Origin of the sequence: Fibrobacter sp. UWOV1 (genome assembly GCF_900142495.1) — a bacterium.
Lineage (GTDB): Bacteria > Fibrobacterota > Fibrobacteria > Fibrobacterales > Fibrobacteraceae > Fibrobacter.
Genome location: NZ_FRBA01000010.1, coordinates 57,672 through 115,342, shown reverse-complemented (window position 1 = coordinate 115,342; position 57,671 = coordinate 57,672). Strand labels below are relative to the sequence as shown.

Below are 57,671 nucleotides of genomic sequence, written 5' to 3'. Positions count from 1 at the left end.
AATTGTAGATTATCACAAGTAGGAGCGTTTATGCAGGTATATAGATGTGATGAATTGGCTTATGTGACTCCGCCAGGCAGAACTCTGTCGGAAAAGCTTGAAGAAATGGGCCTTGACGCCAACGATTTGGCTGCGCGTATGGGCTACACCCCCAAGGCAGTGAACGATATTTTGCAGGGCAATTGCCGTATAACGCCGGAAGTGGCGTTTTCGCTTGAGGTAATAACCGAAATTCCTGCGAGCTTCTGGCTGCGCCGTCAAATTGCGTACGATGAGTACCTTGCCCGCGAATATGTCAAAGCCTCCCTTGACAACCAGCCTCTCTGGAGAAAGTCTTTCCCCGAAGAACTAGACGTGCGCGGTTGGGTGCGGCGCGGTAAAATCGAGGGTGACGACAAATCGGGACTTTCGCTCCTCAAGTTCTTCGCGGTGGCGTCTCCGCAGGCGTGGGACGGTTACTACAAGGATGCTAAGCTTAAGGTGGCTTTCCGTATCTCGCTGGCCGAGGTCAAGGATCCGTATGCGACTTCGGCGTGGATTCGTCGTGGCGAAATTCTTGCGGACCTGGACCCGATGGAAAAGCAGGAACAGATTCCTGTGCGCAAGCGCCTAAAAGTTGCTCTCCCCGAAATCATCGCATTTGCCGCGGCGAACAAGACTTTACCGAAGCACGAAAAGAGAATCACCTACTGGACGCCGGAAGCCGAAGTGGTGGACGACTGCATGACGGGCCTGCAGGAACTGTGCCGCAAAATCGGAATCCGCGTACTGTTCGTGCAGAACTTCAAGTGCGCGCCGATTCACGGCATGTACCGCTGGTACAAGGATGTTCCGCTAATCCAGTTGCATGACCGTTTCAAGGACCGTGCGACCATGTGGTTCACATTCTTCCACGAACTTGCGCATGTGCTTTATCATGGCAAGAAGGGAATTTGCCTGCAAAACATCGAAATCACACACAACCACCCCGAAAAGGAAGACGAAGCAAACTGTTTCGCGCAAAAATGCATGGTGGATGCAGGTTTTGAGATGTAGCGGCAAAAAAACGCCGTCTTATTAATATTTTTACTCCAACTTGGAATAAGAAAAAAATCATATTATTGTTACAAATCATAGACTCGTGTAAATTTTTGTTTTATATTTACAGCATGGAACCTCAAGAAGGGGTAATCTTATGCTGACTAAGGTATTAAACAATATTCGCGAGTTCTGCTCGCTGCAGCCACCAAAGGGAGCATCCAAAAACCACTGGAAGGGCGGCTTTACGCTTGTTGAATTGATGGTCGTTATTATTATCGTCAACCTGCTTTCGGGCGTGGCTATACCGAAGCTTACAGATTTTATTGAAAAAACGAAACAAAAAATGGATTTATTGAAGCTCTATTACCTCCGTGATGCTGTAAATCGCGCATTATACGAAGGCGATGTCCACAACATGCAAGAAGGTAAACATGGAAAAGACTGCGATACAATTAGTGTCAGCAATCTAAATAAATGGCTCACGGACCAAAAGGGGGTTTCTTATTTTATCATGGAATTAAACGAATCCATGCCCACTAGCTACCAAGGAACACATGGCACCATGAAAAATCATAACATGTGTGGTCTGATGTATTCGGCAGGCTTTTGGAACACAGCCTTAAAAGACGCCGGTTTTGGCGCTATTGCAGACATTGTTGCAGATAGAGACGAACATAAAAACTACAAAACTTACAAACCCACAACATATACCGCCGTCGAGAACACGGCCGACCCGGGAAAAGGTTATTATCGAACGTATCCCAACACCCCTATATTCAAAAGTCGCTTTATGACTTATGATGGCGCGGCAAAAGGAAAAGACAACACACGAATTGCTATGAAAATGATTTGGACTAATTTAGACTCCAACAGCCATTCTCTTGAGGTCTTTTTGGGAGGACAACACGACACATACCGAAAAGCATTGCTCAGTCGTCAAGGAGTATGTTTTTCAACAATGGGAATGGCCGGTTGCAAAGAATCAATAGCCCGATAGCCCCCCCCCCTAACCCTTCTACCCTCCGCTGGCCGCCCGCTCCAAAAAACGGGCGGCCTTTCTTTTTACTACTTTATAGTCACTATGAGTGAAAACTGTCTTTTCTGCAAAATCATCAAGGGAGAAATCCCTTCCAAGAAAATCTACGAAGACGACGACGTGTTCGCCTTCTACGACATTGCCCCGCAGGCCCCGGTGCACTTTCTGGTAGTGCCCAAGCGCCACATTTCGACCATCATGGATATGCAGCCGACCGACTGCGAACTGGTGGGCAAGATGCTTTACCGCGCCCAGCTGATCGCGAAGGACCTCGGTATCGAAGAATCGGGTGCACGTTTTGTGTTCAACTGCAAGGCCGACGCGGGCCAGACGGTGTTCCACATCCACCTGCACGTGCTCGGCGGCCAGGTCATGGGCTGGCCCCCGTTCCCGGCAAAGTAAATCAACCGCCAGCTGTCATCCCGCACATAGATGCGGGATCTCCTCTTGTGTCTGCTGAAAAAGCATTCTTTTTTCTCGGTTAGGAGAGGAGGTCCCGGGTCAAGCCCGGGAAGACATTTCTGCAACAAATGGTCAAAACTCAGGCGATAGTTCTGCACCGGTTTGCGTACAGCGACTCGAGCTTTATCGTGAAAGCGCTCACGGAAGAGTGCGGCGTGGTGAGTTTTATTATCAAGGGGGCAAAGCGCAAGGAGTCGCCCTTCAAGGGGGCGCTCGACCCGCTGGCGCTTTCGGAGGTGGTGTTCCGGCAGAACCCGAATGCCGAGTTGCAGTTTATTAAAGAGGCGTCGATTATCGACTGGCACGGCGAGCTGCGGAATTCCCTGTTGAACCTGGCGGTTGCGCAGGTGATGGCAGAGATCGTGTTGCGGTATGCGCCGCCGGCCACCCCGATTCCCGAAGAATTCGCCTTGCTAAAGCAGGCGCTTGCGGAGTTCGACTCCCCCACAGGCACCACGAGCGACTCTGCTGTTACGCCGGGCAACACGAGTGCCGACTCGGTATTCAGCCGCTGGTTGTTGAATATTTGCGACTTGTGGGGCTACCACCTGGAACTTGGCGTGTGCAGCCGCTGCGAAAAGGTGCTCACGGAACCTGCGGCGGACTTTTTCCCGGAATCGGGCGCACTCATTTGCAGGCATTGCCAGGGTGTACAGAGCGCACGTGCCCGCGCAGAGACGTTGCAGGGGCTCTGGGAACTGAATTTAGCGCAAAACAACCCCGAGCAGGCTCCACAAAAGCTCACGGGTCGCGTTTTTGTGGAGAACGCTTTGCTATCTTATCTGCGCAATCACATCGGATTCCTGAAAGAAATCCATTCCCTTTCATGGCTACAGGAGGTTCGTAAGTTATGCTCAGCCCAATCGACATAAAGAACAAGAAAGCTAAGGGCGAAAAAGTTTCGATGATTACCGCCTACGATTACGCTTTTGCCCAGATGGCAGAGGCGGCAGGCGTAGACCAGATTCTGGTAGGCGACAGTCTTGCTAACACCATGCTCGGCTACAAGAGTACCCGCGAAATCGGCATGAACGAGATGCTGATTTTTGTGGCTGCGGTTTGCCGCGGCGCCCCCAATACCCACGTGGTGGCCGACATGCCCTATTTGAGCGATAAGGATCCGCAGACAGCATACGATAATGCGCGCCGCTTTATGGACGTGGGTGCTTCTTGCGTAAAAATCGAGGGTACCCCCGCTGGCGTGCACGAATACTTGCTGAGCCACGACATTCCCATTTGCGCTCACCTCGGACTTTTGCCGCAGACGGCCGAAAACTTCAAGCAGAAGGGCCGTACCGAAGAAGAAGCGGCCGCAATCATCGAGGCTGCCAAGTACGTAGACAGCCTGGGTTGTTTCGAGATGGTGCTGGAACACATTCCCGAAGAGCTCGGCACCAAAATTACCGGCATGGTGAACGCGGTGACGATCGGTATTGGCGGCGGAAAGTTTACAGACGGGCAAGTGCTCGTGATGCACGACGCCCTGGGTATGCACCAGCGCAAGCTGCCACCGTTTGCAACGAAGTTCGTCGACATGTACAGCCTAGGTGTCGAAGGCTTCAAGAAGTACATCGAGAGCGTGAACTCACTCTAATTGTAACGTCGGCGTCGTCTTTGTAACGTTGACCATGTCATCCCGGGCGAAGCTCCGGGATCTCTTTTTTTCTCGTCAACAAGAAAAATTCGCGCGAAAGAAACCTAACGCGTTGAGTAACAAGCATTTCCAAATTACATACAAATTAAAAATTCAATTTTTCGAAAGTGAAGGGCATCACTTCATAATCTTTTTTTTGTAAAAAAACAACTTTTTTTTAATTTTTTTTGAAAAAGGTGTTGATTATTTGTGAAAATAAGTTATTTTATACACAGCTAATTCACAACATAACCATAAGGAAGAAAAAAATGGCTACTACAAAGACTGCAAAGAAGCCGGCTGCTAAGAAGCCCGCTGCTAAGAAACCCGCTGCCGCTAAGAAGCCGGCCGCTGCTAAGAAGCCCGCTGCTGCAAAGAAGCCGGCTGCTAAGAAGCCCGCCGCCGCTAAGAAGCCGGCCGCTGCTAAGAAGCCCGCTGCAAAGAAGCCGGCTGCTAAGAAGCCCGCCGCCAAGAAGCCGGTTGCTAAGAAGCCCGCTGCTGCGAAGAAGCCGGCCGCTAAGAAGCCCGCTGCTAAGAAGCCGGCTGCCAAGAAGCCCGCTGCAAAGAAGCCGGCTGCTAAGAAGTAATCTTCCAGATTCTCCTTTGTTAATGAACCCTGGACCCGTTCCAGGGTTCATTTTTATATATGCATAGGCGCCGTTTTCTATTTTTGGGCTATGATTTCTGAAAAAGACCTTGCTGAACTCGAAAACATTCCCTTTGAACAGCGCATCGAGCGCGTCGAAAAACTTTTAGAAGGCAAAAGCGAGCCCCGCGCCTTTGAACTCGGGCTTTTGCTCGCCTTAAAAATGGGCCAAGAGATTCGCGAGGGCAAGGAACTAGGCAGCACTTCGGGCGAGCTGGTTGCCAGCTGGAGCGGAAAGCATCCAGATTCCGTGGTGGAAGAAGCCATTGCGTTCGCCAAGGAATTCTTGATGAACCCGGCAAAACTCGCGGAGAAGATTAAGTCCGGCGTTCTCTCCTCGGACAACGAGAGGAGATCCCGGGTCGAGCCCGGGATGACAGAAGGCACGGAGCCCGGGATGACAGAAGGCACGGAGGCCGGGATGACAGAGGGCGGCGAGCCGCATGACGCAGGCGACGAGGCGCAGAATGGATAACAAGCTGATAGCGACGGTCGACATCGGGAGCCACAGCTGCATTCTCTTGATTGCGGCGTTTGAGGAGGGGGTGCTGGTACCCAAGCTCCAGAAGGTGGAAGTCTGCCGACTGGGCGAAGACATTTACGAACACGGCGCCATTACCGAAAAGCGAATCAAGGAACTCGAAGCGATCATGACGAAGTTCCGCATGGACTTGCACGCGCTGGGCGCAAACCTCAAGGCCGCGGTGATGACCGAAGCCATGCGCAACGCCGAAAACCCGGACGAAGTGATTGCCGCCGTCGAAAAAGCCCTCTGGGTCAAACCCAGAATCATCAGCGGTGAAGAAGAAGGCAAGCTCACCTACCGCTCGGTCAAGGAATGGCACGGCGAAGGTATCGTGACGATCGACATCGGAGGCGGTTCCACGGAACTCAGCAACGGCGACAACACGTTCTCGATTCCGGTGGGCGCCCTCAAGATGTTCAAGGCGATGGGCCCGATCCCTGGCCCGGAATACAAGAAATTCGTGAAGGAGACCTTCAAGGAAGTCAGCTTCAAGGGAATGACCAAGAAGCCGGTGTACCTGATTGGTGGCACGGGCACGGCGCTTGCCATGGTTTACCTGAACAAGCAGCAGTTCGACTACAAGGCCATCGAAGGCCTGGAACTTTCCATTAGCGACCTGGATGCCGTCACGACGCGAATCTCCAACTTGTCCAAGGAACTCCGCGCCATGCTTCCGGGCCTTGAAAACGGCCGCCACGAAGTCATTATTTGCGGGCTGTTCTGGCTGAAGTCGCTCCTGGAAAAACTCCGCGTCGAAACATTTAAGATTAGTACAGCGGGTCTACGATTCGGACTACTTTATGAGGATAAAAAAGCTGATGCCGGAAAAAGCTGATTCCGGGTCAAGCCCAGAATGACAATCAGCCTGGATGACCTAATCACTAACCACTGCCTACTGTCTACTTCCTACTGCCTACTTTCCTATGCGTATCAACAAATACATCTCTCTCTGTGGAATTGCGAGCCGTCGCGCGGCCGACGCCTTGATTGAAGAAGGCCGCGTGCAAGTGAACGGCGACGTGATTAAGGACTTGGGCCACCAGGTCGACGAGAACGCCGACAACGTTGTTGTCGACGGCAAGCCCGCCCGACTCCCGCGCAAGACGACGACCATCATGTTCCACAAGCCGGCCGGCTGCGTGTGCACCAAGACCGACCCGCAAGGCCGCCGCACGGTGTACGACTACTTGCCGCCCGCCTACCAGAGCCTTAAGTATGTGGGCCGCCTGGACCTGCAGAGCCGCGGGCTGTTGCTGTTCACCGACGATGGCGAACTCTTGCACCGCCTCACGCACCCGAGCTACGAAATTCCGCGCAGCTACTACGTGTGGACAGACCGCCCGCTGAGCGAGCACGCCGCGCAGAAGCTGGTAGACGGCGTTGACATTCGCGAAGAAGGCGCCGAACAAGAAGAAATCGCATTCGCCACCGACATTTATTTAGAGAAAGGCTTTGCCGAACTCGTGCTGATCGAAGGCAAGAACCGCGAAATCCGCCGCATGATGCGCGCCGTAGGCTACGAGATTCGCGACCTCAAACGCGTGAGTTACTGCAAGCTGACTTTGGGCGACTTGCCCGCCGGCGAATTCCGCGAACTCACCGCCGACGAAATGAACAAGCTAAGGCAAGCGGTTCACGTAAAATAATGTGAGATGTATGATGAGGAATGTGAAATGAAAAATAGATCATATCTAATCTCACATTACACATTTCACATCACTCATTTATTAACCAGTAACGAATAACTCTTATGTCAAGGACTCTCTACATCGGTGATGTGCATGGCTGTGCCGACGAACTCGAGCGCATTGTAGACGCATTCGGCTTTGTACGCGGTAAAGACACGCTGTACCAGACGGGCGATATCATCAACAAGGGTCCCGACATGTTGCGGGCACTGCAGTTCGTGAAGGACAACGGAATCCTCACGGTGCGCGGCAATCACGAAGAGCACTTGATTCGTGCGCTGGAACTGCCCGAAAGCGGCTGGACCGAAAAGCAGCGCGCCCGCTTCGCCAAGCTCCCGATGGAAACCTGGCACGCCATTGCCGCCGAGGTAAGCACCTGGCCCCTGTGGCGCGACACTCCACACGCGCTGCTGGTTCACGCCGGTTTAGAGCCCGGCAAGGTCAGACTAGAGGACATGGACCGGGAAGTTATTTTGTCCGTAAGATACTGGAATGATCGCCCGTGGTTTGAACAAATTAAATGGAACAAGACGGTGGTATTCGGACATTGGGCTAAAATGGGATTCGTGAACCGCCCCGGATTCATCGGGCTTGACGCGGGTTGCGTTTACGGCAAAAAACTGATGGCCTGGTGCCCCGAAGAAGACAAATTCTACGAAGTGCCCGCCGCCCGCGAATATTCGCCGGTCAAAGACAAGGCGAAAACCTCCATAGACGCCCCTTGCATTGTACCAGGTGACCACTTGCCCGAAGCCAAGCAGCCCAAGTCATTCGAAGATATTAAGGCGAAAATTGCAAGCGGCGATATCGCACTCGCCGACGACAGCGAACACGCCAAAGAAATCCGCAAAGCCTCGCCCAGCGTTGCCGCCGAGTGGGCCGGATACTAAAAATCACAATTCTTGACGCAGCGGTTTTGAACAAATTCCGCTTCAAGCACTTTGACGCCCTTGTTGTAGCGGCGGTACGGTCCGTGCCTTAGGCCATGCTCCAAAGTCATCTCTTCTTTGAGACCACCCAGATCATCGAAAATTTTTGCGACCCCGTGCAACTGTCCGCGCATGTACGGCAGCTTGCGGCGCAGGCGCCCCTTGTCGTCCCACTCTTCGGTCATTCCGTCGAGCAGCCCGTCACGGTAAACTTCCTTGCTTTTCTTTTTCCCGTTTTCAAAGTACGTCGTCGAGATTCCCTCTTCGATACCTGCCTTGTAGCCGATAGTCTGCCACACCTTGCCGTTTTCGAAATAACTCCTGAACACCCCGTCGAGCTTGCCGTTTTTGTACGGAGCCTCAATAGCGACCTTACCGTTCGGGTGATAACTGTAGGCTATACCTTCACGAATGGAAGTCCCTTTTTGGACCGCGTAAAGGCGTGAAAGCGTACCTTCGGCGTAAAATTCTTTTATCGTATCAAGCGCCACCGCCGGCGAATTTTGCGCCAGCGCAATCGAGCACAGCCCACATAGAGAAATACACAACGAAATCAACACTTTCATCGAAACCAAATGTAGCTTTATCTCCGATAATTATGTATTTTGCCATTGCTTATGCGCATTACTTTTTTAAATCCCCCGTTTCATCCGATGTTCAGTCGCGAGTCGCGCAGTCCGTGCGTGACCAAGTCCTCTACCCTTTACTGGCCCATGTTTTTGAGCTACGCCGCCGGCACAGTCGAAGCCGACGGTAATGAGATTCAGCTCATCGATAGCCCGGCCATGGAACTCGACCTCGCGCAGACTCTGGATGGTATCAAGAAGTTTGACCCCGAGCTCGTGGTTTGCAGCACGAGCACGCCGAGTATTCTGAACGACCTGAAGGTGGTGCACGCCATTAAAAAAGCGCTCCCGAAAACGAAAATCGCTATCATGGGTACGCACGCTACCGCCGAGCCGCTCGAATCCATGGAAATGGAACCGAGCCTCGACTTCGTGATTATCGGCGAGGCGGACTACACCGCCAGGAATCTCGCCCGCTACCTGCGCGGCGACATCAAGGACATTTCTAGCATCGCGGGCCTCGCCTTCCGCAAGGCCGACGGCACGGTAGATTTCCAGCCGGAAGGCCCGAAGATTGAAAACCTCGACGAACTGCCCTGGGTGTCCAAGGTTTACCGCAAGTACCTGTACAGTTGCTACAAGAAGTATTTCTACGGTGCGAACCTGAACCCGCTGATTGTGATTTTGAGCGGACGCGGTTGTCCGAACCGCTGCAGCTACTGCGTGATTCCGCAGACGCTGAACGGCCACAAGTTCCGTCGCCGCTCTCCGAAAGATGTGGTGGACGAACTGCAGTATATCAAGGAAAACTTTGACGACTTGGGCGAAGTATTCTTCGAAGACGACACGTTTACCGCAAGCCACGAACACGTTCGCGAAATCTGCAACTTGATTCTGGAACGCGGCCTCAAGATTACTTGGAGCTGCAACGCCCGCGCCGATGTGCCGCTCGACTTGCTCAAGCTCATGAAAAAGGCCGGCGCCCGCGAAATGTGCGTGGGTTTCGAAAGCGCTTCGCCTGTGGTTCTCGAAAACATCCACAAGGGTGTCAAGAACACCGACAAGGCAATCGAATTCACCAAGAACGCCCGCAAGGCAGGCCTCTTGGTGCACGGCTGCTTTATGGTCGGCAACCCGGGCGACACGCCGGAAACGCTCCGCATGACGCTCGACTACGCCAAGAAGTTGGACCCGAATACGGCTCAGTTCTACCCCATTATGGCATACCCCGGCACCGAGGCTTACAAGGAAGCCTTGGAAAGCGGCGCGCTACAGACAAAGGATTACAACCAGTGGCTGGACAAGGACGGTTTCCACCGCACCACCATCCAGCGCGGTGAACTCACCAGCCAGGCTTTGGTCGACTTCTGCGACAAGGCCCGCCGTGAATTCTACCTGCGCCCGAGCTATATTCTGCGTCAGGGCATCATGGCGATCAAGAACCCGCGTGAACGCTACCGCGTGATGCGTGGATTCGGCACGCTCGTGAAGCACCTGTTCCGCAAGCACGGACAGCTCGCACCCGTCGCCCGCCAGGCCCCGACTAACAAGTCGTAAAGGGAAACACGAGGTTTCCCTCTAGACTCCTTTCCTTAGAGCATATTAAAAAGCCGCAGTTCATCACTGCGGCTTTTTCGTCATCTGTCTTCCCGCACGGCCTCGCCATCTGTCTTCCCGCACGGCCTCGCCATCTGTCTTCCCGCACGAAGATGCGGGATCTCCTCTTGCAGACTGAAAAAAGAATCCACATGCCCACGAATAAAATTTTACAAGAAAAACCATATCAACTGCACTAAAAAAAGCGTGTATAGTAAGAGACACTTTAAACAGAGAGGGCAATGTGAATTACAACTTTTACGTCTACATTCTCACAAACAAATACCACACTACCTTTTACACCGGCGTCACGAACGATTTGTTCCGACATATCATAGAACACAAATTAAAAGTCAACGAAGGCTTCACAAACGATTACAACGTCAACAGATTGGTTTACTTCGAACACTACTTTTACATCAAAGATGCAATAGCAAGAGAAAAACAGTTGAAAAGATGGAAACGTCGATGGAAAATCTTTCTTATTGAAAAGACCAACGCCGAATGGAACGACCTTGCAGAATCTATCGGTGTAACGGAAAAAATTCTTGAATCCGCAAAAGCAAGCGCTCCTTCAGGCTAATACAAAGGAGATCTCCCCGTTCCGAGGATTGTGGGCACATAAGCAATAAATTGCAAGTGCCCACTAACCGGCTCAAGGCCGGGAAGACAATCCGGAGGTTCATTCCCCAATACGCCAGAGGCAGGGGCGGGTGGGCGGGTAACGCAAAAAACGGCTTTTCGCCTTCTTGTCTTCCCGCACGGCCTCGTCTTCTGTCTTCCCGGCGAAGGCCGGGATCCCCTCTTGCAGACTGAAAAAAGAATCTGCAGAAACAAGCGTTTCTGCAGACTAATACAAAGGAGATCCCACCTTGGTGGCCATGCGCACTAAGCACTTCCCCAAAGAGGATAACTCTACTAAGGTGCTAAAGCACCTAGTATCGTATAAAAGTGCTAAGTGCTGTCCGCCCGGGACGTTGCCCGGGAAGACATCTCAATGATTACTTCGCAGCGGCGGCGAATGCTTTGCCGAGTTTTGCAAGGGCCTCTTCGCATTCCGCGGCAGAAACATTCAGCGGCGGGAGCAAACGCAGCACGTTGCCCTTGGCGCTAAGCACCATGAGCTTTTCTGCGCGGGCGGCAGCGATGATGTTACCCACCGGCATGGATTCATCGAGAGCCACACCGAGAATCAGGCCTTCACCGCGGATTTCCTTGGCAAAGCTGTACTTCTCCACGAGGGCCGCCAAACCGGCCTTCAGCTGGGCAGAACGTTCAGCCACATTCTTGAGGAGGCCCGGAATCTGCTTCACGACAGCGAGACCTGCAGCGCATGCAATCGGGTTACCGCCAAAAGTGGTACCATGGTCGCCAGCCTTAAGCTGGTCAGCAATCTTCTGGCGCAGGAGCACCGCACCCAGCGGGAGACCGCCACCGATTCCCTTAGCCAAGGAAACCAGGTCCGGATTCAGGCCGTACTTTTCGAAACCGCAGAAGGTTCCGAGACGGCCCACACCCGCCTGCACTTCGTCAACAATCACAAGGCAGCCGAATTCCTTCTGCAGGCTGTTGATGGTCGCCACCATTTCGGCAGAAAGGGTCATCACGCCACCTTCGGCGGCCAGCGATTCCAGCATGATGGCACAGGTATTGCTATCCACCTCGGCCTTCAATGCAGCACAGTCATTCCAAGTCACATGAACGAAGTCACCCGGCATGGAGCCGAAGCCTTCCCTAATAGCCGGCTGGCCCGTCGCAGAAAGCGCGGCATACGTCCTTCCGTGGAAACTGTTCACGAAGGTGATAATCTTCTGCCGGTTCTTTTCGCCCTTCCGGTCGAAGTACTTACGTGCGAACTTGATAGCGCCTTCGTTGGCCTCGGTACCCGAGTTGCAGAAGAAGGCCTTGTCGAACTTGGTGATTTCCAACAGGGCCTTGCCGAGATTAATCTGCGGGTAGTTCGGGTAAAGGTTGCTGATGTGGTTGAAGTGGTTCATCTGATCCACCACCGCATCCTTGATAGCCTGGTTCTGGTGACCGAGCGCGTTCACGGCGATACCTGCCACGAAGTCCAGGTACTTGTTGCCCTGGTCATCATAGAGGTAAGAGCCCTCGCCCTTCACGAAGTTGATGTCTGCCTTGCCGTAAAGCGGCGCGATAATTTGTTTGTCCTGTTCGAGCAGGTTAGCGCAAGATTGTGCCATAGTTTAAATCTCCATTAATTTGTTTGCCAAAGTGTTCCGCGTCCTTCCAACCCACGATGTGGATGCTCTTGAGTCCTCGTCGGATCGACTTGAAACTCTCGCGGACTTTGGGAATCATACCGCCGGAGATGACGCCAGCCTCAATCAGCTTTTCGGCGTCCGCTTCGCTCAGTTCGGGAATTACATTCTTGTTTTCGTCCATCACGCCCGGCACGTCGCTCACCAGCACGAACTGGTCGGCTTCGAGCGCCACAGCCAGTTCAGATGCAGCCGTGTCGGCATTCACATTCCAGCTCACAACCTTGCCGTTTGCGTCAGGGCCAATCGAAATCGGGCTTACCACGGGAACAAACCCCGCACCCCAGAGCGCGGTCACGATGCCGGGGTTCACCTTCTTGATTTCGCCCACCAGACCAAGGTCCACCTTGCCCTGCTTCTTGACCACCTGGAACAGGTTTGCATCTACGCCCGAAATACCGACGGCACCACAGCCATTATTCAGGAGCATGCGCACAAGCTTCTTGTTCACGTGACCGGAGAGGGTCATCTCGACCATCTTCATGATGCCGGGGGTTGTGACTCGGAGGCCGTCGATGAATGTCGGTTGTTCCTTGAGCAAGGCGATGTTTTCGTTGATGTCCTTGCCACCGCCGTGAACCACGGCCACCTGACAGCCACTACCGGGGAGGGTAGAGACTGCCGACACAAAATCAGCCAGCTTGGCTTCGTCGATTGCCAGGCTGCCACCAATTTTTACAACCACTTTTTTCATCTTTCGGTGAATTCCTCTCGTGAATTTTGATAGACGTTAAAAATACGACCCCAAATTTAGAAAACAAGCTTTATAGGTGTCACACGGATAGTACTAAAAAGTACTAAATGCTAGGCTCAGTTATAGGTCTGCAAGCAGGCCTGCAACATTCGCCTTACGCATTTATGGATTTTCCTAAGCCACGAAACTCAAAAAAATCAAAACGGTTACTTTTTTGTAATTTTTCAACTTTTTCTTTTTTAACAGAACAAGATTTTATTATATTGCGTATATAAACTCAACCAAGACACAAAGAGGTATATTATGGCAATCACGAAAGTTTGGCTGGACGAATCCAGTGACGAATGCGTATCTTGCGGCGCTTGCGAAGCTACTTGCGACGCAGTGTTCGAAGTTCCTGAAAAGATGAAGGTCAAGGAAGGCGTCGACTATTCCGCTTACGAAAGCGAAATCAAGGACGCTGCTGACAGCTGCCCGGCCGGCGTGATTAAGTACGAGTAATGCGTAAGGCGAGCGTCGCAGAAAAATGCAAGCATTTTTCTATGACCGAGCCGAAGCATAGACGCCGTAGTGAAACGAGGCGTCCGTAGTGCCGAGGTGAGTATCGCCTAAGTTACTTAAAAATTTTTAAAGCCTTGTCTTCGGACAAGGCTCTTTTGTTATTAGATCCTTCGACTTCGCGCCACAGCGCTCCGCTCAGGATGACACTTTCAGATTACTTCGCTAGGGCTTCGTATTCGGCTTTGACCCATTCAGCGGAGCGGGCGACCGATTCAATCTTGACTTCGTCGATGGCGCCATTCCAAGTGTCGTTCGGCACTTCGGAACCACCAATACGGAACGGCAGCGGGGCTGCAACTTCCTTGGGCGCAAACGGAACACCGGCCTTGTTGCTCACGAGCACCCCGTTGATATAGAAGTACAGTTTGCCACCTTCGTTAACGAGCACCAGCAGCGACCATTCATTCATAGGCAGCGTGCCACCACGTTCGACATTGCCCTTGGCAAGCCATGCATAGCCATAGCCCGACAAGTCCATGCCATCGCCCACGGCAACAAAGGAACTCGTCATAAATTCATACTGCAGCTGGAACCTGGACAATCCGGTCATCCAGTCTTCACGTTCTGCAAAGAGGAGCTGGTAAATGCCATCGCCACGGTAACCGCTCCACTTGGTCCATGCGCTCATGGTAAAGTCACCTGCACAGGGGTCAATATCACCCACTTCGACGAACTGACCGACCTTGAGCAGAATGCCCTTGCCCGACACACCTTCCACGTAGTTCACGGAATCGGCGACCGAGCCGTCATTGTTATAGACCTTAGCTACGCTATCGGAGCCATCCATGTGGAGGTTCAAGGATATCGCAAGTTCTTCCGTGGTATCGACAGCGGTAGTATCTTTTGCAGTGGTGTCAGGCACCACCGGTTCCGGCGTAGCGGTATCCTGCGGAACAGAAATACCATCGGGCACATTCACCATAATGCCACCGTAAGCGGCGCCACTATAGTAGTGGTAATCCGAAATCGTGAGCCAGCCCTCGTTCTTGTTTTCGAGAGACGGAATCTTGAGCGTGTCGCCCGCGACAGCCGTCATGAAGTTTAAACGGGCCTGCGACTGATCGCTTTCCACATACACCAGCGAGATTTCGCCCACGGGCATCGCGTCGAATGCAAACGAGCCATCAGACTTGACGGTTGCGACATCGCTACGGCCCACAATGCGCATGTAGCCGGACTTGGCCTCGGCAACACGACTTTCAAGTCTGCGCGGGTGACCCACCATCACAAGGGCGTCGCCACCTTTCTGAATGCGGGAAAGGCCGGATTCAGAACCGTTTTCGGCATAAATCACCACAGAGCGCGTGCTGTCAAACTTCAAGCTGAAAATGCCGTTGTCGTCGGCTTCCACCACCACGGAATCTTCGATAGAGGTCTTATCCCAGTTGTCGTAATAAGCCACCACGCGGGCGCGGGCCACAGGCTGGTTCGCCTCGGTCACCACAATGCCCTGTGCAACGGAGTTACCGATATCGGTCACGCCACCAGCGGTTTCGTCGCTCTTGGAACAAGAAGTCAAACCAGCCGCAAAAAGAGCTAAAGCCATACCAGAGGCATATTTGAACAAAGTATCCATTATTTTGCCTCCTTATCAATCTTCTTACTCATCGGGAACGCCACAAGCATCATCTCGTAAACTCGCTCCACATTAGGATCATTCGCCGCCTTCGCGATTATTTTTTTGCGGGCGTCTTCAAGAACTTCTACAGCGTAATTATAAGAACTTTCACTCATGGCCAAGGTGGTGAACGCAGCAAAACGTTCGTTCTTGGGCATGGATTCTACAGCACCGATAGCGTGCTGAATGTATTCGCGGCGAATCTGGCGCAAAGAAATCGGCGGAATTTCGGCGGCATCGAGCATTTGCGAAGTTTCTTCGTAATGGTCGCCCACCTTCTTGATCAAATTCCATTCCAGAAGTTTCTTGACAGCGTCGCGGGCCTCTTCGGTCGTGATTTGCGGCGTAAGCATGCGGGCAAGCACCATGTAGTCGTCGTGCCAGTCGGCATTCACCGCCATTTCGCGGACCACCGGATAGTACCACTTGCTAAAGTAGGCCTGTTCACGAGTAGTCACGTGTGTAAATTCGATTTGTTTGCGGATCTGGACAATCTGTTCCCAGGCGTTTTCGCGCTCGTTCACCTGTTGCGCCTGGTTGTACTGCACCAGGGCCTCGAAATACGCCTTCTGCAACGGCTCGAAATCCATCGCCTTCGCAATTTTATCGATAGACTTTGGCGTGAGGTTAAAGCGCCCGCGGATGACGTTCAGGCAGTAAGACGAACTGCTGAAACCCGCCTTCGCCGCGAAGAATCGGTGCGAAAAGACGGCGCGCATTTTTTTCTGCTCCTCAAAGTAATCCTGGAGGAACTTGCGGAAGTCGTCGTAATCAAACAGATGTTCTAGCGCAATACACATAACCCTAAAATAAATAATTTTTACACACCAGGCAATAGCCCGAGAAAATTTTTACACACCCCCAACGACTCTTAAGGGGCATATTTTGATGTTCGTCACACAACCGAGACGAATCGTGTCACAAAGGAAATTATAAGAAAAGTTTACACAATAAAATTGGCCATGCCCATCTTCTTTGCACAGCAAACCTTTTTTTACCTAGAAAACGCTCTCAACTTAATAAAAAAAAGCGTGTATATAAAAGGTGATTTTTCTCCCGATGTCTTCCCGCACGTGGTGCGGGATCTCCTTTTCTAACCGAGGAAAAATGAATTACAACTTCTATGTTTACATTCTCACCAACAAACACCGAACTGTATTTTATACAGGTGTAACAAACAATTTATTTCGCAGAATCATAGAGCACAAAATAAAGATAAACGAAGGTTTTACAAACGATTATAACGTCAACAGACTAGTTCATTACGAACTATTCTTCAACATAAAAGATGCCATTGCTAGAGAGAAACAGCTAAAGAAATGGCGACGTTTATGGAAAATGAATTTAATCGAAAAAAATAATGCCAACTGGGATGATCTTACAGAATCTCTTGGTGTTACGGCCAAAATCCTAGATTCAGCAAAGACTTTCTTCAAAAAAAACGCTTGCAATGAGAAATGCAAGCGTTTTGGAAAGCCGTAAGAGGAGATGCCGCATCTATGTGCGGCATGACAATTTAGGCGTTACATTCCTTTGCACTGCGATGCAGTGCAAGGATTACGGCTCGGTCATGGCAGCTCATGCAAGCATGGCTGCCGCTACTCTCGCCTTACATTCCTTTGTTGCGCTACTTCGTAGCGCAAACGGCGTAGATTTGCTCATGTCGGCAAGCGAGCTTGCCGCCGCAATCAAATCTACATTCCTTTTTTAAAGTTCTTAAGGAGGGCGCTCATCTTGCCGGGCATGGCAGCGGCTTTTTTCGGAGCTGCACCCGGGCGGTCCTTGCCGGCGATTTTTGCCTTGAGGTCCGCAAGCGTTGCATGGCCCTGGATGCCGCCCTGCGGGCGGGCATTGCCGCGACCACCGTCGCGGCCGTGGCCACCGAATCCGCCGCGGTTACCGCCTGCGCGCTGGCCACGCGGGCCATTAGCGCCGGCACCGGCAACGCCGTCGGTAGATTCCTGCTTCATCGAAAGGCTAATGCGCTTCTGGCCCACATCGACTGCGACCACGCGCACCTTCACGATATCGCCCACGGTAAGCACCGTCTTGGCGTCTTCCACGAACTTGTCGCTAATCTCGGAAACATGCACGAGGCCGTCCTGGTGAACGCCAATGTCCACGAAGGCACCGAAGTTTGCCACGTTGGTCACGACACCTTCCATCCAGCTACCCGTAATCAGGTCCTGAATGGTGCGGATCTTGTCGTCGAATTTGGCATAGCGGAATTCCTTACGCGGGTCACGGCTCGGTTTCTGAAGTTCCTTCATGATGTCGTCCAAAGTAGCCTTACCCACTTCGTCGCTCAAGAATTCTTCGAGGTTGATCGCCTTCACGGCTTCGGCGTTACCCACCATGTCCTTCACCGACACGCCGGCCTTTTCGGCCATCTTTTCGACGAGGGCGTAGTTTTCAGGGTGAACGGCAGAATCATCAAGCGGGTTTTCGGCACCCGGAATGCGCATGAAGCCTGCAGCCTGTTCGAAAGCCTTCGGGCCAAAGCCCTTCACGTTCTTCAAGGCTTCGCGACTAGCGTAAGCACCGTTTTCTTCGCGGTACTTCACGATGGCTTCGGACAAAGTATTGCTGAGGCCTGCCACATGAGAAAGCAGCGGAGCAGAGGCGCTGTTCACGTCAACACCGACCATGTTCACGCAGCTTTCCACCACTTCGTCCAGGCGCTTCTTGAGTTCGCGCTGGTTCACGTCGTGCTGGTACTGGCCCACGCCAATGGACTGCGGGTCCACCTTCACGAGTTCGGCCAGCGGGTCCTGCAGGCGGCGGCCAATCGAGATGGCGCCACGAGTGGTCACGTCTTCCTTCGGGAATTCCTGGATAGCAATCATGCTTGCGCTGTAAACAGATGCACCTGCCTCAGAAACGATGACGCGCGGCGGAACCTTGCCCTTGAACTTGGCGGACATTTCGGCGCAGAAGGCATCCGTTTCGCGGCTTGCAGTACCATTACCGATTGCAATCAAGTCAATCTTGTACTTGTCGATAAGGCCCATCAGGTACACGGCGGCACCGGCCTTGTCGTTCCACGGTTCGTGCGGCTTGATAATGCCGTGATCCATGAACTTGCCATTTTCGTCGAGCACGGCCACCTTGCAACCCGTACGGAAACCCGGGTCGAGAGCGAGCACGGCCTTGTGGCCGGCAGGTGCGGCAAGCAACACATCTTGCAGGTTCTTGCTGAACACCTTGAAGGCTTCTTCTTCGGCGGCGTCCTTGAGCATCAGGCGCACTTCGCTTTCCATGCTCGGCTGGAGCAGGCGTTCCCAAGCATCCTGGCACATGGCTTCCAGGTAAGGAGTCCAAGTGGTGTTGCCCTTGATCACCTGCTGCTTGAGGTAGCCGACCATTTCTTCGTTCGGCACTTCGATAGAGAGGCGGAGCACCTTTTCCTTTTCGCCGCGACGCAGCGCGAGCATACGGTGGCTCGGAATCTTGGACACCTGTTCGCTGTAGTCGTAGTAATCCTTGAACTTGGTTTCCTGACCTTCGAAATCCTTCTTGACCTTGGAAATCATGACACCAGTCTTTTCCATCTTGTTACGCAGGTACTGACGGAATTCGGTGTTGTCGGCGACTTCTTCGGCCAAAATGTCGGCGGCACCCTTGAGGGCGGCCTTCGGGTCGGCAAGGCCCTTTTCTTCGGACAAATAAATTAACGCAATCTGTTCTGCCGTGTTGCCGGTTTCTTCTTGCGCCCACATGAGGCGGGCCAAGGGTTCCAGACCCAGTTCCTTGGCAGCTGTGGCGCGGGTACGCTTCTTGGGCTTGTAAGGGGCGTAAATATCTTCGAGGAGAGTCTTGTCCTTACAGGCTTCGATCTGTGCCTTGAGTTCGGGCGTGAGCTTGCCCTGTTCTTCGATGCTCTTGAGAATCGTTTCTTTGCGGTCTACCAGTTCTTGCAGGTAGTCGCGACGGTGACTGATGTCGCGCAGTTCTATTTCGTTCAGCGTGCCCGTTTGGTCTTTACGGTAACGGGCGATAAAGGGGATGGTACCACCCTGGTCCATCAGTTCGAGCGCCTTGGCGACGCGCCATACTTCAAGGTTAAGCTCTTCGGCAATAATTGCAGAAAAATCCATAATATGTAGTTTCCGTTTTATATTTCGGTTTGAGGGTCTTAAAGCCCTAAGTTCAACCCAGCACCGCAGTGCGAGGTACCCCAGGAATTTTCCAAAGGTAAAGGGAATATAGATAATTTTCTATCTTTGGGTCGGTCAGTTCGAAACCCATCCTGACCTTAAACAAAACTAGGAGACTTTATGCGTTCAGAAGCTGAACTCGAAGGCGTCACGTTGCTTGGCAACAACAAGACCCAGTACAAGACCACCTACAGTCCCGAAGTCCTTGAAAAGTTCCCGAACAAGCATCCGGGCAACGACTACATGGTCACCTTCAACTGCCCGGAATTCACGAGCCTGTGCCCGAAAACCGGCCAGCCGGATTTTGCCGAAATCAAGATCAACTACATTCCGGACCAGTACCTGGTAGAATCCAAGTCGCTCAAGCTCTACATGTTCAGTTTCCGCAACCACGGCGACTTTCATGAAGACTGCGTGAACATTATCATGAAGGACTTGGTCAAGCTTTTGGACCCGAAGTACATCGAAGTCGAAGGCCTCTTTATGCCGCGCGGCGGCATTTCGCTCTACCCGTTTGCCAACTACGGTAAGCCGGGCACCGAATTCGAAACGCTCGCCAAGACCCGCCTGTTTGCAGCAATCGACAGAAGACGCTAAGCCGGAGGAATAATCATGCAGAACGAAATCATCCTTATCGCTTCCATCTTCGTGTTCTTCGGCGGGCTCGTCGGCTTTTTCCGCTTTTTCGGTAAGCAGGGCATTTTCGCCTGGACCGTGATTTGCACCATCGCCGCCAACATCGAAGTCCTGATTCTAGTGCACGCTTTTGGGCTCGACACCACGCTCGGCAACGTGATTTTTGCCTCGACATTCCTCGCGACCGATATCATGAGCGAAATCTACGGCAAGAAAGAAGCAAGCCGCTGTGTCAAAATCGGCATTCTCGCGAACGTAACCTTCATCCTGATTTCGCAAAGCTGGTTCCTGTATATTCCGGCCGAGGGCGACACCATGGCAGAACCGATTCGTACCGTGTTCGCCAACACCCCGCGCGTGATGCTTGCAAGCCTGTTTGCCTACGCTATTTGCGAAATGTTCGACGTATGGGCCTACCATGCCTGGTGGAAATGGACCGAAAGCAAGTTCGGCGAAAAGAAAAGCTTCTTGTGGTTGCGCAATAACGGCTCTACGCTGGTAAGCCAGTTGATCAACGTGGTCGTGTTCAACCTGCTTGCCTTCGCCGGAGTTTTCCCATGGAATACGATTGGCGAAATCCTGGTCTTCGGCTACGGAATCTTTATCGTGACATCGCTGATGGATACCCCGTTCGTGTACCTCGCACGACGAATCTCCGAAAAGCACCCGGAACTGCTGAAGGACTAATTCGGAGTTCAGATTTCAGAATTCGGATTTCGGAATTCAGATTTCGGAGATTAGAGTTTAGAATAAAATGAGGATGAAAATTCCTCATTTTTTATGCTTCATGCTCTTCGGTTCCGTGTTCGCGGAATAATTCCTTGGGCAAGGGTTTTCCCTGTTTTTGCCAGGCACGGTATTCGGCGGTCGCCGTAAAGATGGCGTCGGTCGAAGAATTCAAGGCCGTTTCCATACTGTCCTGAATCACACCGATGATAAAGCCCACGGCAACCACCTGCATGGCAACGTCGGTAGAAATGCCGAAGGGGGCGCATGCCAGAGGAATCAAGAGAAGCGAACCGCCCGCAACACCGCTGGTACCGCAGGCGCCAAGCGTTGCAAGCACGCACACGATTAATGTCGAAGTCAGCGTCACCGGAATACCAAGCGTATGCACCGTCGCAAGAGTCATGACCGTAATGGTAATGGCGGCCCCACTCATATTGATAGTCGCGCCCAGCGGAATAGACACAGAATAAAATTCGCGGTCGAGCCCGAGTCTTTTACAAAGCGCCATGTTCACGGGAATGTTCGCGGCGGAACTGCGGGTAAAGAAGGCCGTAACGGCACTACTCTTGAGGCACTTGAGCACCAGCGGATACGGGTCATGCCGCAACACAAGTCCTACAAGAGCCGGCACCACAACAAGCATCACGAAAAGCATGGTTCCCACAAGAACCAGAATGAGCGAACCGTAAGTCTTGAAAATTCCGATTCCGTTCGTAGAAACCGAGGTATACATAATACCCATGATACCGAGCGGGGCCAAATTGATAATCCAGCGAACCACCATCGAAACCGCATTCGACACATCCTGCAGCACGGTAAACGTCACCGGACTTGCAATTTTCTTGATAGCAAAGCCCATAAAGGCAGCCCAAACCAGAATACCGATATAGTTCGCATCGGAAATAGACGCAAACGGATTCGACACCGCATTTACAAACAAATTATGCAAGATTTCGTAAATATCGGTCGGCACGGTCGAAACGTCTGCCGACACATTCAACTCTAGATTCTGCGGGAACATGATGCTCGACCCCACGGCGGCAAAGGACGCTAGCAGCGTACCCACCAGGTATAGGGCAACCACGCGGACAAAACGACGGTCCAAGCGGGACTTGCCATTGGCAAGGGAACAGACAATCAAAATGAACACCAGTACCGGCGCCACGGCCTTAAGCGCGCCTACAAAGAGCACGCCGAATTCGGAAATCCATTTTTGCGACGGCAGAAACACGCCCAAGAGCGCACCCACCACAATCGAAATTGCGATACGGAGCACCAAGTTTGCACTATTATATTTATTGATTACTGCGCTTACTTTCATAGCGTGCCTCCACTTTTCAGTGTGTAATATAAATATAATTTTGCCGATTTTGGGACAAAAACGAAAGGTGCGCAAAAAATCAAGGCCATTTTGGCGGGCGTCTTTTTCCAAAGTCGCCCCGATGAACTAAATTTTGCGCGGAAAATGTTTTTTACGGTGCTCACATACCTGGTCATCGGCCTTTTGGCTGTGTTCGGACTATTCTATATAGTCTTGGAGGTGCGGTTCTTCCGTGCGCTCGGTAAAGTGCGCGTGGGGAACTCCGACGTGGAGCCCGCCCCCAAGGTGAGCATCTTGATTGCCGCGCGCAATGAGGCGGCCGGCATACGCGAGACTTTGGACTCCGTGCTTGCCCAGGACTACCGCGGACAGTGGGACGTGTGGGTGGCCGATGACCGAAGTGACGACGATACGCCGGAAATTTTGGCAGAATACGCAGCCAAGAACCCGAGGTTGCATGTTTTGACGATCAAGGAGATTCCGGAAGGGGTAAGCCCCAAAAAGCATGCGCTTTCGCTGTTGATTGAGGCGTGCGAGGGCGAAATTTTGTGCCTGACCGACGCCGACTGCCTGGTAAAGCCCACCTGGGTCACGGGCATTGTGGCCGAATTCGAGCCGGGCATTGAGCTGGTGGCTGGGCATTCCTACATTCCCACAATCCCCGGTAAGTCGAGCGTGCTCATTTGCATGCAGGCTATCGAGACCCTGATTTACCGCGTGGCAGGCACCGCGGGCCTCGCCATGCGACTCCCGCTCACGAGCACAGGCAACAACCTCGCCTACCGCAAGAGCTTCTTCAAAAGCGTGCACGGGTTCGACAACGTCATCAAGATCCAGAGCGGCGACGACGACCTCTTGATGCAAAAACTCGCTGCCGACCGCCCCTGGGCCATGCGCTACTGCATTGCCGAAAGCACCTTCGTGACCACCAACGGCAAAGAAACCTTGAAGGAGCTCTGGGAGCAACGTAAGCGCTGGGCGTCGAAGACTATCTATTATACACCGAAAATCGTATTTGTACTCAGCATGGTATTCCTGTTCCTGACCATGCAGTGTATAGCGGCGGTACTTTCGCCGTTCAGTTTCGAGATTTTTATCGCGACACTTATCGCGTTTGTCGCCAAATGCATTGGTGATTTGGTTTTAATACTTCGCGGGCTCAGGATATTCAGGCAGGAGCACCTGATCAAGTGGTGCATTCCTGTAGAATTTATCCACGCCCCCTTTACCGTGCTGGCCGTGCTTTTTGGCCTGTTCGGACGATTTAAATGGAAGTAGTGATGGCAACAACAAAGAAAACTGCAACAAAGACCGCAGCGACAAAGACTACCGCTGCAAAGAAAACTGCAACGAAGGCGGCAAAGGCCCCGATCGAGGGAAAGACCCTGATTATCGCCGAAAAACCGAGTGTGGCCCTGGACCTGGTCCGCGTACTCGGCCAAAAGAATTTCAAGAACGAAAAGACCCACTACGAAAGCGACACCACCATCGTGAGCCATGCCATCGGCCACCTGGTTGAAATCGCCGACCCGAAAGAAATCGACGAAAAGTACAAGAAGTGGGAAATGAGCACGCTCCCCATGCTCCCCAAGGAATTCCCGCTGGTAGCAACGCCTGCGACCAAGGGTCAGCTTTCGGCACTCTCTAAACTCATCAAGCGTAAGGACGTGACGACCATCGTGAACGCATGCGATGCGGGCCGCGAAGGTGAACTGATTTTCTTCTATATATTACAGTATGTGCTCAAGGGCAAATTCACGGGCAAGACGATCAAGCGCCTGTGGATGCAGAGCATGACCCCGGCCGCCATCAAGGAAGCTTTCGAAAACATGCGCGACGGCTCCGAAATGGAAAACCTGAAGGCCGCCGCCCTTTGCCGTAGCGAAGCCGACTGGCTCATTGGCATGAACGGAAGCCGCGGCCTTACCGCCTACAACAGCAGCATGGGCGGATTCCAGGTGACCCCGTGCGGACGCGTGCAGACGCCGACGCTTGCCATCATTGTGAACCGCGAAGAAGAACGCATGCAGTTCGTGCCACAAAAGTTCTGGACCGTGGAAGCCGAATTCGACAACGACGGTAGCCACTACCAAGGCAAGTGGTTCACCGCCAACAAGGAAGACGGCAAGGACAAGGTCAAGCAGATTTTTGACGAAAACCGCGTAAAAGAAATTCTCGCCAAATGCAAGGGCAAGGCCGGCACCGTCGAAGAAACGTCCGCGCCCTCGCTCCAGAAGTGCGGCCCGCTGTACGACTTGACGACACTGCAGCGCGAAGCGAACAACCGTTTTGGCTTTAGCGCGAAGGCGACCCTCTCGATTGCGCAGGCTCTGTACGAACGCCACAAGGCAACCACCTACCCGCGTACCGACAGCCGCTGCCTGCCCGAGGACTACGTGGCTCCGGTGAAGGCGACCCTCGGCAAAATCGAAGGCCCGCTCGCCAAGTTTGCAGAAACCGCCCTCAAGAACAACTGGGTCGTGAAAACCCCCAAGGTGTTCGACAACTCCAAGATTTCGGACCACTTCGCCATCATCCCCACCGGCGTGATGCCCTCGGGACTCACCGAAGCCGAACAGAAGATTTTCACGATGATTTGCCAGCGATTCATCGCTGTGTTCTTCCCGCCCGCCAAGTACGAAAACACCACCCGCGTAACAACCGTGGAAGGCGAAACCTTTATTACCGAAGGCAAGGTGCTGATTGATCCGGGCTTCAAGGCCGTGTACGGCAAGGACAGCGACGAAGAATCGAACATTCCGGCACTCAAGGGCAAGTCGGCGAAGACGGTCGCCCTCGAAGAAAAGGAAGACTTTACCAAGCCGCCCGCACACTACACTGAAAGCACGCTGCTTTCGATGATGGAAAGCGCCGGTAAGCTGGTGGAAGACGAAGAACTCCGCGACGCCATGAAGGAACGCGGACTTGGAACGCCGGCAACGCGCGCCGCCATTATCGAAAAGCTCGTCAGCGACAAGTACGTGGTTCGCGACGGCAAGGACATGATCCCGACCGCAAAGGCATTCGACCTGATCAAGGTGCTGAAGGCCATGGACATCGAAGCGCTCACCAGCCCGGAACTCACCGGCAACTGGGAATATAAAATGGAGCAAATCGAGAAGGGCAAAGAAACCCGCGAGAACTTCATGGAAGGCATCGTCGACATGACGCGCACCATGGTGAAGAACATCAAGGGTTTCAAGGAAGAAAGCACCACCGGCGAAGCTCCGTTTAGCCCCGTGAACGGCAAGAAGGTCTTTGAAACCGTGAGCCGCTACACCACCGAAGACGGCATCGTCATCCGCAAGATGATTGGCGGCAAGAGGCTCACACCGGAAGAAATCACCGAGCTCCTGACCAACAGGAAAATTGGTCCGCTCACCGGCTTCCGCAGCAAGCGCGGTGCCGAATTCTCGGCCGTGGTGATTATCAACGACGAAAACAAGATTGAATTTGTATTCGACGAAAAGCCCGAAGAAGTGGAAGTCGGCGCCGAGGTCGGCAAGTCTCCGGTCGATGGCGCCGCCGTGTACGAAACCATGACCGGTTACGTGAGCGATTCCTACCTGAAAAAGGAACCCAGCGGCATCACGCTCCCGAAGATTCTCTTGGGCAAAGAAATCCCGCTCGAAGAAATCAAGAAGATGCTCGCCGGCGAAAAGACGACGCTTTTGAAGGGTTTCCGCAGCAACAAGACCCACCGCACATTTGACGCCTACTTGTATTTGGATAAAGGCGGTAAGCTCAAGTTCGACTTCCCGCCCCGCGAATTCAAACCCCGCCGCTTCGGAAAGAAGAAAGCTGAGTAAATTCGGGAATTCGGATTTCGGAATTCAGAATGAAATTTAATATAGTACCAGTAATCGTTTTTCTGGCAATGTCTATTCTTGTGCGGGCGGAGGATTCTCTGCCTGACGTGAAATTTGTTCCGCTGAATTCGCTTACAGAAGCTGCTGGGAATCAAGCCACGGGACCTGCGAGCAATTCAGCAACAAGCGCGTCGTATACAGCCGAAGCCTTACCGCAAGAAGATTCCGCGCAAACACCTTACGGGCTCCCCCGCGAACTCATGCCACTGTGGGATTCGCTGACCATTAAGCAGAAAGCAGCGCAGATGGTCATGGTCTACATGACGCCCGCATCGTTCATGCTGGAGCATGAATTCGGCGGATACCTGGTGATGAAAAATCACCTGAAGAACCTGGACAAGTTCACCGAAAACATCCGCACCGTGAACGATTCCATGCGAATCAAGCCGCTCGTGGCTGCTGACCAGGAAGGCGGCCTCGTAAACCGAATCTCGGTCGTGGCCCCGCGTTGGGAGCATACCCCCAGCGCCAAGCAAATGCGCAACATGAGCGAAGATTCCATCCGCACTCTGGCAAAAGAAATCGGCGCTGTACTCGACAGCGTAGGAATCAACCTGAATTTGGCGCCCGTGCTCGACCCCGCCAAAGACAGCCGCGGCAAGCATTCCTTTATGGAAGAATCCAAGCGTTCTTGGGGCGAAGACACCACGAATGCGACCAAGGTCCGCGCCTTCGTGCAAGGCATGCGCGAAAGCAACGTGGCCTGTGTATCGAAGCATTTTCCCGGTTACGATTCCTGGACCAACAGCGACCACCAAATTGCCGTGAGTTCAACACCCAAGGCTAAAGTGGCAAAGAACGTGGAATTTTTCAAGACACTCGCCAGCGACATTCCCGTAACCATGATGAGCAGCGTGAGCTTCGTTCGCATATCAAGCCGCCCTGCCGTATTCGAACCGAAAATCGTGAAAATGGCCCGCGACATGTCACCTGAAACAGTCATATTGACCGACGACCTGTGGGGCGTCAGCCTGCGCGCCTGGGTGAGCGGCAACGAACGCGTGCGCAGCAAGAACTACCCCGCCAAGGATTTTAGAAAGTTGGTGCGCACCGCCTTGATGGCCGGCAACGACATGTTCATGATTACATATCCGCAAAAAGCGGTTGAAATGGTGAATTACCTCGCCGCACTTTCCAAACAAAGTAAATATTACAGGCAGCGCATCGAAGAATCCGCCGCAAGAATTCTGAAGATGAAATTTAAAGCGGGATTGTTATAAAGCCCTCTGTCTTCCCGGCCTTGAGCCGGGAACTCCATTTACGGCTTTCCAAAGAACTTGCAATTATTATTGCAAGCGTTTTTCAAACTAATACAAAGGAGATCCCGCATCTACGTGCGGGAAGACAAGTCAAACTACCTTCGCTTTTTTCGGCGTAGACAAATTCTTCACTTCTTTCAAAAGGCGTTCCGGCCCGACCTTGTTGTAGGCCAGCTTCAAAATCTCAGCCGCCGCAAGTGCGTCATCTAAAGCGCGGTGATGATTGAATTCAGGCAGTTCCAGCGCCTGCGTCAACTTATGCAAGCTGTAGCTCGGAAGCCCCGGAAAAAAACGGCGGGCAATCTTGACGGTACAAAGCCTCGGCGGATCAATCTTGATGCAACAGCGCTTGAGTTCAGTACGCATGAACTTGCTGTCGAACTGCACATTGTGCGCCACAAAAATGCGGTCCTTCAAAAGTTCGGCCACCTCTTCGGCAATAGACGCGAACTGCGGCTTGCCGCGAACCATTTCGTCCGTAATGCCCGTCAGGTTCTGCACAAACGGCTGAATCGGCATGCCCGGGTCTACCAGCGCCGAATAAGTCTTGACCACTTCACAATCATCTAAAAGAACAATACCGATCTCGGTAATGCGGCCAACCTCAGCCGTCCCCCCCGTCGTTTCTAGATCTACAACTGCAAACTTCATGGGAGTTACTTTATCGGGATATCAAACTCCAGAGTCTGACGAGCAGATTCGCTCACCACCTTCGCCTTGAGCACCTTGGACTTGGGCTTTGCATAAAGCGGCACGACCATCAAATTCGAGACCTTGCTGCTTTCGACTGTGGGTTTAGCCTCGCTATCGCGAGCCGTCTGCGAAAAAATCGGCTTCTTGCCCTTGTCATAAATGTAATACGTCAGTTCACGAGTGTAGCCCGGCTTAATCTGCTTGGTGGGCACCTGAAAATACACCATGCCGCCCTTCGGCACCTTGCGCAAACTGTCACGGATTTCTTCTTCGGTGGCAAACTCGCCATCCATCATCATGCGAATATCTTTCTTGATTTTGTTTGCACTTTCATACTGGACCGTTATCTGGAACTTGGCGTCTTCGGGAATGGCACTCGGACGCACATCGCGAATTTTTGAATTGTTCTGGTGGTATTCCCAACGGCCGTTGTCATGCAGAATCACCGTTGAACCGTTCGAAGCCGTGGCAATCATGTCTTCAGCAAAGACCCCTGTCGCCGAAAGCAACAGAATCATCGCTACAACCCATAAAAATCCAACCGACCCACATACCCAAACGTTCAACTTCATGGGATCCTCTTACACTAAAACTCCATAGCGTAATATAAATGAATCTTAACAAAAAAGGCGGAAAATCACCAAAAAAAAGCATATTATTTTAATACTTTGCTATTTTTACACTATATGCCTCGCATAGTCGCCTTATACCTATTCTGCATGCTCGCAGGACTCATTTTGGGGGCCTGTAGCAACAGCGACTATGCCAACAATACGAGGCATGGTTATGCAGAATGTCCGGTCGCCAGACAAGTCTTTAGCGACTTTCCGGAATCCGGCTTTTTCAATGATGCGTTTGCAGTCAAGTTTTCCGAAAATGATTCGCTGAGTTGCGAAACCGACGGTAAAATTCCAAACGCCCAAAGCCCGCGCGCATCAACTTTTGAAATCGATAGCACGACAACCATTCGCTGCATCGATTTTTCCGACTCCACAAAAGCCGAAATCATCCGCACTTACATCTTCGAAGAAAAGCCGACCATTGCGGCCGTGTTCCTCACCGCAAATCCGAATTCACTCTTTGACCCTGACAGCGGAATCTACATGCCCGGCCCCGACGCCCAAGAAGAAGTCCCGCACGAAGGAGCCAACTTCTGGCTCGACAAGGAAATCCCCGTATACGTAGAACTCGTCGAAAGCGACCAGAACGCCCCCGCCTTCGCAAAGCATGCCGGCCTAAAAATTTTCGGAAAATTCAGCCGCACGAATCCCAAAAAATCCGTCTCCATCAACTTCAACAAAAAATACGGAGACCGAAGACTCTATTACCCGCTATTTCCGGAATACCCCGAGCTCACCGTATTCAAGAGCTTTGTCCTGCGCAACAATGGCAACAATTTTGCTAAGGACTACATTCGCGACCGCCTCGCCAGTTCACTCAGCGAGGGGCTCGGCGTCGATTACCAACGCGGGCGATTTGTAATCGTATACTACAACGGGGAATATTTCGGCATACACGACTTACGCGAACGAGCCAACGAATCATACATCGAGACACATTACGGAATCGGCAAGAACAACATCAACCTGATAAAAATGGGATTCAACCCCACAGCAGGCTCTGCCGCCAGTTACAACGCCATCTTCCAATGGCTCAAAAGCCATAGCCTAGACATTGACAGCAATTACGCCCACATCGATTCGCTCATCGACATCGATAATCTTTTGAACTACTTGCACACAGAAATATTTGCATACAACATGGATTGGCCCGCCAACAACCTCAAAAGATGGAATATTATAAACCCGCAAAGCAAATGGAAGTGGATTCTGTACGACCTGGACGCGGGCTTTGGCACGATCCCCTACGACGACACCAACATCTTTGAATACATCACCTCGCAAGTGACATTCGCTTACAAGAAGAACCCGCCTATCGCCACCTTCTTAATCCGGTGCTTGCTCAAGAACAAAGACTTCGAAGCCGCATTCATCAACCGCTTGGCAGTACTCCTGCAAACAAATTTTGAACAAAGTAAAATCCTTGCGCGCATAGACAAAATGATGTCCGAAATCGAGCAAGAAATTCCGCGCGATCAAGAACGCTGGTCGCATGACAAAGCCCTCATGGACGAACACCTGGAAATCATCAAAACGTTTGCCAAGACACGAGCAGACACAGTCACCATGCAACTCCGCGACTTCTTTGATCTCGGAAACACCATACCCATTACGCTCGTCACTAGCGGCCCCGGCACCATTTTGGTGCACGGGCTCCCCCTGAACGAAAGCGAAATCACAGTTGACTTTTTCAAGAATTACCCCGTCACACTCACCGCAAAGCCGCAAAAAGGCCACAAATGGGGCGGCTGGAGCGACGGCGACACCAACAGCACGCGTACAATATTTCCCAAGAACGCCCTGACGCTAACAGCAATTTACAAATAATCTATATTTGTAAACATGCGTTATCGTGCGGTAAGACCACTCCCCCTGCTCCTAGGCATCGTTATCTGCTGCTTGGGGCTTGGATGCAGTAATAGCGAAAGAATAGATAACGAAGTCGTCGCCTTCTGGGATATAGAAGAAGACGCCACCCCTCTCTCCACAGAACTAAACTACCTCCCCATTGACGACTCGGAATACCCCTATGCGGGCATCCCGAGAATTGTGATAGAAACGGAGAACCATCGAGAAATCAAGGACCGCGAAACAGAGATCCCCGCCAAGCTGCAAGTATGGGGCGCGGACGCCCCCGAAAGCGAAGTGATGGAGCTGACTATAAGAGGAAGAGGGAATAGCTCGTGGACCCATTCTCCAAAGAAAAGTTATAAAATCAAATTCAACACAAAAGAATCTTTATTTGGCATCCACAAAGATCGTGAGTGGGCGCTCATTGCCAATTACGCAGACAAAAGCATGCTGAAAAATTACATTTCATATAAGTTATTTCACGAAATCAGCGACACATGGAATCCGCAAATACACTTTATAGAGCTATACCTTAACAATAATTACCAAGGAATCTACGCATTTACGGAGACCATAAAAAAAACAACACACCGAGTAGCAATTAACGATAACGATTTTTTGTTAGAAATTGATGCAAAAACAAAAGCCAACGACCAGACAATTTATGTAGACGGATTTACATATCCATTCAAAATTCATTGGCCCAAGAACGCCAATGAAAAAGCGCTTAAACAAGTTACCGAGCACCTTGATAACTTTCAAAAATTCATTTCTAGTGATAAGGTTTCCAAAGGAGATGAATACAGTCAATGGATAGATGCCGAAAAATTCACTAAATATTTTTGGCTTCAGGAATTCAGCAAAAATCTTGACGCTTACTATACTAGTTCATTCTTAATTGTACGAGAAAATGGTTTAGTTGAAATGGGCCCACTATGGGACATGGATGCGGCATATGGATATCCAGGATGGGATGTAAATGCAACAATTCCTACAGATGGTTTTAGGCAAAAAAAAATATGGTTGCTCCCTTTTTTCAAGAACAAATCATTCTCCCAATATGCAGATTCAATTTGGAAAGAAATGAGCCCAATCATAAAAAATTATGCAGACTCGATAACGAGTATAGGTATGCTTTTAGAACATCCTTACGTAAATGAAGAAAAAAAATGGCATAAATTAGAAAGTTCCCTCAACCCTCTCCATCATAAGGGTTATTCATCATACACCAACGCATACACTGATTTTCGCAATTGGTACATCAACCGTCTTGATTGGCTGGATAAAAACAGCAATAAACTAAATCTTAAAATCTAATCATACCGATATTTAACGGTTCCAAGAAAGAACAAAAACAAACAGCGAACAGGGCTTTTCACATGCATATCGCTTGACAATAGGGCGCCCACAGATGTATATTTAATAACCAGTTAAGATATTTTCTTTTCAAAAAATGCAACCACTTTGGTTCTTAAAAAAATATTTGTAATATAAAAGGTTTTTATGCCAAAAATAGTTTACTTAGGAATGATTGGTGACATCATGCACCCGGGCCTCATCAACATTATCAATGAAGGCGCCAAGTACGGTGACGTGATGATTGGACTTTTTACTGACAAGGCAATTGCAACCCATAAGCGCCTTCCCTACCTGAACTACGAACAGCGTAAGAATGTAATCGAGAATATCCGCGGGGTTTCCAAGGTGGTTCCGCAAGACGAATGGAGCTACGTCGAAAACCTGAAAAAATACAAGCCCGACTACATTATCCACGGCGACGACTGGCTTTACGGACCGGACAAGTTCATCCGTGACGAAGTCTTCAAGGTCATGGAAGCCCAAGGCGGCAAGGTTATCGAAATCCCGTATACCAAGGGCATCACCTCTACGGGTCTCAAGAAGGAAATGGACAGCCTGGGCACCACGCCGCAGGCAAGACTTTCTGCACTACGCCGTCTGATTGCGGCAAAGCCAATTGTCCGCATTCTGGAATCGCACAACGGCCTCACGGGCCTTATTGCCGAACATACCAGCGTCGAAATCGACGGCTGCGTCCGCGAATTCGACGGCATGTGGTCTTCTTCCCTTACCGATTCTACCAGCAAGGGTAAGCCCGATATCGAGGCAGTGGACCTCACGACCCGCCTGCACGACCTGAACGACACGCTCGAAGTCACGACCAAGCCGGTCATCTTTGACGGCGATACGGGTGGAAAGGTAGAACACTTCGGCTTCACGGTGCGTACGCTCGAACGTCTCGGCATTTCGGCAGTTATCATCGAAGACAAGGTGGGCCTGAAACAGAATTCCCTGTTCGGCACCGACGCCATCCAGACGCAGGACACCATCGATGGTTTCTGCACCAAAATCCGTGCGGGCAAGGAAGCGCAAGTCACCGAAGACTTCATGGTAATTTCCCGCTGTGAATCGCTGATTGCGGGCAAGTCCGTGGACGACGCCCTGGAACGCTGTCACGCCTATGTTGCAGCCGGTACCGACGGCATCATGATCCACTCCAAGGACAAGAGCGGCGAAGACATCAAGGAATTCTGCAAGCGTTTCCGCGAAAAGGACGCACACACGCCGATCGTAGCCGTGCCCACCACCTACAACCAGTTCACCGAAGAGGAACTGGCCACCTGGGGCATCAACGTGGTCATCTACGCGAACCACATGCTTAGGTCTGCATACCCGGCCATGGTCAAGTGCGCAGAATCCATTTTGACGCACAGCCGCAGCCTTGAAGCCTCGAACGACTACTGCATGCCCATCAAGGAAATTCTGAACCTCATCCCCGGCACGATGAAGAAGTAGGAGCCCCAGCCTATGATTTCCCCGAAGTTTTTTATCGACACGCTTGGCTCCTACGGCATCGACTTTTTTGCCGGAGTCCCCGATTCCCTGCTCAAGAACATCTGCGCCTACATCGCCGACCACATGGACGCGAAGCATAACGTGATTGCCGCGAACGAAGGTGCCGCCGTAGGCCTTGCCGCGGGTTACCACCTGGCAACAGGCAAGATCGGCGTTGTCTATATGCAGAATTCCGGCGAAGGCAACATCATCAACCCGCTCGCCTCGCTGACGGACAAGGAAGTGTACAACATTCCCGCCCTGTTGCTCATTGGCTGGCGTGGACGCCCCGGCGTGCACGACGAGCCGCAGCACGTGAAGCAGGGCAAGGTGACGACCGGAATCCTCAACACCATGGGCGTGAACTACGACGTACTCTGCAAGGACGAGGACAAGGCCGCGAAGCAGATTGCGAAGGCCGTCAAGACGATGAAGGAAACCGGCGAGGTCTATGCGCTTGTGATCGAGAAGGACACCTTCGAGGATTACAAGCTCCAGAGCGTCGAGGTGAACGACCTTACGATGAGCCGCGAAGAAGCCATCCAGACAGTGGCAGCAACCCTCGGTACAAAGGACGTCATCGTTTCTACGACGGGCATGATCAGCCGAGAACTATTCGAATACCGCGCCCAGAAGGGCGAAGGCCACGAACGCGACTTCCTGACGGTGGGTTCCATGGGACACGCCTCGCAGATTGCGCTCGGCATCGCGATGGAAAAGGAAGACCGCAAGGTATGGTGCTTTGACGGCGACGGTGCGACCATCATGCACATGGGCTCCATGGCGATTGTCGCGAGCAAGTCTCCCGCAAATTACGTACACGTAGTATTCAACAACGGCGCACACGACTCCGTGGGCGGCCAGCCGACGGTAGGTCTGAAGATTGACCTGCCCGCCGTCGCAAAGGCCGTGGGTTACAAGGATGCGCTCTCCGCCGACAGCAAGGAATCCCTCGCCGCGGCCCTCGAAAAGCTGAAAGGCATGCAGGGCCCCGTGCTCCTGGAAGTCAAGGTGAAGAAGGGCAACCGCAAGGATCTGGGACGCCCGACCACCACGCCTATCGAAAACAAGAATGCATTGATGGAATTTCTGAGGAAGTAGAATGCTGAAGACAGCAGTCATCATGGCGGCGGGAATGGGAACCCGCTTCGGCAAGTACACCGAGACCATTCCCAAGGGTTTTATCGAATGCGGCGACATTTCCATGGTCGAACGCAGCATCAGGACCTTGATTGCCTGCGGTATCGAACGCATCGTCATCGGCACCGGCTACCACAAGGAAAAGTACGAAGCCCTCAAGGCCACCTACCCGCAGATCGAATGCGTGTTCAGCCCCCGTTACGCCGAGACCAACAGCATGTACACGCTGTACAACTGCCGCGACGTCATCAGCGACGATGATTTTCTGCTCCTGGAATCGGACTTGGTTTTCGAGAAGAAAGCGATTACTTCGCTCCTCGAGTGCGAAGAACCGACTATCATGCTCATTACACCCGTGACCAAGTTCCAGGACCAGTACTACGTGGAATACGGCGAAGGCGGACGCCTCACCATGTGCTCCACAGACAAGACCCAGCTGAACGCGAAGGGCGAACTCGTGGGCATCCACAAGCTGTCTAACAAGTTCTACAAGGCCATGTGCGAAGATTACGCCGCCAAGGTGGCCGACAAGCCGAAACTTGGCTACGAATACGAACTGCTGACCATGTCGCAGGAAAAGATGAAGGTGTTCGTGCTCAAGGTCGATGGCCTCAAGTGGTACGAAATCGACGACGTGGACGACCTCGCCTACGCCGAAAAGAACATCCTCCAGTACCTCTAATTTTTACGGACGATTTTAAGGAATTACTTATGGAACCGATCAAGAGAAATGTTTTGCTGAACCCCGGCCCCGCCACCACCACCGATACCGTCAAGTACGCCCAGGTGGTCCCGGACATCTGCCCCCGCGAAAAGGCCTTTGCCGGCCTCATGAAGGGCCTCCGCGAAGACCTGCTCAAGGTAGTGCATGCCCCGTCGGACACCTATACGTCCGTCCTTTTCTGCGGTTCCGGTACCATCAACATCGATGTGTGCATCAACTCGCTGGTTCCCGAAGGCAAGAAGATTCTCGTGGTGAACAACGGCGCCTACAACTCCCGCGCCGTCGAAGTCTGCCAGATGTATCACCTGCCGTATATCGACGTGAAGTCGAGCGTGTTTGAACGCCCCGATCTCGCGGTCATTGAGAAGACTCTCCAGGAAAATCCTGACGTGGCTGTTGTTTACTGTTGCCATCACGAAACGGGTACGGGTGTCTTGAACCCGATTCGCGAAATCGGCGCTTTGGCTCACAAGCACGGAGCCATCTTCATTAGCGACACAACATCTACCTTGGGCATGATTCCGCTCGACGTGGTGAAGGACAACGTGGACTTCTGCATGGCATCTGCCCAGAAGGGTCTCATGGCCATGTCCGGCCTCTCCTTCGTGATCGGCCGCAAGGACATCATCGAGAAGTCGAAGGACTACCCGACGCGTTCCTACTACTGCAACCTTTACCTGCAATATTCCTTCTTCGAAAAGACCGGCGAAATGCACTTTACGCCGCCGGTGCAGACCATCTACGCCACCATCCAGGCGCTCAAGGAATATTTTGCCGAAGGTGAAACCGCCAAGTTCGCACGCCACCGCCGCGTTTACGAAGCCATCCGCAAGGGTGTGGCCGAACTCGGTTTCGATACTGTTATCGATCCGGCTATCGAATCGGGCCTCGTCGTTTCCGTCAAGTACCCCGAAGACCCGAACTGGGATTTCGAAAAGGTGCACGACTACTGCTACGAACGCGGCTTCACGATTTATCCGGGCAAGATCTCGACGACGAACACCTTCCGCCTCTGTGCCCTCGGCGCCATCGACGTGGGTGATATTGAAGACTTCTTCAAGGTGCTTGATGACGCGCTAAAAAAATTCGGTATAGAACTTAAATAAATTTTTAAAAAGGGCTATTTGCAATAGTCCCTCATTAAACCTCATAAAATCAAACAGATTCGCTTAGTTTTTCGTATCTCAGTTTGGCAATTTCCGCCATTCTGGGATTTTTTTCACGCTGGATTATTCAGATTAAGATACACATCTACCCTTTTATCATTCTCTTCATAAACCGCCATATTTTTAACAAGACAGGATTTCGCTCTACATACACATAATAAATTTGACGTTTAATACATAGCCTCTTATAGGTCACATATTTTTTTAACGGAACACGCTCCTTTTTCCTTGGATTCAAAACAGGATATCTGATTTTACGACCTTCAGTAACATCATCAAGAATGTCTATCACCATCTCAGACGCTTTTCCTACATTCGCAAAATTATTCTTCGCAAATTTTTCCACAGCTGATTTATAGATTTCATAATTACTCAACATATGTTGCACGCACTTCGACAGTTCATTCTTTTTAGTCAACGTGACAAAATCATAATCACATTGCGGGAAGCGACTAGGAGTTGTATCGGGAATGAGCCAATCTGAAACGGATACCGCAGGTATTTCCATCATAGCAGCTTCACACATCGTTGAAGATTCTTCCGAAACTAAAATATCAGAAACTGCAATTACATCAAAAATATTCGTCTTGGGAGGAAGAATAGTCACGCCAGGAATGTTTTCATGAAGTTTTCTCATTTCCTCTATGTTCGCTACAATTTGAGGAAATTTTTCCTTAGGAGCGTCCCACTGTTTGATTAGAATATTCACATCAAGTTTTAGCATAGCCTCCACAAAGTCGTTCTGTTTACCATCATTTTCCCATGCAGGAGCATACAACACCGTTTTGCGGTCATTCCGCAAACCATGCCGCTCATTGAACAACCTTCTATTTTCTTCACGATTTTCAACAATAATAGAATCAGCTTTCGGCCACCCAACCTTAAGCATTGCCTTTCGAGGGACCGCATAGAAATTTTGAGAGCATTTATTCCAATTATCAACCCATTGGTTGCTAGGTAAAATTCCTATATCATACTTATTCCAGGGTTCCATCAACCATATATCGGGCCAGTTCGAATACTGCTGAATAATATCGTGTAGCATTATAACAGAGAAACGACTATACTGGGGGAAATTGATATGCTGACAATATACTCCAATTTCACACTTTGCAAATTTATCATTCGTCAAGGACACCTTGTAACCTCGACTTTTAGCAACTTCCATCATTTTACTATAAATGACTTTCTCTGCAGAGTCTGAATAAATAAACGTAATGTCTTTTTTGAGTTTCATATTTTTCAAGTCACCTGTCCTTAAGTCCTTTAACCATGTTCATAAATGCACTGCGTTTAAACAATACTAGCAAAGAAACAAGCGCTGCAACACACCAACGAACACAATCATAATCGTATAAAAATGTAAAGACCAATGATGAAGCAAAAACAACTAAACAAATTGCACTCATCCCGCCGATATTGAAAATCCTTTCCTTCGTCATCTTTTTCATAAAGAAATAATGAAGGAACATAAACACCATATAGCACACTTCCGTTGTATATGCAGCGGCAATAAATCCGAATCTTGGAATAAACAACAAATTCAAGACAATATTAAGCGCGGCCCCCACAAAAGAAGCGATCGCCACATAGGATGTTTTTCCGATGTAAAATTCAACCGTCGAAAATAAGCCATAGCAAAAGGTATAATAGGTTCCCATAACAACAGGAGGAATACACCATTTTGCCGGCATATATTCCGATCCACCCATAATGAAAACTACCTCTGGAGCAAGAAGCATTACTATGGCCGACATCAGCCCTAATAGAAAACACAGCATGTTTGAAGTAACGGCTATAGAATGATATTCCCGCACTTTAAGTTTCTTGTACATCCAAGGAACAAGAGATCCATTTATGGAAGCAATCACTATAAGGATAATCTGACCTATATTATACGTCAAGCTATAAATGCCTGCAAACGAGGTTCCACAGATATGATCAATCATCAATCTGTCCGACTGAGCAAGGACAATCAACGACAAATAGTGGGGAATTAAAGGAATGTTGAATTTAAGACTTTCTAACCACACTATTTTCGAAAAAAACGCGTGGCCATCAACGAACTGTTTCACAAAGAAAAGCATTCCTACCGCGATTTGCACATAAAGAAAACCATAAATAAGCGCATTCGCCCTAATATCCGTCATAAAGAACATCAACAAACTTACAACCGGAACAAGTACAGACGCCAACAACGTAATTGCGACCATGCTCTTGTACTTATTTTCCACTCGCTGACGTACCGACCAAAATAAAAAAGACGGATTAAATACATAGTAGACAAACAACGTTATCACGAGTTTTTCATCAAAGCCTGTGAGTCTGCGAAACGGGTCCATAAATAACAATACGATTAAAAAAAACAGTACTGCTACTGCAGAACTCAGCCCTTGCATCTGTGCAGTGTATTTATCATTCGACCCTTCATTCTTTACAAGTCCTCGGGTAAAAACACCAGCCGACAGATTAAGAGTTGCAAATATTAGTATCAAGTCTCGCCACGACTGAAAAACAGTGTACGTACCATATTCCGAAGTAGTCAACAAACGGGTATACAACGGAATTATAATAAAAGAAATTCCCTTTTGCACGAGGTTGCAAAACAGGTACCAAAGAGAAGCCTTAGCCTCCATTGACAAGGAACTGTATTTCCTCAGGACGCCAAGCATTCCGCCTTATCCAATTTTTTTAGAATGTAATCCATTATTATTTTACAACTATCACTTGATTCATATTCAATGAATTTATTTCGATTTTTCTTGCGACGCATCTGTTCCAAATCGGGATTGCAAATATTATCCTTAATAGCCGCAAGCAATTCATCATGATTGGTTGCTACAGATCCGCAAGCAACATCTTCTATGTCGTAATACAACCCCCGATCTTTATTCTTATAATATTCATAATCGTAGGCAAAATGTATAATAGGCCTATCGCAAATTAAGAAATCAAAAAAGCAACTAGAATAGTCTGTTATTAAAATATCAGCCCCTGCCAACAAAATTTGTGCGTCCAAATTAGGACATAAAAAAATCCGTTCATTAGAACGCAACGATTCTTTTCCTCTAGAAATGTCTTGAAAATGAGACTTTTCAATAACAACAAAGTTAAGATCTTTCGCCAATTGATTTACGGATTGGCATAAAGAAGGTTCAAGAAAAGATTCCGTCTTTGTTTTTTTGTCCCTAAATGTCGGCATGTATACAACAATCTTGTAATCGCCATTCATTCCACAAGCATTCAGCAGGACTTTCCTAGATTTTTCACAAAAATCAGCGTCATAGAGGACTTGGTTTCGAGGTTGCCCAACCCTAAGAATTGAATTCGCCGATGCATTAAATGCAGACTCAGCAATAGCCGCATAACTATCAGAAGGCGCAATATAGAGGTCATAATTGGCCAACTTTCGAACAAGGTTTTGCGTTAACTTCTCCATGAAATTTTTAGGCAATTCTACAGAGTCGTTGCATATTTTTTTCCAAGGAACACCATGCCACAATTGAACTTTATAGGCTCCAGCCAATAAATTAAAGGAACATAAATCAAAATAGCCCTGATTAACAAAAGCGACCTTTGCTGTAGCCACATAAAACAATCCCTTAATAGAGTTCCTTTTTATAATTTTGCAATCTAGACTAAATTTCGCTGGATTTCTAACAAGCCAAATCAATTCCAATTGAGGATTGTTATTCTTGATGTAGTTATACATCGCCAACGAGTTATCCGAGATCTGATTACCAAACCAAGAACCAAATACCCAACGATTCTTTTTCCGAGGCATAAGATATGAGAAACAATACAGCAGAAAACTAAGTGCATTATAAAGGAGCCAAAGGTACTTATTCGTAATTACCATGAAACAGTCTCTCCCCTTTCTTTTTTTTTGAATAATCAAGACTCGGCAGACATTGAAGTCCATCTTTATACAAAATACAGAATAACAAAAACACCCAACACCAGTTGAACATAACATTATATGTAACACCTTCTACTAGAAGGCCTATAAAAAACAACCCATATTTATAATTTATTCTTGCACCCTTAATAAAATGATAAAACAACCAAGAATAAAGCAAAATAAAGCCCAAGTAACCTCGGCTCCACAAATTATTAATAAAATCACATTCTACAACCCACGCATACTTACTATCAGCATATTGTCCGTAATAAAGGACCTGAGAATAGCCACTAGACTTCAAGCCAAAGCCCAAAAGATTTTTTTCTAATGAATTATTTTTCGTGATATGCGGAACTGAAGTCCAATACCTTGCATGTAAGCGAGCGCTTGATTGCGAATCCAGAACATTACTGCTTAAACTATCACGAACGCCAAGAACCTTATCAACGACAACCTGATTTTGTGCACCCACAAAGATTACAGCAAGAATCGCAACGGCATAAAGCACCATTTTACGACGAATCCTTACTCTAGAACGGAAAAAATCATTGTAAACGGTTCGAATAAATTCACAGACTACCACCGCAATGAAACCCAAAAAGAGTGTTCTACTACCACTCATGCAGCACATTCCTGCAAAGAGCAACTTCGTGATCGATTTTTCACCAAAGCAATAACCTAATAACATAAGTGGAGCAAAGTTTCCTGAATTCCAACACATGCCACTTATTTTTAAATTTTCCTCCATTATTTGGCTGGCATTAGGTACCATATTCAGCAACTTGACAAATATCATGTTATTTATGTCAATGTGAGCTATATAATAAGAGACAAATTGGAAATACCCCCAAACCATCTGAAATATAGCCCCGACAAAGACCCCCCTCATATAATTGATTATCAGGTGGCAGTTCCGTTGACCTGTATACGCAAGAAATAGGAACAAATAAAAAAAATCCCACAACAATTCTGTCCACTGAGCATTTTTCCACCACTCCGGGATACTGCTTGTCAAACACGACACGACACTGCATACACCACATATGACTATCAGCACATAGGGCACACATACTTTGCGAACCCAAATCTTTCGAGTGACAATCAACTTAAACAGAACTGTTATACACAACAGTAACGTAAATATGGAAAAACCACCAATCTGAATAATTGGCATGGTTCCTAAAAAACCAAATAAAAACAACAACTCTTTTTCTAAGCCACGAGAATGACCATCATAGCTTAACGTCTCATCAGGCAAGGCTACGGATTCTTTTGTTCGCATGATTTCAATTCTTGTTTGATTTGAGTCGTGCTAATTTCCGGCGTTCTTGGCAGATAAACAACATCAACACCTTCATCCTTCAAAAAATCAAATTTCCCAACCCAATCATCACCCATAACAAACGTATCAATATGATATTCGTGCACGTCAGTTTTTTTTTGATTCCAATTTTCTTCAGGAATAACCAAATCAACATAACGAATTGCTTCCAACAGTGCCTTCCTCTTTTCATAACTGAAGTAGCATTTCTTTCGTTTTTCATTCCAGTTAAACTCATCTGTTGACAAAGCAACAACCAAATAATCACCTAAAGCTTTCGCTCGTTTCAGCAAATTGATATGACCATAATGCAATAAGTCAAATGTGCCATATGTGATAATACGTTTCATAGGAAAACCTGTCTGTTAAATTTTAAAAAAGATGAAATAATATTTTACAACGAATAGATAATGTTGTTCGATCCCAAGAAATATCATGAGTATCAGGATGTCTTAGGAGTTCGATTGTTTTTTTATAATTTTTTTTGTAATCTCGAAGCAGCTCGACATCTTTTTGATATAAAGATTGATTGCCACAAGCGTCCAAACGAATAAACTGATCGGCTAATTTGCTAATATCATAAGGTTCTTTTTTTACAAGAAGCTTGATTTTTTCAACTATCCACTTATGTAGGATAATTTTTTTATGACCTTCGCCCACAACATTCTTTCCGTGAATACGGTGTAAAATAGAGGATCGGCAATCATACTTTACAGAACCAATATATGAGGCTAACGAAAGCAACATGCTATCATGCATCATAACATTATCAACATTGACTTGCTTCAACAAATTCATCATGGACTTATTGAAGGCCATACAGCAACCGGGCACTTGATTAAACAACAAAGTTTTTATCGGCGTAAATAACGGCATTTTTTTTATAAACGCCTCATCCCTGACATTCAACGATTCATCTGTAACAGTATAATTCGAGCAATATACTGTAGCATTTTTAGCATCTCTCAGCGAAGAAACGCCTCGCTCGATTTTGTTAGGCAGCCAAACATCATCTTGATCTGCAAAAAAATAATAATCAGCGGTTCCCGCATTCTTTATCAATTTCAAAAAACTTTTTTGCGGGCCAATATTTTCACCTTGTTGAACATAAATTCTTCTCAATTCGGTTTTAGGATATTTTTCCAAAAAAGACATTGTATCATCTTTGGAACCATCATCGCGAACAAAAATTTCAATTTCACCGTCATAAACTTGGTTAAAGATGCTATCTACCTGTTCTTGAAGATGGGGCATTCCATTGTAGGTTGACATTAATACTATAGTCTTTTCTCTCATTTTACGCCTCTGGCAATGATGGGATCCAAATTTTAACCTTCTAGTACCTTTATCTTCAATCCATTGAACACACAGCAAATCTTTACAAATAAAGCATTAAACCGTCTGTATTTTTTCAAATAGTACGCAAAGCTTTCATTACTTATAGATATGATTTTCTTCAATTTAATGTTAGATTTTACAACTTTAGAGTGATTGTGAATTATAGAGGCATTCAAACAACATGCACACTTATATCCCAATGAATGCATTCTTTCTGCCAGAATAAATTCTTCACAATACAAAAAAGTCGTTTCATCCATATAGCCCACAGCATCCACGACGTCCAATTTTAACATCATACAGCATCCTTGCGGACGATACACATAGCCAAATCCTCCCAAGTCAACGACCTTACGTCCTTTTCTTTTATAATTCAGCTGTCCTAAAGTAAAATCCCAAAACGATGGTTTAACACTATCCCGATTAAAAAGATGTCCTTCAGGCGAATAAATATTGGGACTTATAGCACCAACTGTTTTATCTTTTTCAAAAACAGCAACAAGTTTATTTAGCAAATGGTCGTCTTCTACAATTATGTCGTTGTTTATAACCAAAGCATATTCATACCCATTTTCATAAGCATGTTTTAAGCCAATATTATTCCCGGCCGCATAACCACCATTCCTTAACGACCTGATAAAAACAAAATTGTCCTTTGAAGCCTTTTCAAGATTTTCAGCAGATTCATTGGGAGAACAATTGTCAACAACAATGATATCCTGGGAATGAAGACCAAGTTTTTTTTTGCAGACATCAACTTCTTCTAACGTATCCATCCAAGACACATAATTCAAGATTACAGCTGCGATTTTTCTTTTCATAAATATTCTTTATCTCAATTGGGAAATTTTGAACTGAATTAGAATTCAACAATTTCCATAGCCATTTACCAATATTTCACAAACAGCTTCACAAACTTCCAATCTTCAAGTACATAACGCTTAAACATTCGCGACGGCTCTTGATAAATCCGATAAAGCCATTCCAAACCGGCATTTGCCATCCATCGAGGAGCCCTTTTGACTTTACCCGCCGCAAAATCAAGTGTCGCCCCCAAACATAATGTCAGAGGAACTTCAAACAAATTTCGATACTGATATGCGATGATTTCTTGTTTCGGACAACCAAGAGCCAACACCAGAATATGCGGCTTTGCGCTTTTGATTAGGGTTTCAATTTTTTTCAATTCCTTGGCATCGTTTTCAAAGCCCAACGGAGGAGCGTAGCATCCCGCAATTTCTAATTCAGGATATATCTTTTTCAGTTTTTCAGCAGCCTTTACCGCGACACCTTCCTTTGCCCCCAAAAAAAACATTGTGTAATGCCGTTTTGCAGCGAGATTACAAAGCTCCGGAAAGAGATCCGATCCTGAAACTTTTTCCTTAATGGGATTACGATACAACCAAGAAGCCCAAACTAAAGGTTTGCCATCTGTCAATATCAAATCAGCTTCAGAATAGGCGTTTTTCAAACGTTCATTCGATTCCAACTTAACAATGTGGTCTACATTTGGCGTAACTACATAAGCGTTCTTGTTTTTCTGAATCAATTCATCTACAGCCAACAACGTTTCCGCCATTGTCAGATTATCAATTTCGGTGTTCATAAATTTGATGCGGCACATGTCGTCACCTCAAATCCCACACAACCCCAGCCATTCAAAAGCTGCAGATTCTTTGCGTAACACTAAAAACTCGTGATTCAAAATCATTACTATACCACAAAACAATATCTACGCATAGTAATTTACATATATATGGGCTAAACAAACAAGGTTGTACACAGAAAAGTGTTGAAAATCTGTCAATTTACATTTTTGAACTTGGGAGCGTGGTTAAACACCTATAAAAAACACCCCGGCTCTTGCGAGTCGGGGTTGTTTTTCAAGCATCAAAAAAGAAATTAAATCCTTTAGGGCTTGAAAAAGAAGCGAGCAGAACCAGGAGCCGAGCCCCCGTAGCGTATTGTAATACGTGAGGGGGCGAGCGACGCCGTAATGCGATGCTTATTTTTTCAAGAACTCGTTGATGCCTGCAGCAGCGCGACGGCCCTCACCCATGGCGAGGATCACGGTTGCGGCGCCGAGCACGATGTCACCACCTGCATAAACCTTCTCCATGAAGGTCTTGTTGGCGGTAGCATCTTCGAGAAGGATGTGACCCTTCTTGTCGACGGAGAGTTCCGGCGTGGTGTTGCTGATGAGCGGGTTGCTCCCGTTACCGATAGCAACGAGCACGGTGTCGCATTCGATTTCGAAGCTTGCACCTTCGACCTTGACCGGACGCGGACGGCCCTTTTCATCGGGTTCGCCGAGTTCGTACTTGTCGACGAGCATGCCGCGCACGTGGCCAGCTTCGTCGCCAAGGATCTTGGCCGGGTTCTGCAGAACGCAGAATTCGACACCCTCTTCCTGGGCATGGAGAACTTCTTCCTTACGGGCCGGAAGTTCGTTCATGCTGCGGCGGTAAACGATGCGGACCTTTTCGGCACCCAAGCGGAGAGCCATACGGGCAGCGTCCATAGCGACGTTACCACCACCGAGAACGACCACGTTCTTACCGGGCCACATCGGGGTATCGGCATGTTCCTTGTCGTAGGCGCGCATGAGGTTTGCGCGGGTCAGGTATTCGTTAGCGGCGAACACACCGACGAGGTTTTCGCCTTCAATGTTCATGAAGAGCGGGAGGCCTGCACCGGTACCGACGAACACAGCGTCAAAGCCATCCTTTTCAATCAGGTCCTTGAGCTTGCGGGTACGACCGATGACAAAATTTGTCTCGAACTTCACGCCCATGGCAGCGAGAGATTCGATTTCGTTGTCCACAATCTTCTTGGGCAGACGGAATTCAGGAATACCGTAGCGGACCACGCCACCGAGCTTGTGGAAGGCTTCGAAGATGGTCACGTCGTGGCCTTCACGGCGCACGTCGGCGGCAACCACCAGGCCGGCAGGACCGGAACCGATCACAGCCACCTTCTTGCCGGTAGCGGGCTTCACGGCCGGCACAGAGGCGCCACCGTTGTTGCGTTCGTAGTCAGCAGCAAAGCGTTCCAGGCGGCCGATAGCCACAGCCTGGTTCACGTCCTTGTGCATCTTGCCCATGGTGCAGTTCATCTGGCACTGGCGTTCCTGCGGGCAAACACGGCCGCAGATTGCCGGGAGCAAGCTGGTTTCCTTAATCTTTGCGATAGCGGCCTTGAAGTCACCTTCGGCAATCTTTGCGATGAAGGCCGGAATGTCGATGTGCACCGGGCAGCTTTCGACGCAAGGCTGGTTCTTACAAGCGAGGCAGCGGTTAGCTTCCACGATAGCCTGAGCTTCGGTGTAACCCTGGGCCACTTCTTCCATCACGCGGGCACGGTAGCTGGGTTCCAGCTGCGGCATCGGCTGGGCCGGAATGGCAGTCTTGTCCTTCGGCTTGAGCGGCTTCGGGAGGGCGTTAATCTTTTCAAGTTCCACCTTGGCGGCAGCGTCCAACTGTTCACGAGTCAAATGTTCAGACATTACTTGCTCTCCTTGGCCTTTGCGTCAGCCATCTTATCAATGTTGCACTTGTGGCCGTCATTGGCACCGAAGCGGTGCAAGGCTTCCTGTTCCTGGGGCTTGAAGGCGCCCATACGCTGGAGCATGTTGTTCCAGTCGACTTCGTGGCCGTCGAATTCCGGGCCATCGACGCAGACGAACTTCGTCTTGCCGCCGATAGTCACGCGGCAGCCACCGCACATGCCGGTCCCGTCCACCATGATGCTGTTGAGGCTCACGACGGTCTTCACGCCGTAGGGCTTGGTGGTGAGGGCACAGAACTTCATCATGATCGGAGGACCGATGGCGAGCACCATGTCGGGCTTGCCCTTCGTGTCTTCGCAGAGTTCCTTCAGCGGTTCGGTCACGAGACCCTTGCGACCGTAGGAGCCGTCGTCGGTCATGAAAATGATTTCGTCGGCGAGGGCGGTCATTTCTTCCTTCATGAGGAAGAGGCTCTCGTTACGGGCACCCATGATGATAGTGACCTTGTTGCCGGCCTTCTTCATGGCTTGGACAATCGGGTGCATCGGGGCAATGCCCACACCACCGCACACACAAACCACGTGGCCAAAATTCTCGATGTGGGTCGGGGAACCCAGCGGGCCCACGAGCACCGGGATATCGTCACCGACTTCGAACTTGGAGAGTTCGGTGGTGGTCTTACCGACGGTCTGGAAAATCAGGGTGATGGAGCCTTCAGTCGTGTCGGCATCGGCGATGGTGAGGGGCACGCGTTCGCCGTTGTCCTTGTTCGTCTGGAGGATGATGAACTGGCCGGCCTTACGCTCTTGGGCGATCAGCGGGGCCTCGACGCGGAATTGGAATACCGCAGGAGATAACTGTTTTTTAAAGAGAATTTTTGCCATAGTGGGCTGAAAAATAGAAAAAAGGCACCCCGAACGAGGTTACCTTTTTCATAAAAACATACTCCATTTGGACCGGTTAGGTCCGAAAAAGGACTGTTTGTCACTAGAAGTAGATGAATCCGCCGAAGCTTACGAACACGCCTTCGCCATTGAAGATGGACTTGGTGTCGGTGAAGAAGGAATCGCCAAAGGCAAATTCGCAGGCAGCCCAATCCTTGTACTGGTAACGGAAACCAACAGTCGCCTGGACCTTGTCGGCAACGCTTTCGAGCACCTTGTAGTCACCGGCTTCAACGTTTTCGCCCTTGGTGTAGGACACGGCCTCCCACTGGTAGGCAGCTTCACCGAAGAGCATGACCGATTCGCCCAGAAGAACTTCGCCCACTACGTTCGGCGTAAGCGAAAGGCCCACGTGAGTCATATTCTTCTTGGCGGTCGCCCCGCTGGTGGTATCGCGGACAATATATTCATCCTGGATAATGGTAGGAACGGCAGCGTTCAAGCCGAGCAAGAGTCTTGCATGTTCCGACTGGAGCGCAGGCGTACCGTAATCGAAGAACGGAACGATTCCAATATAGGAATCGGGATTTTCATTCTTGAGAGAGCCGGCCACTTCCATTTCGTTGATGTGGCGGGTAAAGTTCACACCGGCGGACCAGAAATGCTTACGGGCAGACGGGCCATCAGAAACCACGAGGGTTGCGGTAAGATCGCGATAGCGTTCTTCGGTGGTCGGCGCACGCTTTGCCTTAGGATCCGTATCGGTTTCTTGGGCAACGGTGATCCAGTCTCCGCCCAAGGTGACTACATAGCCACCGAGCATTTTAGACAAAGTAAGACCAAAGTCATTTCCGTTGTACGAAACCTTCTGTTCAACGTTGTCGTTTTCAAAACGACGCTTGCCGACACCGGCACGGATCTCGGCACCGAAGCTTCCGTTGGTGTAACCGAGGAGAGCTCGACCGACATCGCCCGAGATATCCATGGCGCCAAAGAAGTTACCGAGCGAAACGACACCGCGTTCGCCGGCGGGTTCAATGTAGAAGAACTTCTGACCGTAAAGCTTGGTCAAGCGACGGTCCAAGAGAAGGTCGACGTTGTCGCCTGCGGCTTCGTTCTTGACAGTATTGTAAGCGCTTCCGTGAACGACAGTAAAGGGCGTTTTAGGCGGCCCCATGCGCACGCCTTCGGGAGCACCCTGCGGACCCTGAGGGTCGGCAGAGGGGGCGGCAACCTGTTTAGGTTCTGCAGGCTTTGCAGTTTCTGCAGGGGCGGCTGCAGGGGCGGCCTCTTGAGCGGGTTGAGCAACTTCAGCAGGAGCCTGGGCTGCTGCAGGTGCTTCTGCAGCCGGTGCTTCAGGATTTTCTGCAGGGGCGGCTGCAGGAGCGGCCTCTTGGGCAACAGGCTGTGCGACTTCGGCTGGAGCCTGGGCCGCTGCGGCAGGCTGAGCTTCTGCGGCAGGCGTTTTAGCGGCAGGTGTTTCTGCAGCCGGTGCTTCTGCGGCAGGAGCAGGTTGTGCAGCTTCAGCAGGAGCGGCCTTTTGAGCAGGGGCAGCTTCTTGTGCCATGGCGAAAGCAGCCGACACGAGAGCCATTGCAAAAGTTTTCTTCAGATTCATACAACCTCGTTTGTTTACTTTCTTTTGCAATTATACTTTAAAAAAACTAAAAAAGCAAGAATTTATTTACAAAGGCTGTACTTTTTACATAGAATGCAGGCTTAAAGCCCGCTTCTGCACTTCGATTAGCGCATCATGTCGCAGATTTCAGGGCCAATCGCCCCGTTCTGGATAGTCGTTACCAACAAACGTTGTTCGATTTCGCTAGGCGGATCCTGCACGCCCTTGAAGGGGCAAGCCTCTTCGGCGCATTCTTGCAGCAGGCGTTCTCCCAAGGCCGCATGCAGCGCGAGACTCGTATCGATATACTTGAGGTGCGTGGGTTCATCCAGCACAAAATTCAGGGGAGACTTTCTGTTCAGAACTCTTGTATCGGGAACAAGTTCACCGAATTCGTCTTCGACACCCATATTCGCGACCACCGCCTTGACGTTTGAAAGAATCGCCGACACGGCAGACAAGGTCAACGCATTTTTGCGTCCCGTCGCCGTCACCACAAAATCAGCGTGGGCAATCACATCAGCCACCCTATCGTCGTCCAGGTAATCCTCGATTTGCACTTCATTGTTCAACAGGACTCTGCTGAAATTCGAGTTAGAATCTTCATTACGGGTGTTGGTGATAGAGCAGACATTCATGCCGCGGCGCACGCCGTGCAAGGCAATGCCGCAGCCGACTTTGCCACTACCGAACACCACCAGCGATTTACCTTCAAAGTCACCAAAACCCAGAGATTCCAGCGCGCGGAAATAGCCGTCGCCTGTACCGAGCACAGTTTCGATCCGCTTTACGATTCCGCTGTCAGCCACATACACCGGGTGTTCCGACTTTTCAAAAAATTGCACGCCGCTACGGGTGAGTTCTACAAAGCCCTTACGCGGGTGGCAAAAGGCAAACTGCCCGGCGCAATCCAGAATCAGGTCAAAGTCATCGGCGACTTTTCCGCTCTTGATATCTTCATCGGTCACGACGGGAACATCTTTTTCTTTCAGCAAATCAATGATTTTCCGGTCGCAAGGCATTGCCGCCCCCGATGTTCCGATGACATGGCCCACATAAAGGTCAGCTCCGCCAGCCATCAGCGCACGGTATTCTACCAGCGTGTTCCTGAAAATCGGTGTTGCCACCAAGACCTTACATCCCCAAAACGGGCGTGTCTGCACCCACTCATCTGAAAGCTGGGCCAGCGCCGGATATTCCCTCGGCTCGTAAGATTCTTTGATAATCTCGGAAAAAAGCATGGCGCCGAATTTAGAAAAAATTTTCGGATAATGTGACCTAGTCACAGATAAGCGGGCGCACATTAGGTAAAATATAGGTGTAAACAAGAATAAAAATAAGAGAGGTAAAAATGACCGAAATGAACATCACCAAGGAAAACTTTGAAGCTGAAGTCATGAACTCCGACAGGCCCGTTCTGATCGACTTTTGGGCACCCTGGTGCGGGCCCTGCCGCATGCTTTCGCCCACCATCTCTGAAATCGCCGAAGAGTACGGAGACAAGGTAAAGGTCTGCAAGGTAAACGTCGACGAACAAGGCGAACTGGCATCCACCTTCGGCGTCATGAGCATTCCCACGCTCGTCGTCATCAAGGAAGGAAAAGTCGTGAATTCCGTGACCGGAGTTCGTCCGAAAGACCAGATCGTAAGCATGTTCAGCTAAACGCACATTCCACTTAACTATACTCCTTGAGGCGATGCACCTTTTTTGTATATTACAGGGAAGGTGCATCTTTTATGAGCTTAGGTCCATTCAGTCACTTCCTTCCGAATCTGCCGTTTTGGCAGAAACTTTCGCCCGAAGAAAAGGCGATTGTTTCGGACCGTTGCGTTACAAAGCGCTTCGGCAAGAACCAGATGATTCACAACAGCAAGACCTCTTGCCTCGGGATCATCTTTATTCTGAGCGGAGGGATTCGCGTGGGACTCATCTCTGACGAAGGTCGCGAAATCACCCTGTACCGCGCACACGCAAACGAGTTTTGCGTTTCGACGGCCTCTTGCGTGATTCACCAGCTGACTTTCGAGACCCAAGTCACCGCCGAGGAAGACACGACCGCATTGGTGATTCCGGCGGCTCTGTGCGCCAAGCTGATGGATACGAATATTCATGTGCGGGCTTTCATTTTTGAAAAAGAGACCGAGCGTTATTCGCAGACCATTTGGGCGATTCAGCTCATGCTGTTTAAACGGTTCGACCAGCGTCTGGCTTCTTACCTGATTTCGGCTTTTGAAAGCACCGGCAAAGACGAAGTCAAGAAAACGCAAGAAGAAATCGCCCGCGACGTGAATTCTGCCCGCGAAGTGGTGGCCCGCATGCTCCAGGAATTCGCCGCCAAGGGCCTTGTCGAAATCAAGAGGGGCAGAATCCTGCTCCGCGACATCGACGGTCTGAAGAAAATCCTGTAAAATAATTCTATAATGGCACTCCTTCGGAGTGCAAGATAGGCGCCTCAGCCATGTCAAAACAAAAATTGTTTTGCCGCGGCATTCAGCTTTTACTATCTTTGGCCGCGACGACGCAAGTTGCGCCGCATTCACTAACCGGAGGCTTAAAATGGCACTTCAATTCTACAACACTGCATCGCGTAAGAAAGAGATTTTCACACTTCCTGAAGGCGTTCCCGCCGTGCGCATGTACTGTTGTGGCCCGACGGTGTACCATTTCGCCCACATCGGCAACCTCCGCACCTATATTTTTGAAGACTTTTTGGTCCGTACGCTCAAGTACTACGGCTACAAGGTGAATCACATCGTGAACATCACCGACGTGGGCCACCTCACGAGCGACGCCGACTCCGGCGACGACAAGATGGAAAAGGGTGCCGCCCGCGAAGGCAAGTCCGTTTGGGACATCGCGAAGTTCTACACCGACGCGTTTATGGCCGACTGGCACCGCTTAAACATCCAGGAACCGACCCGCTGGACTCCTGCCACGCAGCACATCCAGGAACAGATTGAACTGGTGAAGACCCTGGAAGAAAAGGGCTACACCTACCGCACCAGCGACGGCATCTACTTCGATAGCCTCAAGTTCCCGCGCTATGCCGACTTTGCCCGCCTGGACGTGGAAAACCTGCGCAAGGGTAGCCGCATCGACATGGGCGAAAAGCATAACGCCACCGACTTCGCGCTGTGGAAGTTCAGCCCGAAGGACAAGAAGCGCGCCATGGAATGGGACAGCCCGTGGGGCGTCGGTTTCCCCGGCTGGCACATCGAATGCTCCGCCATGGCCATGAAGTACAATGGCCCGACGCTTGACATTCACTGCGGCGGTACCGACCACATCCGCGTGCACCACACGAACGAAATTGCCCAGAGCGAATGCGCCAACGGCGTGCCGTTTGCACGTTTCTGGATGCACGGCGAATTCCTGCGCACCGCCAGCGAAGAAAAACTGGAAGACGGCACCACCGAGACTAAGTTCGGCAAGATGAGCAAATCCAGCGGTGAATTCCTGACGGTCTCGCTGTTGATGGACCGCGGTTTCAACCCGCTCGACTACCGCTTCTTCGCCATCGGCAGCCACTACCGCAACTACCTGAACTTCACATGGGAAGCTTTGGAAGGCGCCAAGGAAGGCCTCAAGAGCTTGCACAAGAAGACGGACCCGCTGATCGGTAAGGCAACCGCTATCGAAAGCGAAGCTGCGAAGGCATTCCAGAACGAATTCAAGGACGCCATCGGCGATGACCTGAACATGCCCCGCGCCCTCGGTATCATGAACACGATGCTCAAGAGCGATATCGATGACGGCGAAAAGGCCGCCCTCGTTGCCGACTTCGACAAGATTTTCGGCCTGAAGCTCGACCAGCCTCGTGAAGAATACGCCAAGAAGGGTGCCAACGACGGCGTAGATGTCGCAAAGATCGAAGCGCTGATTGCAGCCCGTAAGGAAGCGCGCGCCGCCAAGAACTGGGCCGAAAGTGACCGCATCCGCGACGAACTCGCCGCGATGAACGTGGTCATCAAGGACTCCAAGGATGGCACGACCTGGGAATTGAAAGGTTAGAAATGTGTAGTGTGTAGTGTGAGATGAGACATTTCACATCACACATTGTATAGTTCATGTTCAAAGGCGAAGGTCCCGAGCGAAAAGTGTCGGGCCTTCTTTTTTATATTAAAGAGAAATGATACTAAAGGCTTTTACATTCAATCCCTTCGGTGTGAACGGTTTCGTTTTAAGCAACGATGCCGGCGATGCGATTCTCATTGACCCGAGTGTCAGCAACGAGCGCGAAGAAGCGGCGTTGGCGAACTACATAGCCACAAATAACCTGACCGTGCGACACCTGCTGAATACGCACCTGCATTTGGATCACGTGCTGGGCAACGCGTTTGTAGCCCGCAAGTACGGCGTGCAACCCGAGGCTCACGAGGAAGACGCCTTCCTGCTTGACCTGCAGGAAGAGCAGAGCCAGATGTTCGGACTCCCGCTGCGCGAACCATCGCCCGGACTCGGCAACTCCCTTGCCGAGGGCGATGCCGTCGAGGTGCCCGGCATCAAGCTGCAGGTTTTCCACATCGCAGGGCACTCCCCCGGCGGCATCGCGTTTTACTGCGAAAACCCGGGCGAAGTGAACGGCCAGAAGAACGTGCCGCCGCTGCTGTTCCCCGGAGACATTATTTTTGCAGGCAGCCGCGGGCGCAGCGATTTATTCGGTGGCGATGAAAACGCACTCGTCAACGGAATCAAAAGCAAACTCCTCACGCTCCCCAAAGAAACCGTCGTGTTCCCCGGACACGGGCCCATGACGACGATTGCCGACGAGAGAAGGTGGTACTGATTCCTCGATGGGCTCTATCGACACTTCGTGTCTCCAGAGTGACAATCGAACAAGAGCAGCAGAATGAGCAGCAAGGCGATGGCAAGAATTGGGTGGATTGACGAGTTCAAGGGATTCGTGTTGTTGCTTGTTTGCCTTTATCACGTGGAGCAGACCTTTCCGCAGGCGCAAATGGGGATGTTGCACCTGAACGCGCTCCGTATGTCGGCCTTCTTCTTCATTTCGGGAATGCTATTCAGTACGCGACGCTTCCCCGATTTCAAAAGTTACCTTGTTCACAAAACCCGTGTCTTGCTCATTCCCTACATTCTGCTTTCGCTGCTGTTCTTGGCCCTAGATCCGGTGCTGTACAATTTCGATTTATTCCCGAAAGCGCCCCGCATGACCATCATGAACATCAAGCCCGAAATTGCAGGCGTATGGGATTACATCTACTGGAATTTGGCAAAAATTTTTGTAGTCGGCAAGTCCTCCATCGGGTCAGGCCCGCTGTGGTTCGTGTTTACGCTGTATTCAGTGAGCCTCATGTTTTATAGTGTGCAATGGGTTGCAATTCACTTTTTTTCGCAAACGAGAACGGAGATGCCGCATCAAGTGCGGCATGACAATAAGAAGGCCGAGAAGACAGAGAGCGTAAGCAAATTGTTTATCGCAGTCTTCGCAATCATAAGCCTCGCAGGTGGTTGGCTCCTGTACAAGAATCACGTTCGCCTGCCGTTAGGAATCGAACGCAATCTGACAGTACTATTCTTCTTTGCTTGCGGCTGGCTGAGCAAGGAACCTATTCGCAACACTCTATGCGGGAAAGGGAAAAAAGGCTTTCCTTGGAGTCTTGTGGTCGCCACGTCCATCACAACATTCATTCTCTATGCCGCATTCGAAATTCCAAATCCTGATTTCAGCATCATGAACAACACCCTCGGAAAATCACTCCCGATATTCATCGCCAGTTCCTTCTTCGGCATCGCGGGCCTTGTAGCCGCCTTCATTCTCGCCGACAAACTCCCGGATATCGCCCCCATCCGCATCATCAAGGGAATCCTGCGCAACATCTCGCGCAACGCACTCATGATTCTCGCGGTCCACTGGTACATTCTGCTCGTGATGCGCCTGCTCTTCCGCAGCACATTCAACCAACCCGGGATCGCCTACTTATCCATCGCCATCGTAACGGCAGGAGTCATCGCCGCCATTCCGCTATTCCGGTGCAAGCTCTACAAGTTGCTCGGCAAGCAACCCGCCAGCGTCCGCGAGAGTTTAAACATCAGAGATTAAAAGAGACGACCTGCGTTTACTTATCTACAATGCAACGGATGGTGTAAGCGTCTTCTTTCAGCGCTTCAACTTGGTAATTGACATTGAGCAACGTATCGACGTAAACAGCGCTTCCCGTACTCGTTGTCTTTCCCGCATCTGTCGTCCAATAATAAAGAGACATATAATCAGCCGAACCAACCAAAGGGTCGTTACCAAGCGGATAATAATCCATATCCATAAAGCCGTTTCTTCTTAGACCAAGGTTAAAATAATCTTTCCCCGTTCTACTCACTCGCCAATCATCATCAAGTAAAGAAACCACACCCTCGCCAGGATTCAAACTCTCCGCAAATTCAAAAAGCGTCTTCCAGTCCGCTTTGGACGGGATCCGAGTCCCATCGGGGCAAATATTTGCACCACCCAGAGCATCACTCCACACATAGTAAAACGAGTGATACATGTCTGGCTCAAATACATATGGGTTCTCTCTCATTTTATATCCATCGCTTCCATAAGCGCTCGTGGTCCAATATTGCAAATCTCGGTTCAACCATTTTTGCGTACCAAAAGTCAACACGCCATACACGGCTCCGTCACGCTTATCCGTGATGCTTTCGCGCACGATCGATTCCCAAAAATATCCCGTTATATTGTATTTGCTACATATTTCCGTATCTTTTCCATTATAGGCGTAAGTTCTTTCACGAACTGTGCTACATGAATTATAAATGCATACTGCCGTATCTACGCCATTAAACACGCGACGTCCAAGGTTATCCTTATCGCACTTTCCTCTATAATCCTCAAATGTTCCAATAGTCCAAGTTTTCTTGGTCTTTGATTCGCTATTAACACGGCACACGTAAATGGTATCATTGTGTTTCACCGCTTTTCCCAAAATGGCCGTTCTGCAGTATCCACCCAAAGCAGAATCAAGAGCCGTCATGGCATACCAGGCTCCATTACTCTTCAGGGCCGTCGTATCGCAAACGAACTCCCTGCCATTAAAAATCTTTTTTTCGCCTTTAGCGGAATTACAAGACCCAAGGACATCACTCTGTGCCGCCTCTTTCCAAGAGCCAGAACATTTATAGAATTTTCCGGAATTTTCTACGACAAATGTGGTATCCCTGCGGCAGTATCCCAGTGTTTTTTCCAATTCCGTCGCCTTTTGCCAACCATAGCCGCGGTCAGCTTCGCAATAGTAAATCGTATCGAGGAACACCCCTTTTGCGCCCACATTTTGTGTGGTGCAGAAACCGATTTCCCTACTCATTTTGTCATGTTGTTTCCACGTATTGTTGACACACTCATACTCGTTCGTTCCAATGAGGATTTTCAAGCCTTCCTTTTCACTAGTACAATTTCCAAGGACCAGGCTGTTATCCGCCTTATGCCAATTTTCATAATAGCATTCATAATAATAATGGTCCTTGGTCTCACGTAGCGAATCCTGCAACTTCGGTGTACAAGCGCCGAATTCGTCTTCAATCGCGGTTGTTCTTCTCCACGATTTATTGTAACAGATGTAACCTAAGTTCTTGTAAGATATAATTTGGTTTGTCTTAGCCGAATCACACTTTCCGTAATAGTCTTCCAGTTCCGCCTTTCTCCACAAAAAGTCTTCGCAAACGTAAGCGTTTGCCGAATCCATTTCGGCAAGTTTGCCTGCGACCTTCGGGCTACAAAAGCCAAGCTCTGTCGCCGGATACGTCAGTTTAACCATGCCATTGTCGCCACAGGCGTAGCGTACATCGTTTACCACGTATTCCTCGTAGCGGTTGTCATCGTTACACTTGATATCCACATCGTCAATCGTCGTGAATCTCCAAGAGCCATTCTTGCAAATGTACACATAGCCCTTGATCAAGTACTTGTCACCCGTTTCCTGTTCCCTGCAGGCTCTCTTGATGCTAGAAGAATACCACTTGCCACTGCTACAGTAATAATTCGAATCACGATCAACCACATAAATGTTGGCATAGTTGTTGTCACCGTCCTCTTCGCAGTCGGGCAAGTCCGCCATGCGTTCTACAATGCTCCTGTAGCGAATGCAGCGTAGCGAATAGAATTCATTGTCGCGAGCCATCTGACGTTCAAATAAGCCGGAACGGTCCATCAACACGGCATAGCCATCGCTGGCAAGGTAACGCACGGAATCACCGATACCTGTACATTCCAAGGTATCGCGTTTGGTACAAATGCCCGCGTAGTCCGTCTTCGTCAGTTCCGCCTGCAGCAAGTTTTTCCAGTCTGAAACAGTCGGCAAGGTGTAACCCGTGGGGCAAACCTTTTCGACATTGCTCGAAAGATACAGTCTTCCGTACGGGTTGCAATTGGAATCATCGTAAGCGTAACAGGTGTTTCTCGCCACAGAAGATTTCACATTGATGTTCTGCTCGGTCCAAGTGTAAATACCAACGCTGTGCGTCGCAAAAGTGGTTCCCGTCGCAGAGTCAACTTCGGAATCATGACTGTGTTCCGTGTTACGGACATCCTTGGCGTCGGCATCGACGACCGTCGTCGCACTCGACATCGCCCACGAACTGGAAGAGCGGTCCCTAGCCAGAGAGCCAGATTCGCTAGATTCCGTTTCGTCATCAACAGCCTTCGTAGAGCCACTGGAATCGCCCCCGCACGCCGTCAGGCAAAAGCTAGACAGCGCCAAAATGAAAAGTCCCTTGATTGCAGAGTTCACAGTCTCCTCCTATGAAGAATATCTACCCCGTAAATTCTACTATGTAAATTTAAATTTCTAAAAACGCCTTGAGATCGTCCATGC

Annotated in this window: 56 protein-coding genes and 1 pseudogene (2 of these 57 cut by a window edge); 32 read left to right on the top strand and 25 right to left on the bottom strand. The window is 50.0% G+C overall.

Annotated features, from left to right (window positions below; genetic code table 11):
• The 11 genes from BUC02_RS12995 to BUC02_RS12945 form a co-directional block, all read left to right on the top strand.
• Positions 1 to 22, top strand: partial view of a type II toxin-antitoxin system RelE/ParE family toxin gene (locus BUC02_RS12995; protein WP_073323197.1) — the 3' portion only. Its footprint begins 302 nt before the window's first position; the window shows 22 of its 324 coding nt (coding positions 303–324); the start codon falls outside the window, past its left edge; the stop codon is at positions 20 to 22.
• An 8-nt stretch (positions 23 to 30) separates the two neighbouring features.
• Entirely contained in the window at positions 31 to 1,035 is a 1,005-nt protein-coding gene (locus BUC02_RS12990; RefSeq protein ID WP_073323175.1) for a HigA family addiction module antitoxin, read from the top strand.
• A gap of 139 nt (positions 1,036 to 1,174) precedes the next feature.
• Positions 1,175 to 2,017, top strand: a complete 843-nt coding sequence (locus BUC02_RS12985; protein ID WP_073323173.1) for a pilin — start codon at positions 1,175 to 1,177, stop codon at positions 2,015 to 2,017.
• An 84-nt stretch (positions 2,018 to 2,101) separates the two neighbouring features.
• The gene (locus BUC02_RS12980) at positions 2,102 to 2,458 is read left to right on the top strand and encodes a histidine triad nucleotide-binding protein (protein ID WP_073323171.1); all 357 of its coding nucleotides are present in this window, start codon (positions 2,102 to 2,104) and stop codon (positions 2,456 to 2,458) included.
• Positions 2,459 to 2,586: 128 nt separating this feature from the next.
• A complete protein-coding gene (recO, locus tag BUC02_RS12975) occupies positions 2,587 to 3,390 on the top strand; it encodes a DNA repair protein RecO (RefSeq protein WP_073323169.1) in 804 nt (267 codons plus the stop codon).
• Entirely contained in the window at positions 3,369 to 4,112 is a 744-nt protein-coding gene (gene panB, locus BUC02_RS12970; protein ID WP_073323166.1) for a 3-methyl-2-oxobutanoate hydroxymethyltransferase, read from the top strand. The genes recO and panB overlap by 22 nt, the downstream gene beginning before the upstream one ends.
• Before the next feature lie 308 nt (positions 4,113 to 4,420).
• Positions 4,421 to 4,738, top strand: coding sequence for a histone H1 (locus BUC02_RS12965; protein ID WP_073323164.1), 318 nt, complete (start codon positions 4,421 to 4,423; stop codon positions 4,736 to 4,738).
• Positions 4,739 to 4,828: 90 nt separating this feature from the next.
• Entirely contained in the window at positions 4,829 to 5,272 is a 444-nt protein-coding gene (locus BUC02_RS12960) for a hypothetical protein (RefSeq protein ID WP_073323162.1), read from the top strand.
• Positions 5,265 to 6,158 carry a Ppx/GppA phosphatase family protein gene (locus BUC02_RS12955; RefSeq protein WP_083564595.1) on the top strand — a complete coding sequence of 298 codons (894 nt, stop codon included), beginning with the start codon at positions 5,265 to 5,267 and terminating at the stop codon, positions 6,156 to 6,158. The genes BUC02_RS12960 and BUC02_RS12955 overlap by 8 nt, the downstream gene beginning before the upstream one ends.
• Before the next feature lie 88 nt (positions 6,159 to 6,246).
• The gene (locus BUC02_RS12950) at positions 6,247 to 6,969 is read left to right on the top strand and encodes a pseudouridine synthase (RefSeq protein ID WP_073323160.1); all 723 of its coding nucleotides are present in this window, start codon (positions 6,247 to 6,249) and stop codon (positions 6,967 to 6,969) included.
• Positions 6,970 to 7,073: 104 nt separating this feature from the next.
• Positions 7,074 to 7,901: a metallophosphoesterase gene (locus BUC02_RS12945; RefSeq protein WP_073323158.1), complete on the top strand. Its 828-nt coding sequence runs from the start codon at positions 7,074 to 7,076 to the stop codon at positions 7,899 to 7,901.
• On the opposite strand, the gene BUC02_RS12940 is transcribed toward BUC02_RS12945, so the two are convergent.
• Positions 7,898 to 8,506, bottom strand: coding sequence for a toxin-antitoxin system YwqK family antitoxin (locus BUC02_RS12940; protein WP_073323195.1), 609 nt, complete (start codon positions 8,504 to 8,506; stop codon positions 7,898 to 7,900). The genes BUC02_RS12945 and BUC02_RS12940 overlap by 4 nt on opposite strands.
• An 87-nt stretch (positions 8,507 to 8,593) precedes the next feature.
• On the opposite strand from BUC02_RS12940, the gene BUC02_RS12935 reads away from it, so the two are divergent.
• Complete coding sequence (locus BUC02_RS12935; protein WP_254794223.1) at positions 8,594 to 10,063, top strand: B12-binding domain-containing radical SAM protein; 1,470 nt, start codon at positions 8,594 to 8,596, stop codon at positions 10,061 to 10,063.
• A 283-nt stretch (positions 10,064 to 10,346) separates the two neighbouring features.
• Positions 10,347 to 10,685: a GIY-YIG nuclease family protein gene (locus BUC02_RS16645; RefSeq protein ID WP_073323156.1), complete on the top strand. Its 339-nt coding sequence runs from the start codon at positions 10,347 to 10,349 to the stop codon at positions 10,683 to 10,685.
• Between the two features lie 418 nt (positions 10,686 to 11,103).
• On the opposite strand, the gene BUC02_RS12925 is transcribed toward BUC02_RS16645, so the two are convergent.
• Together BUC02_RS12925 and argB are read right to left on the bottom strand one after the other, a co-directional pair.
• Positions 11,104 to 12,306, bottom strand: coding sequence for an aspartate aminotransferase family protein (locus tag BUC02_RS12925; protein WP_073323154.1), 1,203 nt, complete (start codon positions 12,304 to 12,306; stop codon positions 11,104 to 11,106).
• Positions 12,287 to 13,078, bottom strand: a complete 792-nt coding sequence (argB, locus tag BUC02_RS12920; protein WP_073055470.1) for an acetylglutamate kinase — start codon at positions 13,076 to 13,078, stop codon at positions 12,287 to 12,289. Before argB ends, BUC02_RS12925 begins: the two co-directional genes overlap by 20 nt.
• Before the next feature lie 303 nt (positions 13,079 to 13,381).
• Here argB and BUC02_RS12915 point away from each other — a divergent pair, with 303 nt between their 5' ends.
• On the top strand, positions 13,382 to 13,579 hold the full coding sequence (locus BUC02_RS12915; RefSeq protein ID WP_072801269.1) for a ferredoxin: 198 nt from the start codon (positions 13,382 to 13,384) through the stop codon (positions 13,577 to 13,579).
• Between the two features lie 214 nt (positions 13,580 to 13,793).
• On the opposite strand, the gene BUC02_RS12910 is transcribed toward BUC02_RS12915, so the two are convergent.
• Positions 13,794 to 15,215, bottom strand: a complete 1,422-nt coding sequence (locus BUC02_RS12910; RefSeq protein WP_073323152.1) for a LamG domain-containing protein — start codon at positions 15,213 to 15,215, stop codon at positions 13,794 to 13,796.
• A complete protein-coding gene (locus BUC02_RS12905) occupies positions 15,215 to 16,057 on the bottom strand; it encodes a TIGR02147 family protein (RefSeq protein WP_073323150.1) in 843 nt (280 codons plus the stop codon). Before BUC02_RS12905 ends, BUC02_RS12910 begins: the two co-directional genes overlap by 1 nt.
• Before the next feature lie 307 nt (positions 16,058 to 16,364).
• Here BUC02_RS12905 and BUC02_RS12900 point away from each other — a divergent pair, with 307 nt between their 5' ends.
• Both BUC02_RS12900 and BUC02_RS15945 read left to right on the top strand, forming a co-directional pair.
• A complete protein-coding gene (locus BUC02_RS12900; RefSeq protein ID WP_073323148.1) occupies positions 16,365 to 16,739 on the top strand; it encodes a GIY-YIG nuclease family protein in 375 nt (124 codons plus the stop codon).
• On the top strand, positions 16,726 to 16,968 hold the full coding sequence (locus BUC02_RS15945) for a hypothetical protein (RefSeq protein ID WP_217653085.1): 243 nt from the start codon (positions 16,726 to 16,728) through the stop codon (positions 16,966 to 16,968). The genes BUC02_RS12900 and BUC02_RS15945 overlap by 14 nt, the downstream gene beginning before the upstream one ends.
• Here the strand turns inward: BUC02_RS15945 and BUC02_RS12895 are convergent.
• Positions 16,952 to 19,354: a Tex family protein gene (locus BUC02_RS12895; RefSeq protein ID WP_073323146.1), complete on the bottom strand. Its 2,403-nt coding sequence runs from the start codon at positions 19,352 to 19,354 to the stop codon at positions 16,952 to 16,954. The genes BUC02_RS15945 and BUC02_RS12895 overlap by 17 nt on opposite strands.
• Positions 19,355 to 19,534: 180 nt before the next feature.
• Here BUC02_RS12895 and queF point away from each other — a divergent pair, with 180 nt between their 5' ends.
• Both queF and BUC02_RS12885 read left to right on the top strand, forming a co-directional pair.
• The gene (gene queF / locus BUC02_RS12890; protein WP_073323144.1) at positions 19,535 to 20,011 is read left to right on the top strand and encodes a preQ(1) synthase; all 477 of its coding nucleotides are present in this window, start codon (positions 19,535 to 19,537) and stop codon (positions 20,009 to 20,011) included.
• A 15-nt stretch (positions 20,012 to 20,026) separates the two neighbouring features.
• The gene (locus tag BUC02_RS12885; protein WP_073323142.1) at positions 20,027 to 20,737 is read left to right on the top strand and encodes a queuosine precursor transporter; all 711 of its coding nucleotides are present in this window, start codon (positions 20,027 to 20,029) and stop codon (positions 20,735 to 20,737) included.
• Positions 20,738 to 20,828: 91 nt separating this feature from the next.
• Here the strand turns inward: BUC02_RS12885 and sstT are convergent, their stop codons facing one another.
• A complete protein-coding gene (sstT, locus tag BUC02_RS12880; protein WP_073323140.1) occupies positions 20,829 to 22,100 on the bottom strand; it encodes a serine/threonine transporter SstT in 1,272 nt (423 codons plus the stop codon).
• Positions 22,101 to 22,244: 144 nt separating this feature from the next.
• Between sstT and BUC02_RS12875 the strand changes: the two genes are divergently transcribed.
• The 3 genes from BUC02_RS12875 to BUC02_RS12865 are packed head-to-tail and all read left to right on the top strand — an operon-like array spanning position 22,245 to position 27,189.
• Positions 22,245 to 23,378 (top strand): glycosyltransferase, encoded by a 1,134-nt coding sequence (locus BUC02_RS12875; protein WP_073323139.1) that lies wholly within the window; start codon positions 22,245 to 22,247, stop codon positions 23,376 to 23,378.
• Between the two features lie 2 nt (positions 23,379 to 23,380).
• Positions 23,381 to 25,909: a DNA topoisomerase III gene (locus BUC02_RS12870; RefSeq protein WP_073323137.1), complete on the top strand. Its 2,529-nt coding sequence runs from the start codon at positions 23,381 to 23,383 to the stop codon at positions 25,907 to 25,909.
• Positions 25,910 to 25,938: 29 nt separating this feature from the next.
• Complete coding sequence (locus BUC02_RS12865) at positions 25,939 to 27,189, top strand: glycoside hydrolase family 3 N-terminal domain-containing protein (RefSeq protein WP_083564594.1); 1,251 nt, start codon at positions 25,939 to 25,941, stop codon at positions 27,187 to 27,189.
• Between the two features lie 129 nt (positions 27,190 to 27,318).
• On the opposite strand, the gene BUC02_RS12860 is transcribed toward BUC02_RS12865, so the two are convergent.
• Both BUC02_RS12860 and BUC02_RS12855 read right to left on the bottom strand, forming a co-directional pair.
• Positions 27,319 to 27,879, bottom strand: coding sequence for a 3'-5' exonuclease (locus BUC02_RS12860; protein ID WP_073323133.1), 561 nt, complete (start codon positions 27,877 to 27,879; stop codon positions 27,319 to 27,321).
• A gap of 5 nt (positions 27,880 to 27,884) precedes the next feature.
• On the bottom strand, positions 27,885 to 28,493 hold the full coding sequence (locus BUC02_RS12855) for a hypothetical protein (RefSeq protein ID WP_139261156.1): 609 nt from the start codon (positions 28,491 to 28,493) through the stop codon (positions 27,885 to 27,887).
• Between the two features lie 147 nt (positions 28,494 to 28,640).
• Between BUC02_RS12855 and BUC02_RS12850 the strand changes: the two genes are divergently transcribed.
• The 6 genes from BUC02_RS12850 to BUC02_RS12825 all read left to right on the top strand — a co-directional run bounded on the left by BUC02_RS12850 (position 28,641) and on the right by BUC02_RS12825 (position 36,215).
• Positions 28,641 to 30,368 (top strand): CotH kinase family protein, encoded by a 1,728-nt coding sequence (locus BUC02_RS12850; protein ID WP_073323129.1) that lies wholly within the window; start codon positions 28,641 to 28,643, stop codon positions 30,366 to 30,368.
• A gap of 15 nt (positions 30,369 to 30,383) precedes the next feature.
• The gene (locus BUC02_RS12845) at positions 30,384 to 31,709 is read left to right on the top strand and encodes a CotH kinase family protein (RefSeq protein ID WP_073323127.1); all 1,326 of its coding nucleotides are present in this window, start codon (positions 30,384 to 30,386) and stop codon (positions 31,707 to 31,709) included.
• 186 nt (positions 31,710 to 31,895) lie between these two features.
• Complete coding sequence (aepX, locus tag BUC02_RS12840; protein ID WP_073323126.1) at positions 31,896 to 33,206, top strand: phosphoenolpyruvate mutase; 1,311 nt, start codon at positions 31,896 to 31,898, stop codon at positions 33,204 to 33,206.
• 12 nt (positions 33,207 to 33,218) lie between these two features.
• Positions 33,219 to 34,346 (top strand): phosphonopyruvate decarboxylase, encoded by a 1,128-nt coding sequence (aepY, locus tag BUC02_RS12835; protein WP_073323124.1) that lies wholly within the window; start codon positions 33,219 to 33,221, stop codon positions 34,344 to 34,346.
• A 1-nt stretch (position 34,347) separates the two neighbouring features.
• Positions 34,348 to 35,067 carry a phosphocholine cytidylyltransferase family protein gene (locus BUC02_RS12830; RefSeq protein WP_073323123.1) on the top strand — a complete coding sequence of 240 codons (720 nt, stop codon included), beginning with the start codon at positions 34,348 to 34,350 and terminating at the stop codon, positions 35,065 to 35,067.
• 29 nt (positions 35,068 to 35,096) lie between these two features.
• Positions 35,097 to 36,215, top strand: coding sequence for a 2-aminoethylphosphonate aminotransferase (locus BUC02_RS12825; RefSeq protein WP_073323122.1), 1,119 nt, complete (start codon positions 35,097 to 35,099; stop codon positions 36,213 to 36,215).
• 145 nt (positions 36,216 to 36,360) lie between these two features.
• Here the strand turns inward: BUC02_RS12825 and BUC02_RS12820 are convergent, their stop codons facing one another.
• The 12 genes from BUC02_RS12820 to BUC02_RS12765 form a co-directional block, all read right to left on the bottom strand.
• Complete coding sequence (locus BUC02_RS12820) at positions 36,361 to 37,512, bottom strand: CDP-glycerol glycerophosphotransferase family protein (protein WP_073323120.1); 1,152 nt, start codon at positions 37,510 to 37,512, stop codon at positions 36,361 to 36,363.
• A 10-nt stretch (positions 37,513 to 37,522) separates the two neighbouring features.
• On the bottom strand, positions 37,523 to 38,947 hold the full coding sequence (locus BUC02_RS12815) for an oligosaccharide flippase family protein (RefSeq protein WP_073323119.1): 1,425 nt from the start codon (positions 38,945 to 38,947) through the stop codon (positions 37,523 to 37,525).
• Positions 38,932 to 40,134, bottom strand: coding sequence for a CDP-glycerol glycerophosphotransferase family protein (locus BUC02_RS12810; protein ID WP_073323118.1), 1,203 nt, complete (start codon positions 40,132 to 40,134; stop codon positions 38,932 to 38,934). Before BUC02_RS12810 ends, BUC02_RS12815 begins: the two co-directional genes overlap by 16 nt.
• Positions 40,118 to 41,458, bottom strand: coding sequence for a hypothetical protein (locus tag BUC02_RS12805; protein ID WP_073323116.1), 1,341 nt, complete (start codon positions 41,456 to 41,458; stop codon positions 40,118 to 40,120). Before BUC02_RS12805 ends, BUC02_RS12810 begins: the two co-directional genes overlap by 17 nt.
• Complete coding sequence (gene tagD / locus BUC02_RS12800; protein ID WP_073323115.1) at positions 41,437 to 41,847, bottom strand: glycerol-3-phosphate cytidylyltransferase; 411 nt, start codon at positions 41,845 to 41,847, stop codon at positions 41,437 to 41,439. The genes BUC02_RS12805 and tagD overlap by 22 nt, the downstream gene beginning before the upstream one ends.
• A 22-nt stretch (positions 41,848 to 41,869) precedes the next feature.
• Entirely contained in the window at positions 41,870 to 42,793 is a 924-nt protein-coding gene (locus BUC02_RS12795) for a glycosyltransferase family 2 protein (RefSeq protein WP_073323114.1), read from the bottom strand.
• A gap of 32 nt (positions 42,794 to 42,825) precedes the next feature.
• The gene (locus BUC02_RS12790; RefSeq protein ID WP_073323112.1) at positions 42,826 to 43,656 is read right to left on the bottom strand and encodes a glycosyltransferase; all 831 of its coding nucleotides are present in this window, start codon (positions 43,654 to 43,656) and stop codon (positions 42,826 to 42,828) included.
• A 65-nt stretch (positions 43,657 to 43,721) separates the two neighbouring features.
• On the bottom strand, positions 43,722 to 44,459 hold the full coding sequence (locus BUC02_RS12785; protein ID WP_073323111.1) for a WecB/TagA/CpsF family glycosyltransferase: 738 nt from the start codon (positions 44,457 to 44,459) through the stop codon (positions 43,722 to 43,724).
• Between the two features lie 381 nt (positions 44,460 to 44,840).
• Entirely contained in the window at positions 44,841 to 46,340 is a 1,500-nt protein-coding gene (gene gltA / locus BUC02_RS12780; protein ID WP_073323109.1) for an NADPH-dependent glutamate synthase, read from the bottom strand.
• Complete coding sequence (locus BUC02_RS12775) at positions 46,340 to 47,227, bottom strand: sulfide/dihydroorotate dehydrogenase-like FAD/NAD-binding protein (protein WP_073113492.1); 888 nt, start codon at positions 47,225 to 47,227, stop codon at positions 46,340 to 46,342. Before BUC02_RS12775 ends, gltA begins: the two co-directional genes overlap by 1 nt.
• 103 nt (positions 47,228 to 47,330) lie before the next feature.
• Positions 47,331 to 48,845, bottom strand: coding sequence for a hypothetical protein (locus BUC02_RS12770; protein WP_073323107.1), 1,515 nt, complete (start codon positions 48,843 to 48,845; stop codon positions 47,331 to 47,333).
• 125 nt (positions 48,846 to 48,970) lie between these two features.
• The gene (locus BUC02_RS12765) at positions 48,971 to 50,086 is read right to left on the bottom strand and encodes a Rossmann-fold NAD(P)-binding domain-containing protein (RefSeq protein WP_073323106.1); all 1,116 of its coding nucleotides are present in this window, start codon (positions 50,084 to 50,086) and stop codon (positions 48,971 to 48,973) included.
• A 110-nt stretch (positions 50,087 to 50,196) separates the two neighbouring features.
• Between BUC02_RS12765 and trxA the strand changes: the two genes are divergently transcribed.
• The 5 genes from trxA (at position 50,197) to BUC02_RS12740 (ending at position 54,907) form a co-directional block, all read left to right on the top strand.
• Positions 50,197 to 50,508, top strand: a complete 312-nt coding sequence (gene trxA, locus BUC02_RS12760) for a thioredoxin (protein WP_073323105.1) — start codon at positions 50,197 to 50,199, stop codon at positions 50,506 to 50,508.
• A gap of 74 nt (positions 50,509 to 50,582) precedes the next feature.
• On the top strand, positions 50,583 to 51,254 hold the full coding sequence (locus tag BUC02_RS12755) for a Crp/Fnr family transcriptional regulator (RefSeq protein WP_073323103.1): 672 nt from the start codon (positions 50,583 to 50,585) through the stop codon (positions 51,252 to 51,254).
• Positions 51,255 to 51,402: 148 nt separating this feature from the next.
• The gene (gene cysS, locus BUC02_RS12750) at positions 51,403 to 52,857 is read left to right on the top strand and encodes a cysteine--tRNA ligase (RefSeq protein WP_073323102.1); all 1,455 of its coding nucleotides are present in this window, start codon (positions 51,403 to 51,405) and stop codon (positions 52,855 to 52,857) included.
• Between the two features lie 118 nt (positions 52,858 to 52,975).
• Complete coding sequence (locus BUC02_RS12745; protein ID WP_073323101.1) at positions 52,976 to 53,632, top strand: MBL fold metallo-hydrolase; 657 nt, start codon at positions 52,976 to 52,978, stop codon at positions 53,630 to 53,632.
• Between the two features lie 78 nt (positions 53,633 to 53,710).
• Complete coding sequence (locus BUC02_RS12740) at positions 53,711 to 54,907, top strand: acyltransferase family protein (protein ID WP_073323191.1); 1,197 nt, start codon at positions 53,711 to 53,713, stop codon at positions 54,905 to 54,907.
• Between the two features lie 16 nt (positions 54,908 to 54,923).
• Here BUC02_RS12740 and BUC02_RS16780 read toward each other — a convergent pair whose 3' ends face one another.
• The 4 genes and pseudogenes from BUC02_RS16780 to BUC02_RS12730 all read right to left on the bottom strand — a co-directional run.
• Positions 54,924 to 56,543 (bottom strand): FISUMP domain-containing protein, encoded by a 1,620-nt coding sequence (locus BUC02_RS16780; protein ID WP_371341034.1) that lies wholly within the window; start codon positions 56,541 to 56,543, stop codon positions 54,924 to 54,926.
• A 64-nt stretch (positions 56,544 to 56,607) separates the two neighbouring features.
• Entirely contained in the window at positions 56,608 to 56,658 is a 51-nt protein-coding gene (locus tag BUC02_RS16775; RefSeq protein WP_369829050.1) for a hypothetical protein, read from the bottom strand.
• Positions 56,659 to 57,122: 464 nt separating this feature from the next.
• Positions 57,123 to 57,425: pseudogene (locus tag BUC02_RS16770) on the bottom strand (FISUMP domain-containing protein); the annotation flags it as partial.
• 211 nt (positions 57,426 to 57,636) lie between these two features.
• Positions 57,637 to 57,671 carry the end of a patatin-like phospholipase family protein gene (locus BUC02_RS12730; protein WP_073323098.1) on the bottom strand. The gene runs 811 nt beyond the window's last position, so only the last 35 of its 846 coding nucleotides appear in the window; its start codon lies off the right edge, out of view — the gene reads right to left on this strand; the stop codon is at positions 57,637 to 57,639.

Bases quoted from the DNA above. Each gene is read 5' to 3' on its own strand.
- BUC02_RS12990 (WP_073323175.1), top strand. From the start codon at position 31: ATGCAGGTATATAGATGTGATGAATTGGCTTATGTGACTCCGCCAGGC.
- BUC02_RS12985 (WP_073323173.1), top strand. From the start codon at position 1,175: ATGCTGACTAAGGTATTAAACAATATTCGCGAGTTCTGCTCGCTGCAG.
- BUC02_RS12980 (WP_073323171.1), top strand. From the start codon at position 2,102: ATGAGTGAAAACTGTCTTTTCTGCAAAATCATCAAGGGAGAAATCCCT.
- recO (WP_073323169.1), top strand. From the start codon at position 2,587: ATGGTCAAAACTCAGGCGATAGTTCTGCACCGGTTTGCGTACAGCGAC.
- panB (WP_073323166.1), top strand. From the start codon at position 3,369: ATGCTCAGCCCAATCGACATAAAGAACAAGAAAGCTAAGGGCGAAAAA.
- BUC02_RS12965 (WP_073323164.1), top strand. From the start codon at position 4,421: ATGGCTACTACAAAGACTGCAAAGAAGCCGGCTGCTAAGAAGCCCGCT.
- BUC02_RS12960 (WP_073323162.1), top strand. From the start codon at position 4,829: ATGATTTCTGAAAAAGACCTTGCTGAACTCGAAAACATTCCCTTTGAA.
- BUC02_RS12955 (WP_083564595.1), top strand. From the start codon at position 5,265: ATGGATAACAAGCTGATAGCGACGGTCGACATCGGGAGCCACAGCTGC.
- BUC02_RS12950 (WP_073323160.1), top strand. From the start codon at position 6,247: ATGCGTATCAACAAATACATCTCTCTCTGTGGAATTGCGAGCCGTCGC.
- BUC02_RS12945 (WP_073323158.1), top strand. From the start codon at position 7,074: ATGTCAAGGACTCTCTACATCGGTGATGTGCATGGCTGTGCCGACGAA.
- BUC02_RS12940 (WP_073323195.1), bottom strand. From the start codon at position 8,506: ATGAAAGTGTTGATTTCGTTGTGTATTTCTCTATGTGGGCTGTGCTCG.
- BUC02_RS12935 (WP_254794223.1), top strand. From the start codon at position 8,594: ATGTTCAGTCGCGAGTCGCGCAGTCCGTGCGTGACCAAGTCCTCTACC.
- BUC02_RS12925 (WP_073323154.1), bottom strand. From the start codon at position 12,306: ATGGCACAATCTTGCGCTAACCTGCTCGAACAGGACAAACAAATTATC.
- argB (WP_073055470.1), bottom strand. From the start codon at position 13,078: ATGAAAAAAGTGGTTGTAAAAATTGGTGGCAGCCTGGCAATCGACGAA.
- BUC02_RS12915 (WP_072801269.1), top strand. From the start codon at position 13,382: ATGGCAATCACGAAAGTTTGGCTGGACGAATCCAGTGACGAATGCGTA.
- BUC02_RS12910 (WP_073323152.1), bottom strand. From the start codon at position 15,215: ATGGATACTTTGTTCAAATATGCCTCTGGTATGGCTTTAGCTCTTTTT.
- BUC02_RS12905 (WP_073323150.1), bottom strand. From the start codon at position 16,057: ATGTGTATTGCGCTAGAACATCTGTTTGATTACGACGACTTCCGCAAG.
- BUC02_RS12900 (WP_073323148.1), top strand. From the start codon at position 16,365: ATGAATTACAACTTCTATGTTTACATTCTCACCAACAAACACCGAACT.
- BUC02_RS12895 (WP_073323146.1), bottom strand. From the start codon at position 19,354: ATGGATTTTTCTGCAATTATTGCCGAAGAGCTTAACCTTGAAGTATGG.
- queF (WP_073323144.1), top strand. From the start codon at position 19,535: ATGCGTTCAGAAGCTGAACTCGAAGGCGTCACGTTGCTTGGCAACAAC.
- BUC02_RS12885 (WP_073323142.1), top strand. From the start codon at position 20,027: ATGCAGAACGAAATCATCCTTATCGCTTCCATCTTCGTGTTCTTCGGC.
- sstT (WP_073323140.1), bottom strand. From the start codon at position 22,100: ATGAAAGTAAGCGCAGTAATCAATAAATATAATAGTGCAAACTTGGTG.
- BUC02_RS12875 (WP_073323139.1), top strand. From the start codon at position 22,245: ATGTTTTTTACGGTGCTCACATACCTGGTCATCGGCCTTTTGGCTGTG.
- BUC02_RS12870 (WP_073323137.1), top strand. From the start codon at position 23,381: ATGGCAACAACAAAGAAAACTGCAACAAAGACCGCAGCGACAAAGACT.
- BUC02_RS12865 (WP_083564594.1), top strand. From the start codon at position 25,939: ATGAAATTTAATATAGTACCAGTAATCGTTTTTCTGGCAATGTCTATT.
- BUC02_RS12860 (WP_073323133.1), bottom strand. From the start codon at position 27,879: ATGAAGTTTGCAGTTGTAGATCTAGAAACGACGGGGGGGACGGCTGAG.
- BUC02_RS12855 (WP_139261156.1), bottom strand. From the start codon at position 28,493: ATGAAGTTGAACGTTTGGGTATGTGGGTCGGTTGGATTTTTATGGGTT.
- BUC02_RS12850 (WP_073323129.1), top strand. From the start codon at position 28,641: ATGCTCGCAGGACTCATTTTGGGGGCCTGTAGCAACAGCGACTATGCC.
- BUC02_RS12845 (WP_073323127.1), top strand. From the start codon at position 30,384: ATGCGTTATCGTGCGGTAAGACCACTCCCCCTGCTCCTAGGCATCGTT.
- aepX (WP_073323126.1), top strand. From the start codon at position 31,896: ATGCCAAAAATAGTTTACTTAGGAATGATTGGTGACATCATGCACCCG.
- aepY (WP_073323124.1), top strand. From the start codon at position 33,219: ATGATTTCCCCGAAGTTTTTTATCGACACGCTTGGCTCCTACGGCATC.
- BUC02_RS12830 (WP_073323123.1), top strand. From the start codon at position 34,348: ATGCTGAAGACAGCAGTCATCATGGCGGCGGGAATGGGAACCCGCTTC.
- BUC02_RS12825 (WP_073323122.1), top strand. From the start codon at position 35,097: ATGGAACCGATCAAGAGAAATGTTTTGCTGAACCCCGGCCCCGCCACC.
- BUC02_RS12820 (WP_073323120.1), bottom strand. From the start codon at position 37,512: ATGAAACTCAAAAAAGACATTACGTTTATTTATTCAGACTCTGCAGAG.
- BUC02_RS12815 (WP_073323119.1), bottom strand. From the start codon at position 38,947: ATGCTTGGCGTCCTGAGGAAATACAGTTCCTTGTCAATGGAGGCTAAG.
- BUC02_RS12810 (WP_073323118.1), bottom strand. From the start codon at position 40,134: ATGGTAATTACGAATAAGTACCTTTGGCTCCTTTATAATGCACTTAGT.
- BUC02_RS12805 (WP_073323116.1), bottom strand. From the start codon at position 41,458: ATGCGAACAAAAGAATCCGTAGCCTTGCCTGATGAGACGTTAAGCTAT.
- tagD (WP_073323115.1), bottom strand. From the start codon at position 41,847: ATGAAACGTATTATCACATATGGCACATTTGACTTATTGCATTATGGT.
- BUC02_RS12795 (WP_073323114.1), bottom strand. From the start codon at position 42,793: ATGAGAGAAAAGACTATAGTATTAATGTCAACCTACAATGGAATGCCC.
- BUC02_RS12790 (WP_073323112.1), bottom strand. From the start codon at position 43,656: ATGAAAAGAAAAATCGCAGCTGTAATCTTGAATTATGTGTCTTGGATG.
- BUC02_RS12785 (WP_073323111.1), bottom strand. From the start codon at position 44,459: ATGTGCCGCATCAAATTTATGAACACCGAAATTGATAATCTGACAATG.
- gltA (WP_073323109.1), bottom strand. From the start codon at position 46,340: ATGTCTGAACATTTGACTCGTGAACAGTTGGACGCTGCCGCCAAGGTG.
- BUC02_RS12775 (WP_073113492.1), bottom strand. From the start codon at position 47,227: ATGGCAAAAATTCTCTTTAAAAAACAGTTATCTCCTGCGGTATTCCAA.
- BUC02_RS12770 (WP_073323107.1), bottom strand. From the start codon at position 48,845: ATGAATCTGAAGAAAACTTTTGCAATGGCTCTCGTGTCGGCTGCTTTC.
- BUC02_RS12765 (WP_073323106.1), bottom strand. From the start codon at position 50,086: ATGCTTTTTTCCGAGATTATCAAAGAATCTTACGAGCCGAGGGAATAT.
- trxA (WP_073323105.1), top strand. From the start codon at position 50,197: ATGACCGAAATGAACATCACCAAGGAAAACTTTGAAGCTGAAGTCATG.
- BUC02_RS12755 (WP_073323103.1), top strand. From the start codon at position 50,583: ATGAGCTTAGGTCCATTCAGTCACTTCCTTCCGAATCTGCCGTTTTGG.
- cysS (WP_073323102.1), top strand. From the start codon at position 51,403: ATGGCACTTCAATTCTACAACACTGCATCGCGTAAGAAAGAGATTTTC.
- BUC02_RS12745 (WP_073323101.1), top strand. From the start codon at position 52,976: ATGATACTAAAGGCTTTTACATTCAATCCCTTCGGTGTGAACGGTTTC.
- BUC02_RS12740 (WP_073323191.1), top strand. From the start codon at position 53,711: ATGGCAAGAATTGGGTGGATTGACGAGTTCAAGGGATTCGTGTTGTTG.
- BUC02_RS16780 (WP_371341034.1), bottom strand. From the start codon at position 56,543: ATGGATTCGGCAAACGCTTACGTTTGCGAAGACTTTTTGTGGAGAAAG.